Annotated in this window: 56 protein-coding genes and 1 pseudogene (1 of these 57 only partly in view); 27 read left to right on the forward strand and 30 right to left on the reverse strand. The window is 73.3% G+C overall.

Annotation, left to right across the window (positions count from 1 at the left end; translation table 11 throughout):
- Together AB0C76_RS08545 and AB0C76_RS08550 are read left to right on the forward strand one after the other, a co-directional pair.
- Positions 1–93 (forward strand): annotated as a pseudogene (locus tag AB0C76_RS08545) (ABC transporter ATP-binding protein); the annotation flags it as partial.
- 61 nt (positions 94–154) lie between these two features.
- Positions 155–2,713, forward strand: a complete 2,559-nt coding sequence (locus AB0C76_RS08550; RefSeq protein WP_359961673.1) for an FtsX-like permease family protein — start codon at positions 155–157, stop codon at positions 2,711–2,713.
- Positions 2,714–3,052: 339 nt separating this feature from the next.
- Here AB0C76_RS08550 and efeU read toward each other — a convergent pair whose 3' ends face one another.
- The 4 genes from efeU to AB0C76_RS08570 form a co-directional block, all read right to left on the reverse strand.
- Complete coding sequence (gene efeU / locus AB0C76_RS08555; RefSeq protein WP_359961676.1) at positions 3,053–3,880, reverse strand: iron uptake transporter permease EfeU; 828 nt, start codon at positions 3,878–3,880, stop codon at positions 3,053–3,055.
- A gap of 46 nt (positions 3,881–3,926) precedes the next feature.
- Positions 3,927–5,207 carry an iron uptake transporter deferrochelatase/peroxidase subunit gene (efeB, locus tag AB0C76_RS08560; protein ID WP_359962116.1) on the reverse strand — a complete coding sequence of 427 codons (1,281 nt, stop codon included), beginning with the start codon at positions 5,205–5,207 and terminating at the stop codon, positions 3,927–3,929.
- Between the two features lie 202 nt (positions 5,208–5,409).
- On the reverse strand, positions 5,410–6,558 hold the full coding sequence (gene efeO / locus AB0C76_RS08565; protein WP_359961679.1) for an iron uptake system protein EfeO: 1,149 nt from the start codon (positions 6,556–6,558) through the stop codon (positions 5,410–5,412).
- 152 nt (positions 6,559–6,710) lie between these two features.
- The gene (locus AB0C76_RS08570) at positions 6,711–7,520 is read right to left on the reverse strand and encodes an ATP-binding cassette domain-containing protein (protein ID WP_359961682.1); all 810 of its coding nucleotides are present in this window, start codon (positions 7,518–7,520) and stop codon (positions 6,711–6,713) included.
- Positions 7,521–7,791: 271 nt separating this feature from the next.
- Here AB0C76_RS08570 and AB0C76_RS08575 point away from each other — a divergent pair, with 271 nt between their 5' ends.
- Positions 7,792–9,393 carry a M4 family metallopeptidase gene (locus tag AB0C76_RS08575; protein WP_359961685.1) on the forward strand — a complete coding sequence of 534 codons (1,602 nt, stop codon included), beginning with the start codon at positions 7,792–7,794 and terminating at the stop codon, positions 9,391–9,393.
- Positions 9,394–9,403: 10 nt separating this feature from the next.
- Here AB0C76_RS08575 and AB0C76_RS08580 read toward each other — a convergent pair whose 3' ends face one another.
- From AB0C76_RS08580 to AB0C76_RS08595, 4 genes are all read right to left on the reverse strand, one after another.
- Positions 9,404–10,441: a hypothetical protein gene (locus AB0C76_RS08580; protein WP_359961688.1), complete on the reverse strand. Its 1,038-nt coding sequence runs from the start codon at positions 10,439–10,441 to the stop codon at positions 9,404–9,406.
- 42 nt (positions 10,442–10,483) lie between these two features.
- On the reverse strand, positions 10,484–11,443 hold the full coding sequence (locus AB0C76_RS08585; protein ID WP_359962119.1) for a D-2-hydroxyacid dehydrogenase family protein: 960 nt from the start codon (positions 11,441–11,443) through the stop codon (positions 10,484–10,486).
- Positions 11,444–11,834: 391 nt separating this feature from the next.
- Positions 11,835–13,316 carry a glycerophosphodiester phosphodiesterase family protein gene (locus AB0C76_RS08590; protein WP_359961691.1) on the reverse strand — a complete coding sequence of 494 codons (1,482 nt, stop codon included), beginning with the start codon at positions 13,314–13,316 and terminating at the stop codon, positions 11,835–11,837.
- A gap of 164 nt (positions 13,317–13,480) precedes the next feature.
- Positions 13,481–14,473, reverse strand: coding sequence for a DUF5937 family protein (locus tag AB0C76_RS08595; RefSeq protein WP_359961694.1), 993 nt, complete (start codon positions 14,471–14,473; stop codon positions 13,481–13,483).
- Between the two features lie 86 nt (positions 14,474–14,559).
- Between AB0C76_RS08595 and AB0C76_RS08600 the strand changes: the two genes are divergently transcribed.
- The 6 genes from AB0C76_RS08600 (at position 14,560) to AB0C76_RS08625 (ending at position 19,359) form a co-directional block, all read left to right on the forward strand.
- Positions 14,560–15,504: an oxidoreductase gene (locus tag AB0C76_RS08600; RefSeq protein ID WP_359961697.1), complete on the forward strand. Its 945-nt coding sequence runs from the start codon at positions 14,560–14,562 to the stop codon at positions 15,502–15,504.
- 193 nt (positions 15,505–15,697) lie between these two features.
- Positions 15,698–16,315: a histidine phosphatase family protein gene (locus AB0C76_RS08605; protein WP_359961700.1), complete on the forward strand. Its 618-nt coding sequence runs from the start codon at positions 15,698–15,700 to the stop codon at positions 16,313–16,315.
- 60 nt (positions 16,316–16,375) lie between these two features.
- The gene (locus tag AB0C76_RS08610; protein WP_359961703.1) at positions 16,376–16,954 is read left to right on the forward strand and encodes a TetR family transcriptional regulator; all 579 of its coding nucleotides are present in this window, start codon (positions 16,376–16,378) and stop codon (positions 16,952–16,954) included.
- 76 nt (positions 16,955–17,030) lie between these two features.
- On the forward strand, positions 17,031–18,128 hold the full coding sequence (locus tag AB0C76_RS08615; protein ID WP_359961705.1) for an SDR family oxidoreductase: 1,098 nt from the start codon (positions 17,031–17,033) through the stop codon (positions 18,126–18,128).
- Positions 18,125–18,790, forward strand: coding sequence for an HD domain-containing protein (locus AB0C76_RS08620; protein WP_359961708.1), 666 nt, complete (start codon positions 18,125–18,127; stop codon positions 18,788–18,790). The genes AB0C76_RS08615 and AB0C76_RS08620 overlap by 4 nt, the downstream gene beginning before the upstream one ends.
- A gap of 41 nt (positions 18,791–18,831) precedes the next feature.
- Entirely contained in the window at positions 18,832–19,359 is a 528-nt protein-coding gene (locus AB0C76_RS08625; protein WP_359961710.1) for a hypothetical protein, read from the forward strand.
- A 93-nt stretch (positions 19,360–19,452) separates the two neighbouring features.
- Here AB0C76_RS08625 and AB0C76_RS08630 read toward each other — a convergent pair whose 3' ends face one another.
- Genes AB0C76_RS08630 through AB0C76_RS08640 form a run of 3 tightly spaced genes read right to left on the reverse strand, consistent with a single transcriptional unit; the run spans position 19,453 to position 20,826 of the window.
- The gene (locus AB0C76_RS08630; protein ID WP_359961711.1) at positions 19,453–20,052 is read right to left on the reverse strand and encodes a class I SAM-dependent methyltransferase; all 600 of its coding nucleotides are present in this window, start codon (positions 20,050–20,052) and stop codon (positions 19,453–19,455) included.
- Entirely contained in the window at positions 20,049–20,543 is a 495-nt protein-coding gene (locus AB0C76_RS08635) for a hypothetical protein (RefSeq protein ID WP_359961715.1), read from the reverse strand. Before AB0C76_RS08635 ends, AB0C76_RS08630 begins: the two co-directional genes overlap by 4 nt.
- Before the next feature lie 52 nt (positions 20,544–20,595).
- Positions 20,596–20,826, reverse strand: a complete 231-nt coding sequence (locus AB0C76_RS08640; RefSeq protein ID WP_359961718.1) for a hypothetical protein — start codon at positions 20,824–20,826, stop codon at positions 20,596–20,598.
- A 152-nt stretch (positions 20,827–20,978) separates the two neighbouring features.
- Between AB0C76_RS08640 and AB0C76_RS08645 the strand changes: the two genes are divergently transcribed.
- A complete protein-coding gene (locus AB0C76_RS08645) occupies positions 20,979–21,632 on the forward strand; it encodes a hypothetical protein (RefSeq protein WP_359961721.1) in 654 nt (217 codons plus the stop codon).
- Positions 21,633–21,745: 113 nt separating this feature from the next.
- Here AB0C76_RS08645 and AB0C76_RS08650 read toward each other — a convergent pair whose 3' ends face one another.
- The 4 genes from AB0C76_RS08650 to AB0C76_RS08665 all read right to left on the reverse strand — a co-directional run bounded on the left by AB0C76_RS08650 (position 21,746) and on the right by AB0C76_RS08665 (position 27,154).
- Complete coding sequence (locus AB0C76_RS08650) at positions 21,746–22,195, reverse strand: nuclear transport factor 2 family protein (RefSeq protein WP_359961723.1); 450 nt, start codon at positions 22,193–22,195, stop codon at positions 21,746–21,748.
- Between the two features lie 190 nt (positions 22,196–22,385).
- Positions 22,386–24,494: an acyltransferase family protein gene (locus tag AB0C76_RS08655; RefSeq protein ID WP_359961726.1), complete on the reverse strand. Its 2,109-nt coding sequence runs from the start codon at positions 24,492–24,494 to the stop codon at positions 22,386–22,388.
- Positions 24,495–24,616: 122 nt separating this feature from the next.
- Positions 24,617–26,266 carry a cellulose synthase catalytic subunit gene (locus AB0C76_RS08660; RefSeq protein ID WP_359961729.1) on the reverse strand — a complete coding sequence of 550 codons (1,650 nt, stop codon included), beginning with the start codon at positions 26,264–26,266 and terminating at the stop codon, positions 24,617–24,619.
- Between the two features lie 351 nt (positions 26,267–26,617).
- The gene (locus tag AB0C76_RS08665; RefSeq protein WP_359961732.1) at positions 26,618–27,154 is read right to left on the reverse strand and encodes a GNAT family N-acetyltransferase; all 537 of its coding nucleotides are present in this window, start codon (positions 27,152–27,154) and stop codon (positions 26,618–26,620) included.
- A 317-nt stretch (positions 27,155–27,471) separates the two neighbouring features.
- Between AB0C76_RS08665 and AB0C76_RS08670 the strand changes: the two genes are divergently transcribed.
- Positions 27,472–28,356, forward strand: coding sequence for a lysozyme (locus AB0C76_RS08670; RefSeq protein ID WP_359961734.1), 885 nt, complete (start codon positions 27,472–27,474; stop codon positions 28,354–28,356).
- A 72-nt stretch (positions 28,357–28,428) separates the two neighbouring features.
- Here the strand turns inward: AB0C76_RS08670 and AB0C76_RS08675 are convergent, their stop codons facing one another.
- Positions 28,429–28,794 carry a hypothetical protein gene (locus AB0C76_RS08675; protein WP_359961737.1) on the reverse strand — a complete coding sequence of 122 codons (366 nt, stop codon included), beginning with the start codon at positions 28,792–28,794 and terminating at the stop codon, positions 28,429–28,431.
- Between the two features lie 96 nt (positions 28,795–28,890).
- Positions 28,891–29,520, reverse strand: coding sequence for a maleylpyruvate isomerase N-terminal domain-containing protein (locus tag AB0C76_RS08680; RefSeq protein WP_359961740.1), 630 nt, complete (start codon positions 29,518–29,520; stop codon positions 28,891–28,893).
- Positions 29,521–29,727: 207 nt separating this feature from the next.
- On the opposite strand from AB0C76_RS08680, the gene AB0C76_RS08685 reads away from it, so the two are divergent.
- The 4 genes from AB0C76_RS08685 to AB0C76_RS08700 all read left to right on the forward strand — a co-directional run bounded on the left by AB0C76_RS08685 (position 29,728) and on the right by AB0C76_RS08700 (position 32,737).
- Positions 29,728–30,372, forward strand: a complete 645-nt coding sequence (locus tag AB0C76_RS08685; RefSeq protein WP_359961742.1) for a LysE family transporter — start codon at positions 29,728–29,730, stop codon at positions 30,370–30,372.
- A gap of 101 nt (positions 30,373–30,473) precedes the next feature.
- Positions 30,474–31,265, forward strand: coding sequence for a TetR/AcrR family transcriptional regulator C-terminal domain-containing protein (locus AB0C76_RS08690; protein WP_359961745.1), 792 nt, complete (start codon positions 30,474–30,476; stop codon positions 31,263–31,265).
- A gap of 50 nt (positions 31,266–31,315) precedes the next feature.
- A complete protein-coding gene (locus AB0C76_RS08695; protein ID WP_359961748.1) occupies positions 31,316–31,645 on the forward strand; it encodes a hypothetical protein in 330 nt (109 codons plus the stop codon).
- Between the two features lie 18 nt (positions 31,646–31,663).
- Complete coding sequence (locus AB0C76_RS08700) at positions 31,664–32,737, forward strand: M14 family metallopeptidase (RefSeq protein ID WP_359961751.1); 1,074 nt, start codon at positions 31,664–31,666, stop codon at positions 32,735–32,737.
- A 130-nt stretch (positions 32,738–32,867) separates the two neighbouring features.
- Here the strand turns inward: AB0C76_RS08700 and AB0C76_RS08705 are convergent, their stop codons facing one another.
- From AB0C76_RS08705 to AB0C76_RS08720, 4 genes are all read right to left on the reverse strand, one after another.
- Entirely contained in the window at positions 32,868–34,292 is a 1,425-nt protein-coding gene (locus tag AB0C76_RS08705; RefSeq protein ID WP_359961754.1) for a hypothetical protein, read from the reverse strand.
- Between the two features lie 6 nt (positions 34,293–34,298).
- The gene (locus AB0C76_RS08710; RefSeq protein WP_359961756.1) at positions 34,299–35,078 is read right to left on the reverse strand and encodes a hypothetical protein; all 780 of its coding nucleotides are present in this window, start codon (positions 35,076–35,078) and stop codon (positions 34,299–34,301) included.
- A 24-nt stretch (positions 35,079–35,102) separates the two neighbouring features.
- Positions 35,103–35,384 carry an ABC transporter permease gene (locus AB0C76_RS08715; protein WP_359961758.1) on the reverse strand — a complete coding sequence of 94 codons (282 nt, stop codon included), beginning with the start codon at positions 35,382–35,384 and terminating at the stop codon, positions 35,103–35,105.
- Between the two features lie 320 nt (positions 35,385–35,704).
- Positions 35,705–36,334 carry a TetR/AcrR family transcriptional regulator gene (locus tag AB0C76_RS08720; RefSeq protein ID WP_359961761.1) on the reverse strand — a complete coding sequence of 210 codons (630 nt, stop codon included), beginning with the start codon at positions 36,332–36,334 and terminating at the stop codon, positions 35,705–35,707.
- 235 nt (positions 36,335–36,569) lie between these two features.
- Here AB0C76_RS08720 and AB0C76_RS08725 point away from each other — a divergent pair, with 235 nt between their 5' ends.
- From AB0C76_RS08725 to AB0C76_RS08735, 3 genes are read left to right on the forward strand one after another with little or no spacing between them, the layout of a single operon-like run.
- On the forward strand, positions 36,570–37,328 hold the full coding sequence (locus tag AB0C76_RS08725; RefSeq protein ID WP_359961764.1) for an SDR family oxidoreductase: 759 nt from the start codon (positions 36,570–36,572) through the stop codon (positions 37,326–37,328).
- Positions 37,325–38,122: an SDR family oxidoreductase gene (locus AB0C76_RS08730; protein ID WP_359961767.1), complete on the forward strand. Its 798-nt coding sequence runs from the start codon at positions 37,325–37,327 to the stop codon at positions 38,120–38,122. Before AB0C76_RS08725 ends, AB0C76_RS08730 begins: the two co-directional genes overlap by 4 nt.
- Positions 38,119–39,090 (forward strand): NADPH:quinone oxidoreductase family protein, encoded by a 972-nt coding sequence (locus AB0C76_RS08735; protein ID WP_359961770.1) that lies wholly within the window; start codon positions 38,119–38,121, stop codon positions 39,088–39,090. Before AB0C76_RS08730 ends, AB0C76_RS08735 begins: the two co-directional genes overlap by 4 nt.
- Here AB0C76_RS08735 and AB0C76_RS08740 read toward each other — a convergent pair.
- Entirely contained in the window at positions 39,079–39,903 is an 825-nt protein-coding gene (locus tag AB0C76_RS08740) for an NAD(P)H-binding protein (RefSeq protein WP_359961772.1), read from the reverse strand. The genes AB0C76_RS08735 and AB0C76_RS08740 overlap by 12 nt on opposite strands.
- 81 nt (positions 39,904–39,984) lie before the next feature.
- Between AB0C76_RS08740 and AB0C76_RS08745 the strand changes: the two genes are divergently transcribed.
- The gene (locus AB0C76_RS08745; RefSeq protein ID WP_359961774.1) at positions 39,985–40,398 is read left to right on the forward strand and encodes a helix-turn-helix domain-containing protein; all 414 of its coding nucleotides are present in this window, start codon (positions 39,985–39,987) and stop codon (positions 40,396–40,398) included.
- Between the two features lie 111 nt (positions 40,399–40,509).
- Here AB0C76_RS08745 and AB0C76_RS08750 read toward each other — a convergent pair whose 3' ends face one another.
- The 6 genes from AB0C76_RS08750 to AB0C76_RS08775 all read right to left on the reverse strand — a co-directional run bounded on the left by AB0C76_RS08750 (position 40,510) and on the right by AB0C76_RS08775 (position 46,370).
- On the reverse strand, positions 40,510–41,097 hold the full coding sequence (locus tag AB0C76_RS08750) for a TetR family transcriptional regulator (RefSeq protein ID WP_359961777.1): 588 nt from the start codon (positions 41,095–41,097) through the stop codon (positions 40,510–40,512).
- Between the two features lie 248 nt (positions 41,098–41,345).
- Positions 41,346–42,617 (reverse strand): esterase, encoded by a 1,272-nt coding sequence (locus AB0C76_RS08755; RefSeq protein ID WP_359961780.1) that lies wholly within the window; start codon positions 42,615–42,617, stop codon positions 41,346–41,348.
- Between the two features lie 129 nt (positions 42,618–42,746).
- Positions 42,747–43,958, reverse strand: coding sequence for an acyl-CoA dehydrogenase family protein (locus AB0C76_RS08760; RefSeq protein WP_359961783.1), 1,212 nt, complete (start codon positions 43,956–43,958; stop codon positions 42,747–42,749).
- Positions 43,958–44,992 carry a phosphotransferase family protein gene (locus AB0C76_RS08765; RefSeq protein WP_359961785.1) on the reverse strand — a complete coding sequence of 345 codons (1,035 nt, stop codon included), beginning with the start codon at positions 44,990–44,992 and terminating at the stop codon, positions 43,958–43,960. Before AB0C76_RS08765 ends, AB0C76_RS08760 begins: the two co-directional genes overlap by 1 nt.
- A gap of 340 nt (positions 44,993–45,332) precedes the next feature.
- Entirely contained in the window at positions 45,333–45,542 is a 210-nt protein-coding gene (locus tag AB0C76_RS08770) for a DUF397 domain-containing protein (protein ID WP_359961788.1), read from the reverse strand.
- A gap of 3 nt (positions 45,543–45,545) precedes the next feature.
- Entirely contained in the window at positions 45,546–46,370 is an 825-nt protein-coding gene (locus AB0C76_RS08775) for a helix-turn-helix transcriptional regulator (RefSeq protein ID WP_359961791.1), read from the reverse strand.
- A 106-nt stretch (positions 46,371–46,476) separates the two neighbouring features.
- On the opposite strand from AB0C76_RS08775, the gene AB0C76_RS08780 reads away from it, so the two are divergent.
- The 4 genes from AB0C76_RS08780 (at position 46,477) to AB0C76_RS08795 (ending at position 48,592) form a co-directional block, all read left to right on the forward strand.
- Entirely contained in the window at positions 46,477–46,842 is a 366-nt protein-coding gene (locus tag AB0C76_RS08780) for a hypothetical protein (RefSeq protein ID WP_359961793.1), read from the forward strand.
- Positions 46,839–47,015, forward strand: coding sequence for a hypothetical protein (locus AB0C76_RS08785; RefSeq protein WP_359961796.1), 177 nt, complete (start codon positions 46,839–46,841; stop codon positions 47,013–47,015). The genes AB0C76_RS08780 and AB0C76_RS08785 overlap by 4 nt, the downstream gene beginning before the upstream one ends.
- Positions 47,012–47,212, forward strand: a complete 201-nt coding sequence (locus AB0C76_RS08790; protein ID WP_359961799.1) for a hypothetical protein — start codon at positions 47,012–47,014, stop codon at positions 47,210–47,212. Before AB0C76_RS08785 ends, AB0C76_RS08790 begins: the two co-directional genes overlap by 4 nt.
- 117 nt (positions 47,213–47,329) lie before the next feature.
- On the forward strand, positions 47,330–48,592 hold the full coding sequence (locus AB0C76_RS08795) for a hypothetical protein (RefSeq protein WP_359961802.1): 1,263 nt from the start codon (positions 47,330–47,332) through the stop codon (positions 48,590–48,592).
- Between the two features lie 63 nt (positions 48,593–48,655).
- Here the strand turns inward: AB0C76_RS08795 and AB0C76_RS08800 are convergent, their stop codons facing one another.
- Positions 48,656–49,021, reverse strand: coding sequence for a hypothetical protein (locus AB0C76_RS08800; protein ID WP_359961805.1), 366 nt, complete (start codon positions 49,019–49,021; stop codon positions 48,656–48,658).
- 79 nt (positions 49,022–49,100) lie between these two features.
- Between AB0C76_RS08800 and sigJ the strand changes: the two genes are divergently transcribed.
- Positions 49,101–49,982 carry an RNA polymerase sigma factor SigJ gene (gene sigJ / locus AB0C76_RS08805; RefSeq protein WP_359961808.1) on the forward strand — a complete coding sequence of 294 codons (882 nt, stop codon included), beginning with the start codon at positions 49,101–49,103 and terminating at the stop codon, positions 49,980–49,982.
- Between the two features lie 3 nt (positions 49,983–49,985).
- Here sigJ and AB0C76_RS08810 read toward each other — a convergent pair whose 3' ends face one another.
- Positions 49,986–52,004 carry a transglycosylase domain-containing protein gene (locus AB0C76_RS08810; protein ID WP_359961811.1) on the reverse strand — a complete coding sequence of 673 codons (2,019 nt, stop codon included), beginning with the start codon at positions 52,002–52,004 and terminating at the stop codon, positions 49,986–49,988.
- A 194-nt stretch (positions 52,005–52,198) separates the two neighbouring features.
- Between AB0C76_RS08810 and AB0C76_RS08815 the strand changes: the two genes are divergently transcribed.
- The 3 genes from AB0C76_RS08815 to AB0C76_RS08825 all read left to right on the forward strand — a co-directional run.
- Positions 52,199–53,308 (forward strand): hypothetical protein, encoded by a 1,110-nt coding sequence (locus AB0C76_RS08815; RefSeq protein WP_359961814.1) that lies wholly within the window; start codon positions 52,199–52,201, stop codon positions 53,306–53,308.
- A gap of 181 nt (positions 53,309–53,489) precedes the next feature.
- Positions 53,490–54,968, forward strand: coding sequence for an insulinase family protein (locus tag AB0C76_RS08820; RefSeq protein WP_359961817.1), 1,479 nt, complete (start codon positions 53,490–53,492; stop codon positions 54,966–54,968).
- A gap of 46 nt (positions 54,969–55,014) precedes the next feature.
- Positions 55,015–55,062 carry the 5' end (the start) of a hypothetical protein gene (locus AB0C76_RS08825; protein ID WP_359961820.1) on the forward strand. It continues 528 nt past the right edge of the window, so the window shows 48 of its 576 coding nt (coding positions 1–48); it begins with the start codon at positions 55,015–55,017; its stop codon lies beyond the right edge, outside the window.

The following is a 55,062-nucleotide window of genomic DNA, read 5'->3' on the forward strand; positions in this document are numbered from 1 at the left end:
GACGGCCGCATCGTCGACGAACTCCACAACCCCACCGCCGACACCGTCCTGGACCGCATGCGCCGCTTCGACGCCAAGGGCCGCACCAGCTGACCCTCCGGCAACCCGCCGCAGCGCCGACGCTCCCTAGACCCACCAGGACTGACTCTCCCCCATGTACCGCACCGCACTGCGCAACGTGCTGGCCCACAAGGCCCGCCTGCTGATGACGGTCCTCGCCGTCATGCTGGGCACCGCCTTCGTCGCCGGCACGCTCGTCTTCACCGACACCCTCGGCAGCGCCCTCAGGTCGCAGAACGCCAAGAGCTACACCGACATCGCCGTCACCGTCTCCGACCGGGGCGCCGTCGGCCGCGGCTACGACCACGGCGGCAAGGCCGCCACGAGCGCGCCGCTGACCGAGGAGACCCGCAAGGCCGTCGCGGCGCTGCCCGGCACCGCCGACGCGCGCGGCGTCGTCAGCGGCTTCGCCGGCATCGCCGACAAGAAGGGCGCGCTGATCGGCGACGGCTTCTCGACGACCGGCGCCAACTTCGTGCCGGGCACCGACGGCACCGACCCGCGCTACCCGCTGGTCGAGGGCCGCGGCCCGAGGAACGCCACCGAGATCGCCCTCGACGCCAAGACCGCCGAGAAGGGCGGCTACCAGGTCGGCGACACCGTCCGGGTGGCCGTCAACGGCCCGGTCATGGAGCTGAAGCTCACCGGCACCCTGCACACCAACGACCCTCGCGTCGTCTCCGGCGGCTCGCTCGCCGCCTTCGACACCGCCACCGCCCAGCAGCTCTACCTGAGCCCGGGCCACTTCGCCGAGCTCGACGTGAAGGCCGAGCCGGGCACCGACGACACCGCGCTGCTCGCCGCCGTCCAGCAGACCCTGCCCCAGGGCGGCGACTTCGAGGCCAAGACCGGCCGCGCGCTCGCCGACGAGCAGGACAAGATGATCGCGGCCGGTACCAAGGTCATCAGCAAGGCGCTGCTGGTCTTCGCCGGCATCGCGCTGTTCGTCGGCGTCTTCATCATCGCCAACACCTTCACCATGCTGATCGCCCAGCGCACCAAGGAGATCGCGCTGCTCCGCGCGATCGGTGCCGGCCGCCGGCAGGTCACCCGGTCGGTCCTGGTCGAGGCGTTCCTGGTCGGCCTGACCGCCTCGGTGGCCGGCCTGGCCGCCGGTATCGGCATCGCGGCCGGACTGCGCTCGGTGCTCAACGGCGCGCTGGAGGCCAACCTGCCGGACGGCCCACTGGTGGTCGCACCGGGCACGGTGGTCACCGCGATCCTCGTCGGCGTCCTGGTGACGGTGCTGTCGGCCCTGCTGCCGGCGATCCGCGCCGCGCGGATCGCCCCGATGGCGGCGATGAGCTCGGTCGAGCAGCCGGCCACCCAGAAGAGCCTGCTGCTCCGCAACGTGATCGGCCTGGTCTTCACCGCCGTCGGCGCGGCCGCCCTGGCGTTCGGCGCCGTCGGCAGGACGGTCGGCCTCGTCGGCCTCGGCGCGGCCGTGCTGATGATCGGCGTGTTCGTCCTCACCCCGCTGCTGGCCAGGCCGCTGATCGCCCTGTTCGCCCCGCTGCTGCGCGCCGCGTACGGCACGCCGGGCCGACTGGCCCGGGAGAACGCGGTCCGCAACCCGCGCCGCACCGCCGCCACCGCCTCGGCGCTGACCATCGGCGTCATGCTGATCACCGCGCTGACGGTGGTCGGCGCCTCGGTGAACAAGGCCGTGGACGAGGCCACCGCGAGCGACTCCAAGGCCGACTACACCGTCGCCATGGCGAACTACTCGATACTCTCCCCCGACGTCGTCCCGCAGATCGCCAAGGCGCCCGGCGTCACCGCGGTGAGCGGCGTCCGGGTCGTCCCGGTGGAGACCGGCGGGGACGACGGCGAATGGCTCACGACCGTCGACGCGAACACCATCGACCAGCTGGTCACGATCAAGGTCCAGGACGGCTCGGCGGACGCCCTCAAGCAGGGCAAGCTGCTGGTGAGTTCGGGCCGCTCGTCGACCACCGGCCACAAGGTCGGCGACGTCCTGGAGGTCACCTACCCGGACGGCGCCAAGGCTTCGCTGACCGTCGGCGGCATCCTGGAGTCCAACTCCGTACTGGGCGGGGTCGTCGCCCCGGAGGCCGTGGTCGCCCCGCACGCCCAGCCCGGCACCGGGCCGGACAAGGTCCTGGTCAAGGGTGCCAACGGCGCCGACGCGAAGCTGAAGCAGGCGCTGCGCGACGCGACCGGCGGCAACCCGCTGATCGAGGTCAAGGGCCAGGCGGACGTCAAGAAGGAGAACCGTCGCACGATCATGGACCTCCTGAGCGTCCTCTACGGCCTGCTCGGCATGGCCGTCGTCATCGCGGTGCTCGGCGTGGTCAACACCATGGCGATGTCGGTCTTCGAGCGCCGCCGGGAGATCGGCATGCTGCGGGCGATCGGCCTCGACCGGCGCGGCGTCGGCCGGATGATCCGGCTGGAGTCGCTGCTGATCGCGCTGTTCGGCGGCGTGGTCGGCGTGGTCCTCGGGATCGTGGTCGCCTGGGCGGGCCTCAAGACGCTCGGCGACACGTTCAAGGGCATGTCGACCGTGGTGCCGCCGCTGCAGATCCTCGGCTTCCTGGTCGCGGCCGCCCTGATCGGCCTGCTGGCCGCCCTCTGGCCGGCCCGCCGGGCCGCCCGGACGGACATCCTGGGCGCGATCAAGAGCGAGTAGGAGCCCCGACCACGAGGGGTCCCGCGCCAACGGCGCGGGGCCCCTTTCCGTTCCACGGCCCCGCGGACACCACACCCTGGTGCGGGGGCTGCAGCGACCCGGTAGTGAACCCTGCCGACGAGACGAGGAGTTGCACGACGGGCCGGGCGTCGACGCCGTCCAGGTCGGCGATCAGCGGCCCGGTCCCGTCCGGCGGGATGGGCCGGAGGCCGGACAGTGGTGCGGTCCGCCCGTCGAGCGCGACCGTGGCGTGATTCGGCTCCCCTCCGTCGGCGGGAATGAACCGGCCCCGCACGGCGGCATGTTGCCGTGCGGGGCCGGTCGAGGCGAACGTGCAGGTCAGGCGGCGACGGGCTTGCGCGTCGCCTTCCCGCCGAACAGGCCGAAGAACACGGCCAGCGTCGGGACGAGGTAGCCGAGCCAGACCACCAGCTGGAGGACCGTCGGGTCCGGCTGGAAGTTGAACACGCCCTTCAGCAGTGTGCCGTACCAGCTGTCCTTCGGGATCGTGCTGCTGATGTCGAAGGCCAGGCTGTGCAGGCCGGGCAGCCAGCCGGCCTCCTGGAGGTCGTGCACGCCGTACGCGAGCACGCCGGCCGCGACGACGACCAGCATCGCGCCGGTCCAGGTGAAGAACTTCGCCAGGTTGATCCGCAGAGCGCCGCGGTAGAACAGCCAGCCCAGCACGACGGCGGTCAGCAGGCCGAGCGCTGCGCCTGCCAGCGGGTTCCACCCGTCGTCGGTGGCCTGCACCGCCGACCAGATGAACAGCGCCGTCTCCAGGCCCTCGCGGCCGACCGCGAGGAAGGCCGTGACGACCAGCGCCGTGGTGCCCATCGCGATCGCCGCGTCCAGCTTGCCGTGCAGCTCGGTCTTCAGGTGCCGGGCGGTGCGCCGCATCCAGAACACCATCCAGGTCACCAGGCCGACCGAGACGATCGACAGGCTGCCGCCGAGCGCCTCCTGGGCCTCGAAGGTGAGCTGCGAGGAGCCGAACTGCAGCACCGCGCCGAACGCCATGCTGAGCACGACCGCCGAGCCGACGCCGAGCCACACCGGCGGCAGCTTGTCCCGGCGGTCGGTCTTGACCAGGTAGGCGATCAGGATGCAGACGACCAGGCTGGCTTCGAGGCCTTCGCGCAGGCCGATCAGGTAGTTGCCGAACACGCGGGCTCCTGGGGGGTGGTGAGGTGGTACGGGAGGGTCGCGGCGGTCAGCCGAACAGGGCCTGGCCCCACCACTCCCCCGGCTTGCGGACGCCCGCCGGGCAGGCGAAGTGCGCGGAACCGACGTGCTGGATGTACTCGTTGAGCTTGTCGCTCGCCGCGAGCCGCTGCTGGAGCGGCACGAACGCCTTGCGGGTGTCGCGCTGGTAGGCGAGGAAGAACAGGCCGGCGTCCAGGCGGCCGAGGCCGTCGGTGCCGTCGGTGAAGGAGAAGCCCCGGCGCAGGATCATCAGGCCGCCGTTGGCGTCCGGGTGGGCCAGCGCGACGTGCGAGTCGGCCGGCATCGCCTTCAGGTCCGGGTCGTCGTGCTCCCGGGCCTTGCCGTAGGGGGCGCCCTCGCCCTTCGTGCGGCCGAAGACGTCCTCCTGCTCCTTGAGGGAGGTGCGGTCCCACGTCTCGATGTGCATCCGGATCCGCCGGGCGACCAGGTAGGAGCCGCCGGTCATCCAGTCCGGGCCGTCGCCGGGGGCGGCCCACACGTGGTCGGCCAGCCGGGCGGTGTCGGTGCCCGCGATGTTGTGGGTGCCGTCCTTGAAGCCCAGGAGGTTGCGCGGGGTCTGCTGGTCCGGCGTGGTGGAGGAGGTCTTGCCGAAGCCGAGCTGCGACCAGCGGATGCCCACCGTCCCCATCCCGATCCGGGCGAGGTTGCGGATCGCGTGCACGGCGACCTGCGGGTCGTCGGCGCAGGCCTGGACGCACAGGTCGCCGCCGCTGCGCAGCGGGTCGAGCTTGTCGCCCTTGAAGCCCGGCAGCTCGATCAGGGCCTCGGGGCGCCTGGCCTTGAGGCCGAACCGGTCGATGCCGTCCTTCTCGAACAGGCCCGGACCGAAGCCGATCGTCAGCGTGAGCCGGGAGGCGGGCAGGCCGAGGGCCTCGCCGGTGTCGTCCGGCGGCGCCTCGGGCAGGCCGTCGGCGGCGCCGGTGCCGACCTCGCGGCCGCCGGTCATGGCCGCGGCCGCCTTCGTCCACTCCTTGAGCAGCTTGACCAGCGATTCGCGGGTGGCCTTCTCGGAGACGTCGAACGCGGCGAAGTGCAGGCGGTCCTGGACGGGCGTGGCGATGCCGGCCTGGTGGTCGCCGTAGAACGGAACCTCGGCGCCCGGGGCCGCGGCGGGCGCCGGGCCGGGGTCGTCCTGCCGGGTGGCCGCGGCGACCGAGCCGACGGCGGCGGCGCCGAGCGCGACGCCCGCCCCGGCCCAGCCGATGACGGCGCGGCGGCTGACCGCGTTGCGGGGGGCGGCGGCAGCGGCCGTTTCCGTGCGGTCCATCGGGTTCTCGGCGTCCATCGGCGGGCGGGCCCTTCTCTGTGCTGCGGGGTCCACGGCTGCCGCGACGACCGGACGGGGCCGCCACGGTGGCCGTGGGGTGTGGTGAATGCGGGCTGGGGGTCGGCGACTTGACGACCACGGCGTGGTCGGCGGGTCGACGGCCACGGCGTGGTCGGTCAGGTGCCGACCACGGCGCGGTCGGCTACTTGACGACCACGGCGGCGGCCAGCTTCGACAGCGGCTCGCCCAGCGAGTTGACGGCGTCGGAGAAGGTCTTGCGCTCGGCCTCGGTGACCTTGTCGTACGACGTGAAGGTGCCGTCGGCCTGCTTGTACTTGGCGAGCAGGGCCTGGATCGAGGCGAACTCGGAGTCCAGGGTCTTCGCGAGGTCGGGGTTCTTCTCGGCGGCGACGGGCTTCAGCAGCTCGTACGCCTTCTGCGCGCCCTCGACGTTGGCGCTGAAGTCCGCCAGGTCGGTGTGGCTGTAGCGGTCCTCCTCGCCGGTGATCTTGTTGGTGGCGACCTCGTCCAGCAGCTCCTTGGCACCGTTGGCCATGCTGGTCGCGGTGATCTCCGCGGCGGGGATCTTCTTCTGCCAGTCCTTCAGGTCGCCCACGAGCTGGTCGGCGAGCTGCTTCTCGTCGTCGCCGATCCTCCCGTCGGCCCAGAGCGACTTCTCCAGGCGGTGCCAGCCGGTCCACGGCTTGCCGGCCTCGGCCTTGTCCTCGCGGGTGTCGGTCTTCGGGTCGACGTCGCCGAAGCTCTCGGCGACCGGCTCGGTGCGCTCCCAGCCGGTGCGCGAGGGGGCGTAGAGGGACTTGGCCTTCTCCACGTCGCCCGCCTTGACCGCGGCGGCGAAGGCCTCGACGGCCGGGACGGTGGCGTCGGCCTGCTCCTGCGCGTACGCGCGGTAGGCGTCGACGGCGGCGGCCAGTCGCGGGTCCGCGGAGGCGGTGGCGGCGCCCTCGCCGGTCACCGTGATCTTCTGCCGGATGCCGTCGCCGACCATGCCGGGCTTGCAGGCGATCTCGTACGAGCCGGCCTTGATCTCGGCGTTGACGGTGGCCTTGGTGCCGGGGCCGATGTTCTCGCGCTCGGTGACGATCTTGTCGCCCTCGGCGTAGACGTAGACCTCGGTGGTCTTCGAGCCCTTGTTGCTGATGTCCAGGACGACGTGGCCGGCCGGGAAGGTGGTCTTCGCGACCTCGCACGCGGAGTCGGTGGCGTTGATCTTCACCGCGTCGGCGCCGCCGGCCTTGTCGTCCTTCTTGTCCGCGCAGCCGGCCAGCGTCGCGGTCGCGACGGCGAGGGTGAGCAGCGCGGCTGCGGTCGTACGACGGCGGGCGGGCATGACGGCTCCAACGGAAAAGGGCATGGGCGTGCCGAGGCGTGGCGGGGCGCAGACCGGGTCGGCGCCTCCTGATTAGCTAAGGCATACCTTACGTAAGATTTCCTTACCGGCGATACCCACCCCCCTCGTCCACCGGAACCAGCCCCTCGCGGTCAGCTCCCCGGGGTGCGGCGGGCCGCGGCGCGGGCGGTCCAGCGGCCCTCGTGGCGGGTGATCCGGATCGGGTGGCCGAAGGTCGCGCTGATCGGTCCGGTCGTCATCACCTCGTCGACCGGCCCGGCCGCCACGCACTCGCCCTCCCGCAGCAGGAGCGCGTGGGTCGTCGTCTCCGGCAGCTCCTCCAGGTGGTGGGTGACCAGCACGCTGGCGAGGTCGGGGTGCTGGTGGCGCAGCAGGTCGAGGCTGTCGAGCAGCAGCTCGCGGGCGGTCAGGTCGAGCCCGGTGGCCGGCTCGTCGAGCAGGAGCAGGCGGGGGCTCGGCATCAGCGCGCGGGCGATCAGGGCCCGGCCGCGCTCGCCCTGGGAGAGCGTCGTCCACGGGGCCTCGGCCATGGCCGTCATGCCGAGGGTCTCGATCAGGAGTTCCGCCCGCTCGACCACCTCGGGGGCGGGCTTGCGGTGCCACTCCGGCTCGATGGTGTTGGTGGACCCGGTGAGCACCACCTCCCGCACGGTCAGCGGAGAGCGCAGCGGGTGGCGCGGGTTGACGTGCCCGAGGTGGGCGCGCAGCTCGCGGATGTCGACCCGCCCGAGCCGGCGCCCGAGCACGTCCACCTCACCCCGGGTGGGGTGGGAGACCGCCCCGAGGAGGGCGAGCAGCGTGGACTTCCCGGCGCCGTTGGGGCCGAGCAGCGCCCAGTGCTCGCCGGGCCGGATGGTCAGGGAGATCCCGCGCAGGAGGTGGCGGCCGTCGCGGACGACGTCCACGTCCTTGGTGCGCAGCAGGGGGGCGGGCGATGTCATGCGTGCACGGTACAACCGCCCCGAACCGACCGTCATGGACCGTTCACATGCTGGATCTTCACCACCCGTCAGCCCCGGGCCGGATTGATCTGCACAGGACACAACTTGGCAAAGATATGACTATTCCTCTGGCCATTCATGACCGATCACCGTCAATCTCGGTCGCAGCTGTTCGCGGGCCGCACTTCGCCCGAGCTTTACCGTGCGTTTCCCCAACCACGCGCGTCCCCTGCCACGCGCGTTTCCCTGCCCCCACCCCACTGGAGTCAGAGTGAGCCCCACCTCCTCGTCGGTGTCCCGTCGTGCCCGCATAGCCGGCGCCACCGCCGTCATCGCCGCCCTCGTCGCCGTCACCGTCCCCGCCGACACGGCCTCCGCCGCGCCCGCCGGACGGGACGCCGCGATCGCCCAGGCCCGCGCCAACGTGGCCCGCAACGCAGGGGTGTTCGGGTTCGGCGACGGCCAGGACCTCGTGCTCAAGGACGTCGTCCTGGACGCCGACGGCTCGTCACACGTCCGCTTCGACCGCACCTACCAGGGCCTGCCCGTCGTCGGCGGCGACCTCGTCGTCCACCAGGACGCCCGCGGCCGCCTCAAGGACTCCACCCGCGCCTCCGCCCACGACCCGGCCGTGGCGTCCACCTCCCCGGCCGTGGCCCCGCAGACCACCGCCGGCAAGGCGATCGCCTCCGCCCCGGGCGTCCACGACGCCGTCAGCACGCCCGAACTGGTCGTCTGGGCCGCCGACGGCACGCCCCGCCTCGCCTGGCGCACCACCGTCGCCGGCACCGGCGAGCACGGCCAGCCCGCCGGACGGGTCGTCGTCACCGATGCCACCACCGGCGACGAGATCGAGGCCTACGACAAGGAGCACCAGGCCTCCGGCACCGGCCACTCCGAGTACACCGGCGACGTCACCGTCGACACCACCCCGGCCGCCGGCGGCGGGTACACCCTCGCGGACCCCGTGCGCGGCCACGTCACCAAGGACGCCGGCAACGTCTCCGCCGACACGATCACCGCGAGCTCCGGCAAGCCGTTCACCAGCACCACCAACGTGTGGGGCGACGGGAAGAAGTTCTCCACCGACCGCTCCACCGCGGCCGTCGACGCCCACGCCAACACCGCCTGGACGTACGACTACTACAAGAAGACCTTCGGCCGGAACGGCATCAAGAACGACGGCAAGGGCGCCACCGTCTTCGTCCACGTCGGCACCGACTGGGACAACGCCCAGTGGTCCGACGACTGCTTCTGCATGATGACCGGCGACGGCAACGGCAGCACCGACCCCGAGCAGGTCGACCTCGACACCATGGGTCACGAGATGACCCACGGCGTCACCAGCGCCACCGCCAACCTCCGCTACAGCGGCGAGTCCGGCGGCCTCAACGAGTCCACCAGCGACATCTTCGGCACCATGGTCGAGTGGTTCGCCAACAACAGGACCGACACGCCCGACTACCTGTTCAGCGACCAGTCCACCCCGCCGTGGCTGCGCCGCTTCGACAAGCCCTCGCTGGACGGCAAGTCGGCCGACTGCTGGAGCGCCACCGTCGGCAAGCTCAACGTCCACTACTCCTCCGGCGTCGGCAACCACTGGTTCTACCTGGCCAGCGAGGGCAGCGGCAGCAAGACCATCAACGGCGTCACGTACGACAGTCCCACCTGCAACGGCTCCAAGGTGACCGGTGTCGGCAACCAGAAGATCGCCAAGATCTGGTACCGCGCGCTGACCGTCTACATGACGTCCACGACCAACTACAAGGGCGCGCGCACCGCCTCGCTCAACGCCGCGAGCGACCTGTACGGGCTCAACAGCCCCGAGTACAAGGCCGTCGCGGCGGCATGGAGCGCGGTCAAGGTCAACTGACGCCCTCCGCTCAGGTGGTGAACCCGACGTGGACGTGGTCGTGGTGGGTGTCGTCGGTGAAGAACCGGTTGCCGGCCCCCGGGATCGCGATCGGCCCGCCCACGTTGTACGAACCGGCGGCGGCCGCGGCCCGCATGAAGGACTCGATCAGCCGCCGCGGCGTCGCCGGGTCCACGACCGGGTGCCCGTCGATCCGCCAGACGTCGAAGGCCCGGCCCAGCGGATGGTCGCTGGGCCGGGTCGTGCCGAAGACGTCCAGCGGGTGACCGGTGCGCACGACGCTCACCGACAGCACGTAGGTGCCGGCCAGGCCCAGCATCGCGTTCGTCACGCTGTCGTGGACGCTCCCGCTGCGCAGGTCGGCGAGCGCCCCCGGCGGCAGCTCGATCCGGGGCTGCGCCAGCACCTTCGCCGGCGCCGCGGGCGGCGGCTCGGCGGGCGGGCCCGGCTCGCCGGGGTGCAGCTCGGTGACGGTCCAGCGCGGATCGGCGCGGCTCAGGCGGACGTCCACCGTGACGCCGCCCTCCGCGACCGAGCCGTCCGGCTGCCGGGTCCACTGGCGGCAGACGACGAGCACGCTCGCCGAGTCGGCCAGGATCCCGCCGTACTGGGCGTCGATCACCTCCAGGCTCGCCTCCGGCGCGGCGGGGGCGAGCGGACCGGCCGCGTCCGCGAGGGCGGGCGGCAGCCCGAGCGCCGCCACCCGGGCCCGCGCCGCCTGCGTCCCCTGCCCGCCGGGCGGCCACGCGCCGAGCGCGGCAACCAGCTCGACGGCGCGGCGCTTGACGTCGGGCTGCACCTCGGAGGGGCCGGGCTGCCAGAGCGGGGGGTTGGGGAGGGGGGTCCGGACGGGGCTTGCCGTGGAGGTCGGGCCCGGGCTCGCTGCGGGGGCCTGACTCGCGGTGGGGCTCGGGCTCGTCGAACTCGGCTCCGCCACCGGTTGCCTGCTCCCGCTCCCGCACCCGGCGGCGCCGAGCAGCAGCGCCGCCGCGCCCGCCCGCAGCACCCCGCGCCGACCCGCCGTCCACGTGTCGTCCTGGCTCGTCACGCGCCCAGTATGCGTCGGTCCCGGCCCGATCCCGTGGAGGGCTCAGCCGAGCCGGCGGATCGGGTCGCCCGCGAGGAAGGCCGCGATGTCCTCGACCGCCTCGCCGTAGTAGCGACGGTAGTTGTCCCGCGTCACGTACCCGAGGTGCGGTGTGGCCAGCAGCCGGGGCACCGTCCGCATCGGGTGGTCGGCGGGCAGCGGCTCGACGTCGAAGACGTCCACGGCGGCGCCCGCGATCCGGCCGTCGGTGAGCGCGGCGATCAGCGCCGTCTGGTCGACGATCGCCGCCCGGGACGTGTTCACCAGGTACGCGGCCGGCTTCATCAGGTCGAGTTCGGCGTCGCCGATCAGCCCGCGGGTGCCCTCGTTCAGATCGACGTGGACGGACACGAAGTCGCTCTCGCGCAGCACCTCCTCCTTGCTCGCCGCCCGCCGCACGCCCGCCTCCGCCGCACGCTCGTCCGTCAGGCTCCGGCTCCAGGCGACGACGTCCATGCCGAACGCCACCCCGACCCTCGCCACCAGGGAGCCGATCCGGCCGAGCCCGATCAGGCCGAGCACCCGACCGTGCAGGTCGGCACCGACGGTGCTCTGCCAGGGGCCGTTCCCGCGCAGCGCGTTGTTCTCCGCCACGATCCCGCGGGCGAGTCCGAGCAGCAGCGCCCAGGTCAGCTCGACCGGCGGCGTGCCGGAGCTGGCGGTGCCGCACACGGTGACGCCGTGCGCCTCGGCGGCGGCGAGGTCGATCACCGAGTTCCGCATGCCGGAGGCGATCAGCAGCCGCAGCCGGGGCAGCCGGGCGAACAGCGAGGCGGGGAACGGCACTCGCTCGCGCAGCGTCACGACGATGTCGAACTCGGCCAGGGCTTCGGCGAGTTCGTCCTCGGTGGCGAAGTGTTCGCGGAAGGGGACCGGCTCGACCCGGTCGGCGATCGTGAACCAGTCGGCGATCGCCGTGCCGACGCCCTGGAAGTCGTCGAGCAGGGCGCAGCGGAGTTTCACCGCGGGGACGCTCGTGCCGTCGACCGCCGCGGACGTCCTGCTTCCCGACGGTTCGGCGGCGCGCAGGCCGTAGTGGTCGCGCGGGCCCTCCACGATCCATGACGGCTCGCCGAGCTTGGCCCGCAGGATCCGGATCGGCACCCGGAGGTCGCGTGCGTGCGGCCGGTCGAGCCCCCAGGCACGCCGCATGATCTCCTCGGCCGGATGCGGCCCGTCACCGAGCTCGACGAGCCCCTGCAGGAGGTCCGTCTCCTTGAAGGTGAGCTGCGCCGCGCGGCCGTCGACCGTCGCGACGCGGGCGTCCAGGTCGAGCGCCAGACGGCCGTCGAACGCGGTCACGGTGCCGCGCCGCGGCAGGTCCTCGGGGGTCGGCCACCTCATGCCCCGCAGACTACCGACCGGCCGCGGCCTGGAGCCAGGCCTCGTTCCAGCCGGCCAGCTCCGCCGGGCGGTTGGTGATGATGCCGTCCACCCCGGCCTCCTCCAGCGCCTTCCAGCGGGCCGGCGCGTCGACCGTCCAGACGTTCACGGCGACGCCGGCGGCGTGCAGGTCCTTGACCACGCCGGGGCGCGGGACGAGGGCGTCGTCCGACGGGTTGTAGGCGGTGAGGCCGAGGTCGCGCGCGGTGGCGACGGGATCGGGGTCGAGCTCGGAGCGCAGCAGGCCGAGGGGCAGCTCGGGCGCGAGCTCGCGGGCGTAGCGCAGGGCGTCCGCCTGGAAGCTCTGCACGAAGACCCGGTCGGTCATGCCGTGCCCGCGGACCTCCTTGACGATCCGGGCGACCTCGTCGCGGGTGTGCGGCCCCTTGATCTCCAGGAGCAGGTTGCCGCCGCGGGTGCGGAGGTCCTCCAGCTGTGCGGCGAGCGTCGGCAGCCGCGTGCCCGCGTAGGCCAGGGCGAACCAGGAGCCGGCGTCGAGCGCGTCGAGCTGGGCGGCCGTCAGGTCGCGGACGCGGCCCGTGCCGTTCGTCGTGCGATCCACGGTGTCGTCGTGCAGCACGTACGGGACGCCGTCCCTGCTCGGCTGGACGTCGTTCTCGATCCACTGGGCGCCGGCCCGGCGGGCGACCTCGTCCGAGACGAGCGTGTTCTCCGGCGCCGCGGACGACCCGCCGCGGTGCGCGAACACCGTCACCGGCGTCCCGGCCGGGCGGATCCACGCGTTCGGGGCGAGCGCCGTCACCTTCACCGCCGCGAACGACACCCGCGCGCCGTTCACCAGCAGCGCCTGGCCGCCGTCCGCGCTGCGGGCCAGCCGGGTGGTGCGCAGGGCCTCACGGCCCTCGAAGATCCAGCGGGCGCTGGTGCCGTGCACCTCGACGGCGATCCGCACGTCCCGGCCGGTGGCGGCGGACGGTGCGGCGGCGGTGTCGGTGACGTTCCACGTGTCGCCGGTGGTGCGCCGGGCGAACTCCAGCCCGTTGCCGGCGGTGCTGCCGGAGCGGACGGTGGCGATCGACCACGGCGTCGTACCGGCGGCGGGGACGTCCAGGCCGAGGGCCGTCCAGCGGGTGGCGTCCAGGACGGTCTCGAAGCGGGCGGTGGCCTCCAAGCGGAAGTCGTCCAGGTGGCGGCCGAAGGTGATCCGGCTCTGCCGCGCGGCGTCGGCGGAGCCGCCGACCAGTCGGCCGTTCTCGACGCGCCAGTCGCCCTCGACGGGGTTCCACCCGGCGGGGAGGCCGGGGCCGGCGAAGGTCTCCTCGAGGACGACGTCGCCGGGGCTTCTGGTGGCGGGGCTCGCGGCGACCGGGCTCGACGTCGGCTCGGCCGGGGCCGTGAGGGCGACGGTCCCGAGTCCCAGGGCCGCCGCGACCAGGGCCGCGACGAGACCGGTCCGTCGGCGGCGGGGGGCGGTGAGCTGACGTGATGTCATGTACAGCACGCTACGCGCGGCCGGCGAATGCTCCCCGAAGAAACGGGGAACCCGCCGTGACGATTGGGCTTTTCGTAGGTTCTTCGCAGGCCTGCCATGCCCGGCGCCCCGGCAGCGGACGCCGCCTCGCCACCCACCCGACCGCCTCCGCCGGGCGGCCCCACTCACGTCAGTGGCGCCAGGACCGCCTCCGCCGCGGCAGTCCGGGCGTACAGCACCGAGCGGCCCGCGCGGTGGGCGCTCACCAGGTGGGCGTCGCGGAGGGCGGTCAGGTACTGGGAGACGGCCGCGGGCGACAGGCCCGTGCGCCGGGCGAGGTCGGTGGTCGACGCCGGGGCGTCCAGCTCGACGAGAAGGAGCGCGCGGGAGCGGCCGAGGACGGCGGCGAGGGCCGCGTTCGGCGCGGCGGGCCGGGCGGCCCACAGGCTGCCGATCCCGCGCGCCGGGTACGCGAGCTGCGGCGGGTCCGGCGGCGCGACCCGCATCAGCGGGCCCGGTCCGGTGAAGGCGGACGGGATCAGCAGGAGGCCCGCCCCGGACGTCCGGCGGTCCAGCGGCTTCGGACGGCGCTCCAGCCGGAGCGTGTCCCGCGACCACCGGACTTCCGCGTGCAGGTCGTTGAGCACGCGCGCCGCACCGTGCTCGGCCACCTGCCGGGCGCGGTGCAGGACGTCCGCGTCCAGCGCGGCGCGGATGCGCGCCCAGTACGGCGCGAGCGCTACCTTCCAGTACGCCTCGAACGCCTCCGCGAGCCGCGCGAGACCGGCCGGCGGGTCGGCGTACAAGGTGCGCAGCCGGGGTCCGAGGCCGTCGCCGTACTCCCGCAACCGGTCGAGGTCGCGCCGTACCCGCTCGGCCGGCGTGGCCCGGATCGCGGCCAGTTCCTCCGCGAGCGTGGGCGCCGGGCCGGCCGGGGCGGGGTTGACGAAGTCCGGCACGTACCCCGCGGGCGGCACGATCTCGGTGAGCCAGCCGCGCAACGGCCCGACGGCGCCGAGCCGGGGCCGCACCTGCTCGACCCACGGACGGTGCACCGGGTGGGCCCGGCCGGACGCGAGCAGGCGAAGGCTCGGCCCGAGCTCCCACATCGGCGAGACGGCGAAGCGCATGCTCGCCAGATCCCCCACCGTGAACGACAGTTCCGTCTCCACGGCCATGCGCATCCCCCCGTACCCCACCCCTTGGATTCGCACATTCCCGAATCATTGGCGGTCAGGCTAGCCCAGATTCGATCATGTCGAGCATGACTCCCGACAGCGCAGTGACCACCACCGCCAACGCCGTACCCGCCGTGCACGCCGCCGCCTCCGGCACCTGGACCCTCGGCGACCGCACCGTCCACCGGATCGGCTTCGGGGCCATGCGCCTCCCCCAGACCGGCCCCGCCCTCACCCCGCACGCCGTCCCGCGCGACCGCGACCAGGCCGTCGCCGTCCTGCGACGCGCCGTCGAACTCGGCGTCAACCACATCGACACCGCCGCCTTCTACTTCTCCCCGCTGCGCTCCGCCAACGAGCTCATCAACCGCGCCCTCGCGCCCTACCCCGACGACCTCGTGATCGCCACCAAGGTCGGCCCCGCCCGCGCCCCCGACGGCACGTGGGCCGAACACGCCCGCACCCCCGAGGCCCTGCGCGCCCAGGTGGAGGAGAACCTCCGCCAACTCGGCCGCGACCACCTCGACCTGGTCAACCTGCGCGTCCTCGGCACCGACTCCGTCGCCGAACGCTTCGGCGCCCTCGCCGAGTTGCGCCGGGCCGGACTCATCCGCCACCTCGGCCTCTCCAACATCCACCCGCATCACCTGGCCGAGGCCCGGTCCATCGCCCCCGTCGTGTGCGTCCAGAACCCGTACGGCATCGGCGCCGCCCCCGAACAGGACGAGGTGCTGCGCCTCTGCACCGAGCAGGGCATCGCCTTCGTGCCCTTCTACGCCATCGCCGGCACCGGCCGCGAACGCGGCACCGGCGCGAGCACCGGCGAGCCGCCGCAGGTCGAGGCCGTGGCCAAGGCCCACGGCGCGAGCACCGCCCAGGTCCGCCTGGCCTGGACCCTCCACCGCGCCCCCAACGTCCTCGCCATCCCCGGCACCGGCGACCTCACCCACCTCACCGAGAACGTCGCCGCCGGCACCCTGCGCCTGACCCCCGACGACCTCACCCTCCTGAACACCGCCCACCGGGCCTGACGCCACACGGGACGTCGGCCCGCCCGACGTCCCGTGCACACTGCCGGCCCGACACCCCACCCACACAGAAAGTCGAGCGAGTCGACTTCTCGCGTGCGGCGGGCTGGTGGGTTGCCCCAGCCTCGCGCGGAACCGGCCGGGTGGGGTGGGGCGTCGGTTCGGGGAGTCGATCACTGTGCCGAGGAGTACTCGCATGGCCGGAACCGCCGCCCGTTACCTCTACCTCGTCCGGCACGGCGAGGCGCTGCCGGACGAGAGCGGCCTTTCGGAGGTCGGGCGGCGTCAGGCTGCGCTGCTCGGGCGGCGGTTGGCGGGGCGGCCGATCTCTGCCGTGCACCACGGGCCGCTGGCCCGCGCCGCGCAGACGGCCGGGCTGATCGCCGAGCACCTGCCCGCGGCCACCGTCCGGGCCTGCGACGCGGCGGGCGACTACGTTCCGTACGTCCCCGGGCGGGCGGAGTTGCCCGCCGACAGCGCCGACCTCCTCCTCCGCTTCCTCTCCCGTTCCGAGCCCCAGGAGTCGGGGCCCGAGCTGGCGCGTCAGGCCGTGGCCGCGTTCACCGGGCCGGTGCCCGGGGACGAGGAGCGGCACGAGGTCGTCGTCACGCACAACTTCCTCATCGGCTGGCTCGTGCGCCATGCCCTCGATGCGCCGCCGTGGCGTTGGCTCGGGCTCAACCATGCCAATGCCTCGCTCACCGTCATCCGGTACGCCCCCGGGCGGCCGCCCTCGCCGCTGGTGCTCAACGACCTCGGCCACCTGCCCGAGGAGCTTCGCTGGACCGGCTTCCCGACCGGGTACGGGGTGTGAGCCGCGCGACCCGACGCCCTTCCGTTGGCAAAATATGTAGACCGGTCTATTCTCTCCTCCATGGGAGCCAAGGGTGAGGGAACCCGCGCCCGGCTGATCGCCGGCGCGCGGGCGCTGATCGAGGCGCAGGGGTACTTCGGCAGCGGCGTCAACCAGATCGTCGCCGAGAGCGGCGCGCCGCGCGGTTCGCTGTACTTCCACTTCCCGGAGGGCAAGGACCAGTTGGTCGCCGCCGCCCTCGTCCAGGCCGGACGGGAGGTCGAGGACCTGCTCAGGTCGCTCGCCGCCGAGGGCGTCGACGCCGGCGCGCTCACCCGGCGCCTGACCGAGGTCTTCGCCGACCGCCTGGAGCGCTCCGGCTACGCCAAGGGCTGCCCGATCGCCACCGTCGCACTGGAGGTCGCAGGCACCAACGAGCCGCTGCGCGCGGTCTGTTCGGCGGTGTACGAGAGCTGGCAGCGGGTCCTCGCCGAGCGACTGGAGGCCGGCCGGTTCGACCCCGCCGAGGCCTGGACCGCCGCCGGGCAGGCACTCGCCCTGATGGAGGGCGCGGTGCTGCTCGCGTCGGTCCGGCGGAGCCGGGAGCCGCTCGACCACGCCGAGCACGCCGTGCTGCACCTCATCGGCGCCAAGGGCTGATGCCGCGGGGCCCGGCCACCCGAAGCCTTCCGCGTGCCCGAAAAATATACAGACCGGTCTACAGAGAATGGACCCCATGCCACTCCCCACAACCCTCGTCCTCGGCGCCACCGGCTTCATCGGGCGCTGGCTGGTCCTCGAACTCCTCACCCGCGGCGAACTCGTCGCCGTCGCCGTCCGCGGTGGCACCGGCAGCCCGCGCGACACCGCCCTCCGCTCGTGGCTACGGGCCCACGGCGCCGCCGACACCACCCTCACCACCGTCGCCGCCGACCTCACGGCCCCCGGCCTCGGCCTCACCCCCGAGGACGACACCGGCCTCGCCGAGATCCGCGACGTCCACAACCTCGCCGCCCGCTACGAGTTCGGCCTCACCCGTGCCGAGGCCCACCCCGCCAACGTCGACGGTGCCCTGCACGCACTCCAGTGGTCCGCCACCCGCCCCCACCTGCGCCGCCACGTCCACCTCTCCGGCTACCGCGTCGGACGCGACCCCCGGCCCCGGTACCCGCTCCCACCCCGCGAGACCGCCGCCCTCTACTCCCGCCTCGGCGCCTACGAAGCCTCGAAACACCTCGGCGACGCGGCAGTGCGCGTGACGGCCGACCGGCTCGGCATCCACGTCACGACCGTCAACCCGAGCAGCGTCATCGGGCACTCGGCCACCGGCGAGGCCGGCCAGTACCTCGGGCTCGCCCATCTCGTCCGGCAACTCCACCGCGGCCGTCTCCCCCTGCTCCCCGGAACGCGGCGGACCTTCGTCCCGGTGGTCACGGTCGACCACCTGGCCCGCTTCCTCGCCGCCGTCCCCGTCCACGACCGGGCGCCCGCGGCGGCCCACACCGTCCTCGACCCGGAGACCCCGGCCCTCCCGGACCTCGTCGCCCTCCTCGCCACCCACCTCGGAGTCCGCCCACCGCGCGGCCTCGTCCCCGTCCCCGTCGTCCGCGTCCTCCCCCGGGCCCTCACCGGCGCGGACCCGGAGACCCTCACCTTCCTCTCCGAGGACCGCTACGACACCGCATCCGCCGACGAGTTGGCCGCCGCCGTCGGCCTCACCCATCCTCCCGTCCGGGCCGCCCTCCGCACCTGGGCCACCCGCCTGGTGGCAGACGGCTTCGGAGCCGCCGAACAGGCCCCCGCAGCCGAGCGACCGGGTAGGGTCTCCCCGTGAGCGCCGAATACAGCGAGCTGGCCCTGCCCTCAACGGATCTGGCGCACGCCACACTGCAGCGCGCGAAGACCCTGCTCCCGGCGGCGATCGTCAACCACAGCCTGCGCACCTACCTCTACGGACGTCTCCTCGGCGAGCGGCGCGGCCTGCGGCCGGGCCGCGACTACGACGACGAGCTCCTCTTCCTGGGCTGCGTCCTGCACGACTGCGGGCTCAGTGACGAGGGCAACGGCGACCAGCGGTTCGAGCTGGACGGCGCCGATCTGGCCGTCCGCCTCCTGGCGGAGCAGGGCGTGCCGCCGGACCGGACGGACGTCGTGTGGGACGCGGTCGCGCTGCACACGGACCGCGAGATCGCCCTGCGGAAGCGGCCGGAGATCGCGCTGGTCGCGCTCGGGGCGGGCTTCGACCTGGGCGGCGGGCCGACCGCCCTTCCGGACGGCTACGCGGACCGCCTCCACCGGGCGCTGCCCCGGCTGCGCGCGGCGGCGGTCCTCCACGACAGCATCGTCGGCCAGGCCCTGGAGAAGCCGCACAAGGCGCCGCCCTTCACGATGGCGGGTGAGCTCGTGCGCCAGGCGACGGGAGAGATCTGGCCGGTGTGGGAGCAACGTGCGCGAGCGTCGGGGTGGAACGACTACGACGAACCCGCCTCTGCGTAGGAAGTCGGACCCGCCGACTTCCTGCGCAGAGCCTCGCGCGGTTGCCCCGGCGACCGTTCTTCACGAAGTGCCACCGGGCCTGGCAGCCGATCGCCAAGCTGTACACCGTGAATGGAGCTACCAGCAGCACGGTTCTCGCCCTGATCGGCGTCCTCCTGGGGACCACCGGGACGCTCGTGGGGCAGCACCTGACGACACGCGCCGAAGCGCGACGGGACCGACAGCACCGCACGGACGCGGAGCGGGCCGAACGGAAGGAGGCGATCCTGAGCTTCCTGGCCGCGGCGCAGCAGGTCGAGTTGGTGCTGGATCGCCGGAGCCTCGGCATGCCGGCTTCGGAGGACCCCGAGGACCGGAAGCTGCATGACCTGTGGCTGGCCAAGAAGGCCGTCGAGCTGGTCTGCTCGCACACGGCGAGTCGGGCCGCACACGAGTACACCACGGCCCTCCACGAGCACCTGCGGAACACCGTCTCACCCGAACGGCCCACCAAGCGCGATTGCCGGCACGCATTCGTGGAATCGGCCCGAGCGGAGCTGGGGGGCGGCCCGTTGGGAATTCTCCGCTGACGCCCGCACCGACCGGGAACACGGCGCCCGGAGGTCCCGGATGCGCCGCGGGTTGGCGTGGTACGGGCGTCAGGGCGTCAGGGCGTCGGGGCGTCAGGGCGCCGCTTCGAAGGCCAGGATCGTCCACGCCACGCCCGGCCGACCGTGAAGATCCGTGCGGGCGATGCGGTGGACGGGGTGCAGGCCGTTGGCGGTGGCCTGGGTGACCGTCTCCTCCGGTGGGACGTCGAACATCCGGCGGCCGGGCGGTACCGGGCCGTGGCGCAGCGAGAGGATCATCCGGCCGCCGGGGGCGAGCAAGCGGGCCAGCGAGGCCATCGCGGGCGGGCGTTCGGCGGGGGCGAGGTGCATCCAGACGGCCGTCAGGAGGACGAGGTCGAAGCGCTCCGCGCCGAGCGAGGGCAACTCCGGGAGGGCGTCGGAGATCCACCTGACGCCGGATTCCCCGTGCAACTCCTGGCCGATGCACCGGAGTTCGGGCGTGGGTTCGGCGGCGACCACCGGGTGGCCGAGGGCGGCGAGGGCCGCCGCGTCGCGGCCGGTGCCGGCGCCGACGTCGAGGACGGCGGCGGGCGGCGCGGGGAAGAGGTGGAGCAGCTCACGGTGCACCTCGGCGAACGTGACGCTCTCGTACTGGACGGCCAGCGCCCGCGCCTCGGCACCGTAACCCGCCGTGCCGGCCGGCCCGTTCACAACGCGCCCCGCATGATCACCGCGTCGCCCGCCGCAGCCGCGTCCGCGAAGAAGTCCCGCAGCTCCCGCAGGTCGGCGACCACCTCGGCGGCGAGGGTCTCGGACCACGGCGTCGCGAAGCCGAGCGCGACGACGGTCCGCGCGAGCAGCGAGTCCTGCTGGCGGACCAGCTCGCCGAGGGCCGAGCCCCGCAGGAACACCGAGGCGGCGGCGACCTGTTCGGGGCGCAGCACGAGCACGTCGGGCTCCCCGGCCGGGCGCGGTACGCCGCCGTGGAGGGGCAGGCGGGCCGCCGGGTCGGGGTGCAGGCCGTTCTCGGTGAGGGCGAGCGCCATCAGCCGCGCGGTGCGCCGTACGGCCAGGGCCAGCCCGGCGGCCGTCAGCTCGGCGAAGCCCGCGTCGTACCGGGAGGGGACGAGCGCGCCGAGTTCGGTCGGCGAGCTGGTGTCCACGGCCTGCCCGGGCAGGCGCCGCCAGAAGTGGTCGCTCACCCGAACAGCCTAGCGCCGACGGATCATGTCAGGGGGAGGGCCCGGGACGGGTTCAGGCCTCGCCGGGGTGCCAGGCGGGCCACTCCCACGGGCGGTCGGCCCAGTGGACGCGCTCGGGGTCGTGGGGGTCGACGTCGGGGAACAGCTGGTGGATCCGGGGCTCGAACTCCTCGGGAGCCAGCGGCTCCCAGCCGTGGCCCTCGAAGTGGACCAGCCGGTAGCGGCTGTCGGTGCGGAACTCCGCGACATCGACCAGGTGGCCGGACGTGCTGTTGGTCTCCATGCCCCCAATATGTGGCGCGATGGCAATCCGCGCCCGTCCGGAACCCTCTTCCGGGTCATGTCCGGGCTTCGGCGCGCCCGTTGGGCCCGGTGGCTCGTTGAGCACGAAGCACGCCACGAACCGGGGGGTACCGGACGCAGGAGGACATCGACATGACAGGGCAGCCCAGCGGCGGGCAGTGGCAGTGGCCGCAGCAGGCCTGGCAGCCACCGCCGGTCCCCGCCCCGCCGCCGACCGGGCCCGCCTACACGTCCGTCCCCCCGCCGCCGGGCGACGCAACGCCGCTGCCGGCGCCCGCCCCGAAGCGGTCACGGAGGACGTGGGCGGCCGCGGCGCTGGGGACGGTGGCGCTGATGGCGTCCGTGCTGGCGATGTGCGGGCCGGGGGCGGGCGACGAGGTGTCCGTGGTGGCCGTGCCGCAGGCGGCCTCGCCGTCCGCGCCCCTCCCGGCGACGCCGCACCTGCTGCCGGTCTCGCCGTCCCCGGTGACGCCGGCGCCGTCCCCGCTGCCCGCACCGACCCCCGCGGGCGGCGAGTCGGCGAATGCGGGCGGCGCCGGGACCACCGCGGAGGAGGAGCCGGCGGCGACGGAACACGCCTCGGTCCCGCACCCGAAGTCGAGCCGAGCCCCGCACGCGACGCCCCACCCGGGCCCCGCCCCGGCGGCCTCCCCCGCCGGACGGGCCGGCCCGCCGGGGACGCCCCCGACCCAGGGCCCGGGCTCCCTCTGCGACCAGGCCGAACGCCTCGGCCGCTGGCCCGCCGACTCGGAGCAGGCCCGCCTCTGCCGGAGCATCTACGGCTAGCCGGTCGGCTCGACGGGGTCGCGGGTGTGCAGCGGGGAAGACCAAGGCCACCGGGCGATGCGGGACTTGGACTCCTCACGGCCGCTTCCCCGAGTGCGGAGCGACGACCTCGCTCAGCGCGGCCACCTGCCGTCCAGTGCTGCCACCAGGTGGGGCAGGGCACCGTCGGCCGCGATGAGGGCCACGTGGTCGTGGAAGTCCCGGCTGTGGGTGATCAGGCCGTCCCGGACCCGCAGGACCTGGATGTTGGCGGCCTCGAAGGTCCGTCCGGTCGGCCGGTGGTGCACTCGGTAGTCCCATTCGGCGACGATCAGCTCCGGGTCGTCGGTCTGCCGGATCACGACGTTGGCCGGGGTCAGCTCGACGGGACTGCTCGCGGCGACCTGCGCGAACCGCTCCGCGAGTGCGGTCCGCCCCTCGGTGCGGCGCGGTCCGACCGGTTCGAAAACGGTCTCCACCACGGCGTCCTCCGCGTAGAGCCCGGCCAGTTCGGAGTAGCGGCCTGCGGCCATGCCGTCGAGCAGCTTCGTGAAGACCTCGCGCGGTGACAGCGTTTCGGGCATGGTCGGCCTCCGTCGACTATTCGTCACTAGAATCGGACTGGAGAGTCCGTTTTCAACGATACGGACTGGGCGCTCCGGTTGTCCAGCGCGGCGGCGCCCGGGATCGATCGCCCCCGGGCCGGCCCCGTCTGCGTCCGCAGCACGCGGGGCCGGCCCGCCCCCACCGCACGTCGCGCCCAGCACCCAGCCGTCAGGCCGGGCCCAGCAGTGCCCTGTCCAGCCGTGGCGCCAGCACGCGCGCCAGCGTGTCGGTGATGTGGCCGGTGTCGCGGTACAGGACCACGCCCTCCAGGACCGCCGGGCAGTCGGGGCCGCTGCCCGGACAGAGGAGCGGGCCGACGTCCACCACCCGGACGCCGTACCGCGCCGCCACGCCGCCGTCGAGCATCGGGTCGGGCTCGAAGGCGGTGGTCCGGGGGAAGAAGCAGGCGTCGGAGCGGCCGTCGGAGGCGGCGAGGCAGGTGGGAACGTCCTTGCCGGCCATCGGGGTGTCGCCGAGGTAGGCGAGGGGGGCGCCCGTCGCGGCGAGGCGGTCGAGGGTGCGGCTCCAGCCGCGGGCGCGTTCGTCCTGGCTGCCGTAGCGATTGAGGCCGGCCATGAGGATCAGGCGTGGCCTGGGGCCGGTGGCGAGCCGGGTGAGGGTGTTCTCGCGCCAGCGGTCGCACTCGTCGAACGTCCGGCCGAGGACGTCGTTGCGCACGGTGAGGGTGGCCAGCGGGCAACCGGGTTTGACGAGGACCTCCAGGGCCCAGTGCCGCTGTCCGGCGATGGCGATGCCGGCCGAGATCCACTGACCGGCGTGCGAGTCGCCGAGCAGGACGATGCGGTCGGGGCTGTTCTCGTCGCCGAACAGGCAGCGCGGGCTGGTGTCGGCGTTGAGCGGGATCTCGCAGCCCTTGCCGGGCGGGAAGTCGGCGCGGGCGCGCGCGAGCGACGGCGTGAGCCCGGTGAGGCGCGTGCCGGGGGCGAGCAGGCCGGGCCCGTCGACGGCGCCGGCCGGGGCGACGGTCGGCGCGTCGGCGGCGCCGAGGGCGCGGACGGTGCCGCCGCCGAGGGTGAGGCCGGCGATCAGCGGGATGACGAGCGCACTGGCACCGACGGCGAGGCCTCGGCGCGGGACCGGGCTGCTGCCGTAGCGCAAGGGGTGTTCGACGAACCGCAGGGTGAGCCAGGCGGGCAGGGCGGCGGCGGCGACGAGGGCGAGCTGGACGGGCCAGGACAGCGTGCCGTACCGGGCCTGGGCGATGGTCAGCACCGGCCAGTGCCACAGGTACCACGCGTACGAGAGGCGCCCGGCGGCGCGCAGCGGGCGGGCGGCGAGGAGCCTTCCGGCGTCCGGGGCACCGCCCGGGCCGGCGAGGAGGACGGCGGCCGTGCCGAGGACGGGCAGCAGGGCGGCGGTGCCGGGGAAGGGCGTGGTGTGGTCGTACAGGAGGACCGGTGCGACGACGGCCGCGAGGCCGCCCCACCCGACGATCCGCAGTGCCCACCCGCCCCGGCCGAGCACCCCGCCGAGCAGGGCCGCGAGCGCCCCGGCCGCGAACTCCCAGAGCCGGCCGGCCGTGGAGAAGTACGCGAGCGGCGCCGACGTCTGCGTCCACCGGATGCACAGCACCAATGAGGCGGCGCCGACGCCCGCCGTCACGAGGAGGGTGGCGGCGGTGCGGCGGTGCCCGTGGAGGTAGCGGGCGAGGCCGAGCAGCAGGACGCCCCACAGGAGGTAGAACTGGTTCTCGACGCCGAGCGACCAGAAGTGCTGGAGCGGGCTCGGGTCACGCCCGGCGGCGAGGTAGTCGGTCTGCTGGCCGACGAACCGCCAGTTGGCGTACTGCCCGGCGGCGGAGATCAGGTCGCGGGCCAGGTCGGTGCCGCGCAGCGGGTCGAGCAGGACGCCGCCGGCGACGGCGGTGGCGACGAGCACGACGGCCGCGGCGGGCAGGATGCGGCGGGCGCGGCGGGCGAGGAAGTCGACGAGGCCGATCGGACGGGCGGACGAACTGCCGGCCAACAGGCCGGTGATGAGGAATCCGGAGATGACGAAGAAGACGTCGACGCCGACGTAGCCGCCGGTGAGGCCGGGCACGGCGGCGTGGTAGGCGAGGACGGACAGGACGGCGACGCCGCGCAGGCCCTCGACGTCGGGACGGAAGGCGGCACGCTTGTGCGGCGCGCCGGCGACAGGAACGGGAACGGGAACGGGAGCGGCGGGTCGCTCGACCCGGACGACGCCGGGAAGCAGGGACGCGGAGGCGGACGAGGTCGGCGGTTCGGCGCTCGCCGGTGGTACGGCCGTCGGCACGGCGGGACTCCTTGCTGGGCAGGCAGCGGTGATCGGGGGCCGCCGGGCCGATGGGGCGGCCGGGCGGCGGGTCCGCGCCGGTGGGGCGACGCGCAAGGAAGGGGAGGAGGGGATGGCGCGGGTCAGAAGACCAGCGGGTCGGCCCAGCCGGACGCCAGCAGGCCGCAGAGCAGCAGCACGGCGGTGACGGCGACGGCCTCGGCCCGGCCGAAGCCCGGGTCGGTGCGGCGCCGCGCGGGCGGGGCGACGTCGGCGACGGCGGCTCCGTTGCCGCCGCGCAGCAGGGGCCACAGGGCCCTGACGAGCGGGATGATCGTGTACGCGGTGAGCGCGAGGAGCGCGGTCAGCGCCCAGTACGGCCGCCAGCCGTGTTCCGCGACGGCGCGGACGAGTCCGGCGGCGCCCGCGAGGACGACGAGCCCGAGCCAGCCGACGCCGATCCGGGCGACGGTCCGGGCGAGCGAACCGCCGCGCGACACGGCGCCGGTGGGCACCCAGTCGGCGCTGCGGCGGCGCAGCGCGTGCGCGATGGCGACCACGTGGCAGAGCCCGCCGAGGAGTTGGACGCGGGTGACCTCGAAGCGCCAGCGGGTGCGGGACATCGCGGGCAGCAGGACGATCGCGACCCAGATCGGCGGCAGGAAGGGCAGGACCTGCCAGGGTTCGATGTCGTCCGGGGCGAAGAACAGCATGATCAGGGCGGGCAGCGGCACGGCGAAGACGTTCACCGCGCTCGTCACGTAGCCGAGGATGCCGTTCCAGAAGCAGAGCCGGGCGGAGCGGGGCAGCGGTCCCCGGCGGAAGTCCGGGTCGCGGACGAGGGCCAGGGAGCCGAGGCACCAGCGGTACTGCTGGCTGATGAAGGCGGGCAGGCCGGTGGGCGACATGCCCTTGGCGACCAGGGCGGGCACGTACCGGGTGGTCCACCCGGCGCGGGCGAGCGAGAGGCCGGTGTAGAGGTCCTCGCTGTGGTCGGTCTCGGCGAAGCCGCCGACGCGCATCAGTGCGGCGCGGCGGTAGAGGGCGTTGGTGCCGCAGCAGACGGTGCCGTCCTGCGCGTCCCGGGAGGGCTGGATCCAGCGGTAGAAGATCTCCTGGGTGGCTCCGGCGGCGCGTTCGAGCCAGGACATGTCGGCGTCCGTGTCGAAGCACTGCGGGCTCTGCACGATGCCGACCTCGGGGGTGTCGAGGTAGGGCACCAGGTGGTGCAGGAAGTCGGGGCGCGGGCAGAAGTCGGCGTCGAGGACGGCGATGATCTCGCCGTCGCCCTCGGCGAGGCCGTGGTTGAGGTTGCCGGCCTTCTTGAACCGGCCGCGGTCGGGCCGGGCGCGGTACCGGAAGCCGTAGGACTCGGCGAGTTCGCGCACCTCGGGGCGGGCGGCGTCGTCGAGGACGATCACGGTGAGTTCGCCGGGCCAGTGGACGGCGGCGGTGTGCCGGTAGGCGTTGTCGAGGACGGCCAGCGGCTCGCCGGCGGTGGGCAGCAGCAGGTCGACGCCGGGGTGGCGGGCGGGCCGCCAGGCGCGGATCAGCAGGTCGTGCGAGTCGCGCGTGTAGCGGCGGGCGCGCTGGCCGTCGGTGAGCGAGAGCAGCCAGGTGGCCGCGTTGAGGACGGTGAGGAGCAGGAAGGGCCAGAGCAGCGGCCGGCTCAGGGCGAACAGACCGAGGGTGGCGGTGGCTCCGGCGTAGGAGAGCGTGGCGCAGAGCGGTACCCAGCGGCGTTGCGGGCCGAAGTACCAGTAGAGCTCGTCGTCGCCGGGCGGAGCGGGCATTCGGTGGTTGTCGGGGCGGAAAGGGTCGTCGGGCCGGCCCGGACCGGGTGTCCGGCGCGGGCCGGTGTCGGGCGCGGGCATGGCGGTGCCATGGAGTACGGGCATGCGGAATTGGCCCCCTGGGAGTGGGACGGAACGTCGGCCGTTCGATCCCAGGGTCTCACATTGGCCTAGACCAATCATGAACGAGGTATGACATCTCCGCATCGGGGCTGGTCAGCGACTTTGACGGAGCATCACCCGCGGACCACCTTCCAGGGATGACGGATCCGACCACGAGAAGACGCCCCCGGCGCGCCTCGTGGGCGACGTCCGGGGGCGTCGGGACCGCGACCGCTCCAGGGGGCGGGCCTAGATCTCCTTCGTCAGCGTCTCGAAGCGCAGGTCCTCGCGGCGCGGGATGCCGAAGCGCTCGTCGCCGTACGGGAACGGGGTGTAGACGCCGGTCCGGCGGTAGCCGCGGCGCTCGTACCAGGCGATGAGGTCGGCGCGCTGCTCGATCACCTTCATCTCCAGCACCGTGACGCCCCACTCCTCCCCCGCGAGCCGCTCCGCCTCGGCCAGCACGGACCGGCCGAGGCCGCCGCCCTGGAGGCCGGGGCGCACCGAGAACATGCCGAAGTAGGCGTGGCCGGCGTGGCGTTCCAGCTGGCAGCAGGCGAGGAGTTCGCCGTCCCGCTCGGCGACCAGGACGACGCCCTCGGGGTGGCCGACCGCCTCGGCGACGGCGTCGGCGTCGGTGCGCCGCCCGTCCAGCAGGTCGGCCTCGGTGGTCCAGCCGGTGCGGCTGGAGTCGCCGCGGTAGGCGGACTCGACGAGGGCGACGAGCGCGGGCACGTCGGCGGCGGTCGCCGGGCGGAAGACGGGCGGGTGAACGGTCTCGGTCATGGGGGCGGTCCTTCCGCTTGCTCTGGCCTGTCGCGATCGTCCCAGGTGGGGCGGCCTTGCGGGCATCGTGTCACAGCTGCGCGGACCCCTGACCGGCAGGCCCGGGCGAACCACGGACGACGGCGGGGAGGCGCACGGGCAACGGGCGGACGGCCGGGGCGCGCGGTGTCGGACCGCCACACGTGACAGCGGTTGGGGGTGGGGCCCGGGTGTCTGGTCTTCCTGGCGGGTGCATGGCTACTCTGCTCCCCGGCCGGGCCGACTCCCGGCCGCCCCGGACCCGTTGGGCCGTCAAGCACCGGACCAGAGGAGTGTTCATGTCCAGCACTTCCCGCTCCGCCCGCCCCACCGGCACCACCAGACCCGTCCCCACCCGCCGCCGCACCGCACTGGCCGCGCTCGCCGCGACGGTCGCGCTGGTCACGGCCGCCGCCGCACCGGCGTACGCGGACGATCCCGCCCCCGTCGGCGCCTCGACCGAACTCCCGCACCCCGAAATCGACTTCGCCGGCTCCACGATCGCCGCCCACGAGGGCGGCACCGCGGACCGGTCCGCGATCCGCCCGTTCGCCGTCACCCAGACCGCCGGCATGGACGTCTCCAGCTGGCAGGGCAGCGTCGACTGGGCCACGGCCGCCGCCGACGGCGCCGACTTCGCCTACGTCAAGGCGACCGAGGGCACCACGTACCGGAACCCGTCCTTCGCGCAGCAGTACAACGGCTCCTACAACGCCGGACTCATCCGCGGCGCCTACCACTTCGCGCTGCCGAACCGCTCCTCGGGCGCCGTCCAGGCCAACTTCCTGGTGGACAACGGCGGCGGCTGGTCCGCCGACGGGGTCACGCTGCCGCCCGCGCTCGACATCGAGTACAACCCGTACGGCGCGACCTGCTACGGGCTGAGCCAGGGCGCCATGGTCGCCTGGATCCACGACTTCAGCGACACCGTCCTCGCCCGCACCGGCCGCTACCCGACGATCTACACCTCGACCAACTGGTGGTCCCGATGCACCGGAAACAACGGTGATTTCGGCGCCACCAACCCCCTCTGGATCGCCCGCTACTCCAGTTCGCCCGGCACCCTGCCGAACGGCTGGGCCTACCAGACCATCTGGCAGTACGCCTCCTCCGGCACCTTCCCCGGCGACCAGGACCTCTTCAACGGCGCCTACGACCGCCTCCAGGCCCTCGCCGCCGGCTGACGCGAGCAAGGCCGGGCAGGACGCGACGAAGGGAGCCCCCGGCGAAAGTCCGGGGGCTCCCCTCCACCGTGCTCAGCGCGGGTCGACGAGGTCCTGGGCGAAGACCGTGCCGAGCGGCTCTGGGCCCACGTACTGCTGGCAGTTGCACTGGCGCGGCTCGAACTGCACCGGCCGGCGCTCGGCGTCCCACGCGGTGGGCGCCTCGACCTCCTCGTGGCAGCGGCCCTGCTTGTCGTGCTTGGCCAGGTGGTGCGTACAGCCGCAGACCGGCTCGGGCGGGCGCTTGGCCGCCTCCAGTGCGGCCTGCTGGCGGTCGGCCGCCTCCAGCAGCTCCAGCTTGCGCTCGTGCCGCGTCTTCAGCGCCCGGCGGGCGTTGTTCGCGACGTACCCGCCGCCGTACAGCACTGCCGGCACGATCCACCACGCGATGTCGAACATCGGCCCATCCCCCGTCGTCCCCGAAATCCCCCCTTGCGGGGTTCCGGCGCACATCGTACGCCTGACCTGCGATGGAGGATCCATCGAGGACTCGGGTCAGCGGATGACGGGAAGCACCGCGACGTCCGAACGGCCCGACGCCGCCTCGATGAACGCGACCGGGTCGGCCACCTCGGCGAGCAGCGCGCGGACCGCGTGCAGGGCCGCGTCGGCGGGCGGCGGGCCACCGACGGCGGCGATCAGGTCGAGCAGGTGGACGGTCGCCTCCATGAGCGCCACCTCGGCCAGCGCGCCGATCCGCACGGTGCCGAGGAGCGGGTGGGCGGCGACGGTGTCCGGCGAGAGGTCCGCGAAGCCGGCCAGCGCGGCCGGGCCCTCGACCTCGAAGCGGGCGATCAGCCCGGCCGGGTCCGTCCCGGCGGCGGTCTGCTTCGCGGCGTCGGCGACCTGGCCGGCGGCGGTGTGCGCGAGACCGCCCGGCTGGTTGAAGAAGCGCAGGACGTCGGCGGCCGTCTCCACCTTCGCCGGGCCGTCGACGATGGCGGAGCGCAGCTGCGTGAACGATTCGGCGCTGGGGGCGACGTGCGCGAACAGGTCCAGGACCGTCCACTCCGGCAGCCGGGTCCGCCGGGCCCACGTCTCGGCGTCCAGCCCCTTGCCGCGTTCCGCCCAGGAGAGCCAGGCCTCGGCCAACAGATCGTTCGCGTGGGCGATGTGACGGGCCATTCGGTCTCCTCCGGGAAGGGGCGCGGACAACGTGCGTCCACCGTAACCGAACGGCCCGGAAAACCGTTTGCCGGCCCGGCACTTGAGGGCCCACGATCGGGGCATGACCAGGACCTCCGCCCGCCCGCTGCCGCCGACCTCCGCCGCCCGCCCGGCCCGGGTCCAGCAGCAGCGCCGCCACCTCCGGAGGCCCGACCGCGCCCGCGCGTGAGCGCCGAGCTCGTCCCGGGGCTCCTCGCCGGCTACGGCATCGCCGTCCCGGTCGGGGCCGTCGGGGCCTACCTCGTGGCGCTCACCGCCCGCGCCGGGCTGCGCACCGGGGCCTGCGCGGCCCTCGGCGTGGCCACGGCCGACGGGCTGTACGCGCTGCTCGCAGCCGTCGGCGGGGCCGGGCTGGCGCCGCTGCTCACGCCGCTCGCCGGGCCGCTGCGGATCGCCTCGGCGCTGGTGCTGCTCGCCCTCGCCGTCCGGACGGCCGTCGCCGCGCTCCGCGCCGGGCTCCGGACCGGGCAGGCCGTGGCGGCCGCACCGCCCGGGCCCGCCCGCGCCTACCTCGCGCTGCTCGGCATCACGCTGATGAACCCGCTCACCGTGCTCTACTTCGCCGCACTCGTCCTCGGCCGGCAGGGCACGGCTCCGGGCGGGGCGCCGGACGCGGCCGGGCGGGCGGTCTTCGTCGCCGCCGCGTTCGCGGCCTCCGCCAGCTGGCAGCTCCTGCTCGCCACCGGCGGGGCCCTGCTGGGCCGGGCGCTCACCGGCCCGCGCGCCCGGCTGCTCACGGCGCTCGCCTCCGCGGCGGTGATCGGCGGGCTGGCGGTGCGCCTGTTCGCCGGTATGCCCGGCTCACCCTGATTCGGGGTAGTCCATCCGATTCGGTCGCACATTTACCTTGTATCCTGGATTCGTATCCCCTGGACATCCCTCGGTATCCCGCACCGCGGAGGAGTTCGGACATGGCCGAGCAGGACGACACCGGGCCGGACGGTCCCGGGCCGGACGACACCGGTCGGGCCGGCCCCGCACACGAAGGTCCCGCACCCGGCGGCCCCGAGAAGCGAGCACGTCTGAACCGTCCGCTGGTGCTCCGCACGGCCGTCGCGCTCGTCGACCGCGAGGGGCTCGCGGCGCTCACCATGCGGCGCCTGGCCGGGGAGCTCGGCGTCGAGTCCATGGCCCTCTACCGCTACACCCCCGGCAAGGAGGCCCTGCTCGACGGACTGATCGAGGCCTACTTCGCCGAGGTCAACGAGCGCCTGCGCAGCTCCGCGCAGGCCCCGGAGGCCGCCTGGCGCGCCGAACTGCACCGCATCGCGCGGACGTTCGCCGCCGTCGCGCACGCCCACCCCGAGATCCTGCCGCTCGTCGCCACCCGCCCGCTCGCCGTGCCGATGACCCGCCGGCCCGCGTCCGTGCTCGACCTGACCGAACACATCCTCGCCGTCCTCGACCGGGCCGGCTTCGACGACTCCACCGCCCTCACCGTCTACCGCGCCTTCGTCGCCTGGAGCCTCGGCTGCATGCTCGTCGACAAGCGCCAGGTCGTCGACAACGAGGCCGAGCCGGACCCGGCGCTGCGCCTGGGCCTGCACCGGCTGCCCGCCGCCGACTACCCCCGGCTGCGCGCCCTGGTGCCCCGGCTCGCGGACTTCGACGACGAGGCGGAGCTGCTGGCCGGCCTGGACAGCCTGCTCGACCGGATGCCCCCGGCCCCGCTTGACGGGTTCTACGGCGGCGGCGCATCCTGAGGATACGAGGTACACGTCGGACATATCCCCCGCGCCCGAAAGAGGCCGCCATGATGTCCGCCGTTCCCAACGAACCACTCCCCAACGACATCCTCCGCGTCCGCGTCACCGCCAGGGACGTGGACACCCTGCGCGCGCTCCTGCACGAGGTCCGCCCGGACACGGGCGGCAGCCCGAGCATCGCCCCCGACGGCAGCGCCGGCATCGACGCGTACGTCCCCGAGGAACGGATCCCCACCCTCGAACGCGAGGGCGTCACGGTCGTCAGGATCGCGAACGCCAGCGCCAAGGGCCGGGCCGCCCAGGCCGAGGTCGGCGCCGGCAACCGGTTCGCCGAAGGCGCCGTGCCGCGCGGCCTGGCCGCCAAGCTCCCCCGCTGACCAGGGAGGAGAGCCGTCATGCCGTACCTGAACATCGTCGAGGTCGAGTCCGCGCTGGAGAACCTCGCCACCGCGTACCCGGGCCTCGCCCAACTCATCGACCTGCCCGAGACCTCCGTCGAGAACCGGACGATCCGCGCGCTGAAGATCGGCGCCGCGGCGCCCTTCCCCAAGGACGCCGTCGTCATGCTCGGCGGTGTGCACGCCCGGGAGTGGGGCAGCTGCGAGATCCTCGTGCACCTCGCCGCCGACCTGCTGGAGGCCCACCAGAACGGCACCGGCCTCGGCTACGGCGGCGCGACCTACAGCGCCGCCGAGGTGAGCGGGCTGCTCCAGCGCCTGGACCTGGTGCTCCTCCCCCTCGTCAACCCCGACGGCCGGCTCTACAGCCAGACCGTCCAGCCGATGTGGCGCAAGAACCGCAACCCGGCCCACGGCGGCGGGAACCCGGCCCCCGGCTGCGTCGGCGTCGACCTCAACCGCAACTACGACTTCCTCTTCGACTTCACCACCGCCTTCTCACCGGCCGCCCACCCCCAGGTGTCGGCCAGCCCGTGCGATCCGATGGTCTACGCGGGCCCGCACGCGTTCTCCGAGCCGGAGACCCGCAACGTCCGCTGGCTGCTCGACCAGTACCCGCGCACCGGCTGGCTGATCGACGTGCACAGCTACTCGCAGGACATGCTCTACAACTGGGGTGACGACGACAACCAGTCGGACAACCCCGCGATGAACTTCCAGAACGCGACGTTCGACCACAGGCGGGGCGTCCCGAACGACCTCGACTACGCCGAGTACATCGACAAGGGCGACGTCGACAACGAGGTGCTGCTCGCCGAGCGGTTCTGCCAGGGCGTCGCCGGCGTCCGCGGAATCGCCTACACGCCGAAGACCGGGTTCCACCTCTACCCGACCAGCGGGACCAGCGACGACTACGCGTACGCGCGGCACCTCGTCGACCCGCGGAAGGGCAGGGTGCTCGGGTTCACCGTGGAGTGGGGAACGGAGTTCCACCCGAAGTGGGCGGAGATGGAGAAGATCATCCTCGACGTGGACGCGGGCCTCGTGGCGTTCTGCCTGGCCACCGCGTGAACCCCCGAACCGTGAAAACCCCTGAACCATAGTGCCCGACAGCGGAGCGCCCGCCACGACCGGTCGTGGCGGGCGCTCCGACCCGTGGGCTCAGGCTCCGACTCGCGGACTCAAGCTCCGGCTCGTGGGCTCAGGCGGCCCGGTGGAAGAAGAACGGGTCGATCGACACCGGCACCCCGGGGGTGCCGTCGACGTCGACCAGTTGGTGGGTGGTGAAGTCGGCGTTGCGCTGGTACGTCACGCCCACCGGGAAGTTGGCGTTGTCGGGGGTGTTGTTGCCCGAGAAGACGCCGTAGAAATCGGCGCCGACCGCGAGCAGCCGGATGTAGTCGCCCAGGTAGGGAAGGCTGACGGCCTGGGGCACGTCGGCGGGGGCCTGGTGGAGCACGGTGGTCTCCGGCTCGCTCTTCCAGCTGTCGGCGGTCGTCTCCAGGATCGTCGTCCACTGGTTGTCGGCGAACTTCTGGTAGGCCAGGCCGATCAGACCCTCGGAGTTGACGGCCAGCGCCGGGTTCTTGACGTCGGTGAGGTCGTCGCGCGTCCGCCTCCAGTTCTGGCCGCGGTCGGTCGAGCGCTGGACGTGCAGGGTGTTGTCGGTGCCCTTCGGGCCGCCGACCCGGTCGCACCAGGCGATCCACACGTTGTTCGCGTCCGTCGGGTCGACCGCGATCGTCAGGTCGCCGCCCATGCGCTCCTGGCCCATGCTGCCGCCGAACACCACGAAGCGGCCGGTCGCCACCCGCTGCCCGGGGCTGCCGTCAGTGGAGTCGACGAGGTCCTGGAACGGGCTCGCCCCGGCGGCCGCCTTGTCGTCGCGGGTCACCACGACGTCGAAGGTGACGTTCGAGACCTGCCGGCTGACGGCCTTGTCGGTCGTCCAGCTCTCGAACGCCGCGTAGACCGTGCCGTCGGGGTGCAGGGCCAGCCTGACCGGCGGACCGTCCTGCTGCGCCGGAGTGCGATGCTCGATGCCGACGGGCGCGAAGCCGGCCGACCCGGGAGCCGTCCTGGCGTCGCCCGAGACGTCGACGGTGGCCGACCTCGGGCTCGGCGGGTCGTGCGCGAAGTCGTTGTTGCCGATGAAGACGCGGTCGTGATCGCCGCCGTTTCCCGCGACGGTGTCGGCGATGACCCAGGGCTGGTCCACCGGATCCCGGTTGACGAGCACCTTCATCGGCGCGGTCGAGGTGATCGACGACGTGCGGAGGATCTGCAGGATGGTCCTGTCCTGGAGGAAGGCGGCCACACCGTTCAGGATCCCCGCGTACAGGGTGCCACCCCGGTCCGCGAAGGCCACGGTGATGTCGCCGGTGCCGAACGCGTGCCCCTGGATGACCCCTCCGCCCGGGACGATCGTGTTCAGCGACCAGCTGCTGCCGCCGTCCGTGGACACGTACACCGGCGCGAACCGGCCGCCCATCGGGTCGGAGGTGAAGGCGGTCGCCACCATCTCGGTGGGCTTCTCGGGATTGACCGCGAGGAACGGCTCGGAGTCCTGCTCGGACTCACCGCTCAGGGCCTTGGGGGTGATGTTGACGACCTTGAACCTGGGCATGCCGGCTCACATCCCTTCGCGCAGCGCGGCGAGCCGGTGCGCCGGCTGGTAGTCGTCGGCGTCCCGCAGCGCGTACGGCGCCAGCTCCCGCCGGTCGCCCTCCGTGGCGTGCAGGATCCACAGCCCCGCCTGGCCGGCCCTGGGCTTCGGAACGTGGTTCCAGTGGCGGTCGCGGCTGTTGGGGTACAGCACGGAGACGCTGTCGGCGGTGATCGCACCGCTCTCCACGTGCTGGACGTCCAGGGTGGCGCGCCACCAGTCGGGGTCGTGCTCGGAGTAGTGGCCGGAACCGTCGATCCGCTCCAGCCCGGCCACCGTGCCGAGGAGCACGGCGTCGGCCTCGCGGGCGTGCACGGCGAGGTCCTGCCGGTGGATCTCGCGCAGCACGGCGGAGAAGGGCTGTTCGTCGGCGCTCGTGGCCGCGAGGGCGACGTGCGGGCGGACGGCGTGGGCGGGCAGGCGGCCGACCTCGGAGACGGCGAGGCCACTGCCGTAGAACAGGCCCTCGGTGAAGAAGGCGGCCGAGTCGCCGACCGCGAGCGGGGCGGCGTCGGCGCGCAGTTGCACGGTGACCCGGCTGCCGGCGAGCCGCCGGAACGCGTCGGGTGCGTGCAGGACGTGGTCGACCTTGACGACGGCGGTGTGCTCGTCGGCCGCCAGGCCGGGGAGCGGGGTGCCGCCGATGCGGGTGACCGTACCGAGGAAGCTCATCGGGGAGCGCCGGACGAGGTCGGTGATCTCGCCGGGCGGCACCGCGGGGGCTCCGGACGTCGTGGGATCGGTCATGGCGATCCTCCTTGGGCGGCGCGGTCAGTGCGCGGCGCGGGCGGCGGACGGGTGCGTCCGGCGCCACTCGGTCCGCGCGCCGAGGGCGCAGGCGGCGGTGACGGCCGCGGCGAGCGCGACGACGAGCCACTCGGCGGCTCCGCTGCCGGCGTCCGGGTCGACGCCGAGCAGGGTCTCGATCCACTGCGGCCACACCAGGGTGATCAGGAACAGCAGCCCGGAGAGGCTGCCGAGGGCGCTCTCCAGCCAGAAGCGGGGCCGGACCCGGCTCTCGCGACGGACTGGTTCGAGGGGTTGGAAGGGCATCACTGCACCTCCCCTTCTCCAGACCGGAACGCCCGGACCGCTCGGGGCGCGGTGCACGACCGCGCCGGGACGGCCCGGGGCGGGGTCTGCTAGGGGATCTCGCGGGGTTCTTGCTGGGAGTTCTCGCTCGGTTCCGGAGTGTCACGACCGCTTGGGAGTTCGCCGGGCGGGGCGCGGCGCGGTGTCGGGCCCGCGCGCTCCGGGCGGCGATGTACACCTGCGGCGTACACCTACGAGGCACACGTACTTCGTATACGAGTCTGCTCGCTGCGGGGAGCCCGGTCAAGGCCGGGCGGGGCCGGGACCGGCGGGATCGGCGCTCAGACCCGCGCGCCGAGCATCCGCAGCACCAACTCGCCGTAACGGCGCCCGAGTTCCTCCGGCGTCTCGGTGCTGCGGTCGGTGTACCAGCGGGACACGTCGATGCCGAGCGAGGTGACCGCGCGAGCGGCCGTGCGCACCTCGGAGACCGTGAAGGCGCCCGCTGCGACGCCCTCCTCGATCAGTGCGCTCACCTCGCGCTCGATGTCCAGTCGCAGCGCCGCGACGACGGCGTACGCGTCCTCGGGCAGCGCGTGCAGCTCGTAGTTGACCACCCGGCCGACCATCCGGCCCCGCGCGTGCCAGGCGCTGAACTCCTCGACCAGCCGCCGCATCCGCTCGGCCGGCTCCTCCTCGCCCGCCGCCGCCCGCCGGACCAGCGCCAGCGTCGCGGCGTGCCCGGCCTGGCTGATCTCGGCGAGCAGCGCGGCCTTGGACGGGTAGTGGATGTACAGCGCGGCCGGGCTCATCCCCGCGGCGGTCGCGATGTCGCGGGTGGTGGTGGCGTGGAAGCCGCGCTCGGCGAAGGACTCGACGGCGGCCTGGAGCAGCCGGTACGCCGCCTCGGGGCGGGAGTCGGTGCCGCCGGGCGGGGCGGGCCAGAGGTCGGCGATGGGCGTGCTGGTCATGGCGTCATCCTCGCATCATCCTCACCGGGAACTCGTACGCCCATTCGCGCCGACCGCCGGACGGCCCGGGCCGAGCCGCAGCCGCCCCGGACGGCCCGGGCGGGCTGTTGACAGGCTCCCCCACCGACACCATGCTGAGCAAGCGCTTAGTCAGCGCTCTTCCCATCCCTGATCCTCACCCCTGATCCTCGACGTCCGAACCTCACGTCGAACCGCGCGAAAGGCAGGACCCTCCGTGGTGCACTCCTTCAAGGGCAAGGTGGCCGTCGTCACCGGATCGAGCCGGGGCATCGGCCTCGGGATCGCTCGCGAGCTGGTCGCCCGCGGGGCCAAGGTCTGCCTGACCGCCCGCAATCCCGAGCCGCTCGCCGAGGCCGTCCGCGACCTGGGCGGGCCGGAGAACGCGATCGCCGTCGCCGGCAAATCCGACGACCCGGCCCACCAGGAGGAGGCCGTCGCCCGCACCCTGGAGGCCTTCGGGCGGCTCGACCACCTCGTCAACAACACCGGGATCAACCCGGTCTACGGACCGGTGCTGACCACCGACGAGGACGCCGCCGCCAAGATCCTCGCCGTCAACGTGCTCGCTCCGCTCGCCTGGACCCGCCGGGTGCACGCCGCGTGGATGGGCGAGCACGGCGGATCGATCGTCAACGTCGCCTCCGTCGCGGGCATCCGCGCCTCGCTCGGCATCGGCATGTACGGCGTCAGCAAGGCCGCGCTGATCCGGCTCACCGCGGAGCTCGGCGCCGAGCTCGGCCCGCAGGGGATCCGGGTCAACGCCGTCGCCCCCGCCGTCGTCAAGACGAAGTTCGCCGAGGCCCTGTACGAGGGCCGCGAGGAGAAGGTCGCCGCCAAGTACCCGCTGGGCCGCCTCGGCGTGCCGGAGGACGTCGCCGGCGCCGTCGCCTTCCTGCTCTCCCCCGACGCCGGGTGGATCACCGGCCAGACCGTCGTCCTGGACGGCGGCGTGACGCTGGGCGGTGGGATGTGAGCCCCCTCGACGGGCCGGGCTTCACCGGACAGGGCGTCGTGGTCACCGGCGCCGGACGCGGCATCGGCGCCGCTCTCGCGACGGCGTTCGCCGCCGCCGGTGCGCGCGTCGTGGTCAACGACCTGGACGCGGACGCCGCCGGCGCCGTCGCCGCCCGGATCCGGGGCACCGCGCTGCCCGGCGACGCCGCCTCCGCCGACGGGCTCGCCGAGCTGGTCGGGCGGGCCGCGGAGGCGCTCGGCGAGATCGACGTCTGGTGCGCCAACGCGGGCGTCGCCCCGATCGGCGGCGCCGACGCGCCCGCCGCGGCCTGGGCCAGCGCGTGGGAGGTCAACGTCCTCGCCCACGTGCGGGCCGCCGACCTGCTGCTCCCCCGCTGGCTGGAGCGCGGCCGGGGCCGGTTCCTCGCCACCGTCTCCGCCGCGGGCCTGCTCAGCATGCTCGGCTCGGCCCCGTACGCCGTCACGAAGCACGGCGCGCTCGCCTTCGCCGAGTGGCTCTCCGCGACCTACCGCCACCGCGGCATCCGGGTCCACGCGCTCTGCCCGCAGGGCGTGCGCACCGACATGCTCGCCGGTACCGGCGCCGTCGGCGAGGCCCTGCTCGCACCGACCGCCCTCGCCCCCGAGGACGTCGCCGAGGCGGCCCTCACCGGCCTGCGCGAGGACCGCTTCCTGATCCTCCCGCACCCCGAGGTCGCCGAGTACTACCGCGCCCGCGCCACCGACCCGGACCGCTGGCTCGGGTCGATGAACCGGCTCCAGCAGGGACTCGAGAAGGGCGGCGCGCTGTGAGGGCCTGGCAGGTGGGCGAGCTCGGCGAGCCGCTCGGAGTGATGAAGCTGGTCGAGGACGTGCCCCGACCCGTGGCCGGGCCCGGCCAGTTGCTCGTCCGGGTGCGCGCGGCCGCCGTCAACTTCCCGGACGCGCTGATGGTCCGCGGCCAGTACCAGGTGCGTCCGCCGCTGCCGTTCACGCCCGGCGTCGAACTGTGCGGCGAGGTCGTGGCCGGCGCCCGGCGCGGCGAGCGGCTGATCGGCACCCCCGTGCTGCCGCACGGCGCGTTCGCCGAGTACGCGCTGCTCGACGCGGCCGCGGCGTTCCCCGCCCCCGAGGCGCTGGACGACGCCGAGGCGAGCGCGCTGCACATCGGCTACCAGACCGCCTGGTTCGCCCTGCACCGCCGGGCCCGGCTGCGCGCGGGCGAGACGCTGCTGGTGCACGCGGCGGCGGGCGGGGTCGGCAGCGCGGCGGTCCAGCTCGGCCGCGCCGCCGGGGCCCAGGTGATCGCCGTGGTCGGCGGCCCGGCCAAGGCGGAGGCGGCCCGCGCGCTCGGCGCGGACGTCGTCGTGGACCGGACGACCGAGGACTTCGTCGCCGTCGTGAAGCAGGCGACGGACGGCCGTGGCGCCGACGTCGTCTTCGACCCGGTCGGCGGCGACGCCTTCACCGGCTCGACGAAGTGCATCGCCTTCGAGGGCCGGATCGTCGTGGTCGGCTTCGCCGCCGGGCAGATCCCGGCGCCCGCGCTCAACCACGCCCTGGTGAAGAACTACGCGATCCTGGGCCTGCACTGGGGCCTCTACAACACGCACGCCCCGCAGACCGTCCAGGCCGCGCACGAGGAGCTCACCGAGCTGACCAAGACGGGCGTGGTCCGCCCCCTGGTCAGCGCCCGCCTCCCACTCGCCTCGGCCGCGGAGGCCGTCCAGCGGGTGGCGGACGGGCTGAGCGTGGGGCGTCTGGTCGTGCTAGGCGACTGAGGTCCCGGCAATGACGTCCAGGGCCGGGCGGGGCGGGCGGCCGAGGAGGGCGGCGAGGTCGCCCGGGGCGCCCGGGCCGGCCAGGAACCCGTGGGCGATCGCCGAGTAGGTGCCCACCACCATCGGCACCTGGAAGTCCGGCGCGTCCGAGGCCGCCGCCGCCCTCGTCCCGGCGAGGGCGGCGGGGCGGTACTCGGCCCCGGTCGCCGCCGCGATGTCCGCGCCGCCGATCGCCCGCTCTCCCACCAGTTCGTACGTCCGGCCCGCGTGTCCGGCGGGTGCGAGGGCCACGGCGGCCGCCACCTCGGCGAGGTCCGCCCGGGCCACCGCCGCGAGCCCGCCGTCGCCGAGCGGCGCGGTGATCACCCCGTCCGCGTCCGGCGCGGCGATCGCGGCCAGGAACTCGGCGTAGAGCCCGTTGCGCAGCACCGTCCAGCGCAGGCTCGCGGACTCGCGCAGCCGTCGTTCCGTCCAGCGGTGCGCGAGCGCGTAGGGCAGGTGGTCGCCGTCGCCGGACAGGCTCGTGTACACGACGTGCTCGACGCCCGCTTCCTCGGCCGCCGCGATCGCCGCGCCGTGCCGGGCGATCACGACGTCGTCCTCGGCGGCGCCGGCCGAGATCAGCAGCAGGGTGCGGACGCCGGCGAAGGCCGTCTTCAGGGTCTCCGGCCAGTCGAAGTCGACGAGCCGGGCGGGGGTGCCGTCGGGCAGGTTCCCGGGCGTGCGGGAGCCCGCGATGACGCCCTCCCGCCCGCGCAGGCGCTCCAGCACGAGGGCGCCGAGGGCGCCGTTGACACCGGTGACGAGCAGCATGGGGTCCCTCCAGGGGATGATCGGCGTTGGCTTCGCGACCATCCTCGATAGCCTGGCCGCTCGGCGTAAGGAGGCACTTCCATGTCAGTAGGGCACACCGCGGTAACCGCCCCCCGTCCCGTGGTCTGGTGCGAGGACGGCGTGGACTGCGGGATCCGCGACCTGCTGGACCGCCTCGGCGACAAGTGGTCCGTCCTGACGATCGTCGAACTCGCCCAAGGCGTACGGCGGTTCCGCGAACTGCAGCGCGCACTGCCGGACATCTCCCAGCGGATGCTGACGCTGACGGTGCGCCGCCTGGAGCGCGACGGGATCGTCTCGCGGACCGTCCACCCGACCGTCCCGCCGCAGGTGGAGTACGAGCTGACGCCCCTCGGCCACAGCCTGACCCACCTGGTGCGGGCGATGGCGGACTGGTCCTACGACCACCACGACGCGATCGTCTCCTCGCGGGAGGAGTGGGACGCCGCCAATCCCGGCTCGGAGATCCGGTAGGAGCGGACGGGCCCTCGACGAGGCCCGTGCCTGCCCGGACGAACGTCACCGGTCCGCCGGCCGACCTGCGGACCGGTGACGTTCCCCGTCGGATGGGTCATGGCCCGGGGTTCACGGCAGGGGATCGACGAGGTAGCGCTGGATGGTGGGGGCGACGAGGTCGGTGACGGCGTCGGCGGGGAGGGTCGCGATTTCGCCGACCTGCCAGATGTAACGGTTCATCACCAGGCCGACGACCTGGGTGGCGATGAGGCTGGCGCGCAGGGCGCGCTCGGCATCGGGCAGGCCGTGGGAGACGACGGCCAGGACGAGTTCGGAGAACAGCTCCCGCAGGCGTTGCATCGCGGCGGGTTCCTGGGCCGCGGTCAGGATGATGGACCGCAGGACCTCGGCGGAGACCGGGTCCTCCCACATGCGGAGATTGGCGCGCACGAACGCGCGCCCCCGCTCGTCCAGGGGGTGCTGCGCCGCTTCGGCAACGGATGCCCCGAACCCCTCGGGGGGTTGCATGACGGCTTCGAGCAGCCCGGTCTTGCTGCGGAAGTAGTAGTGCACCAGCCCGGGGTCCACACCTGCCTCCTGGGCGACCGACCGCAGTGAGGTCGCGGCGTAGCCGCTGGCGGCGAAGGACCTGCGAGCAGCGGCGACGATCCTGTCCGCCTGCTCGCCGCGTTCCCCGCGGGGACCTCGCACACTCACGACACATCACCCTCCACGCCGGGCCGAAGGGGACCTCCCTTGCCGCTCGCGACAGTTTCATCATACGCTGAAACTAGTTTCATCGTGCAATGAAATCAAAGCCCGGCGGCACCAGGCCCGGCACCTCCCCCGCCTCCGAGCACTGTCGCTCCTCGACCTCCGCCAGAGCTCCGGCAGAGGTCCGCCGAGGCGGCGCGACCGGCCTCGACGCCCGATCGGACGACCCGGCGTCGAGGCCTGTCACGGCGCTACCGCTCGTAGACCATCTCGGGGAAGCGCGGCGACGGGCCGTCCAGGAGGTGGTCGTCGTGGCCGCGCAGCCAGCGGTCGAAGAACGAGGCGACGTAGGAGCGGGTGGCCAGCACCGCGCGGTCCGGGCGGACGTCGCCGACGTCGTCGGTCAGCTGCGCCTGGCTGATCGCACCCTGGCGGGCGAGCTGGGGCAGCAGGGACTGCGCGTCCGTGTAGGAGCCGTGGCGCGAGCCGGTGAGGGTGACGTCGGCGTGCCAGCCGGTGCTGTGCTGCCACAGGGCGTCCCAGCCGGGCTGCCGGTGGTAGCTGCCGGAGTCCGGGTTCTGGGTGCCCATGAGCAGGAACGGGCGGGTCAGGCCGTCCTCGGCGACGGTGGGCAGGTGGACGCCCGTGCCGTCCGGGCCGGGGAAGTGCAGCTGGCCGTCGAGGTTGACGCCGACCTTGAGGCGGGGGTCGTCGTGCATGGTCTGGAGGGCCGTGGAGCCGCCCCCGGAGTGGCCGACCATGCCGATCCGGTCGAGGTCGAGGGAGCCGGCGAGGCCGGCCGGCAGCTGTTTGTCGTGGCGCAGCCCGGCCAGCTGGTCCAGCACGAAGCGGGTGTCGTCGACCCGGGTCTGCAGCGTCTTGCGCAGGAGGGCGCCGATGTCGAGGCCGGGCTGGGCCATCAGCGCGGGGAAGACGGAGGTGGCGAGGTCGCCGTCGGGGAAGGCGACCTCGGACGCGTCGTAGGTGTGGTCCACCGTGACGACGACGTAGCCGCGCGAGGCGAGGTCCTCGACCAGGCCGGTGCCCCACGTGCGCGGGTCGCCGAAGCCCGCCGAGTACAGCACGACGGGCCGCTTTCCGCCCGGGAGGGCGGGCGCGTCGGCGCGGGCGTGGGTGCGGATACCGGCCCAGTCGGTGCGGCCGGGCTCGAAGCCGTTGTCGCTCTGGCCGACGCTCCCGGCGTTGCCGAAGTGGTCGGCGGCGGCGGGGACCATGTACGGCGCGCGGTCGGAGCCGACGGCGGGCCGCGTGGTCGGGTACCAGAAGCTGATCATCAGCTTGCGGTGCTGACCGGGCTTCCAGGGGTCGTCCCGGCGGTCGTCCGTGAGCTGCAGGGACGTCGTGCCGACCGGGTACGGCCCGGTGGGCTGCGGCAGCCAGGCCCTGGCCTGCTGCGCAGCCCCGTCGTTCGGTGCCGCCACCGCGCCCGGTGCGCCGACCGCGCCCAACGTCGCCGTCGCCGCCAGCAGCACCGCCGCCACGGCCCGTCCTCGCCTGCTCATCGCCGTTCCTCCTCGTTCGGTTCCGCCTTCGCCTTCAACACGAGCGACGGTACGGGCGAGGAGGGGCGGAAACCGTCATACCGGGGTGCCAAGTCCCCCCGTAGTACCCCGGTATGACGGCGTTCGGCGCTACAGGTACTTCTTCAGCTCCCGGCGCGCCAGCGAGCGCTTGTGCACCTCGTCCGGTCCGTCGGCCAGGCGCAGCGTGCGGTTGCCGGCCCACAGCTGGGCGAGCGGCGTGTCCTGACTGACGCCGGCGGCGCCGTGGGCCTGGACGGCCTTGTCGAGGATCCACTCGACGGTGATCGGGGTGGCGATCTTGATGGCCTGGATCTCGGTGTGCGCGCCGCGGTTGCCGACGGTGTCCATCAGCCAGGCGGTCTTGAGCACGAGCAGCCGCAACTGCTCGATGCGGACCCGGGATTCGGCGATCCAGTCCTGCACGACGCCCTGGTCGGCGAGCGGCCGGCCGAACGCGGCGCGGTCGACGGACCGGCGGCACATGAGCTCCAGTGCGCGCTCGGCGATGCCGATGGCGCGCATGCAGTGGTGGATGCGACCGGGGCCGAGGCGGGCCTGGGCGATCGCGAAGCCCGCGCCCTCCTCGCCGATCAGGTTCGCGGCGGGGACGCGGACGTCCTCGAACAGCACCTCGGCGTGGCCGCCGTGGTCGGAGTCGTCGTAGCCGAACACCTTCATGCCCCGCTTGACGGTGACGCCGGGGGTGTCACGCGGCACGAGGATCATGCTCTGCTGCCGGTGCTTGGCCGCACCGGGGTCCGTCTTGCCCATCACGATGAGGATCCGGCACTGCGGGTTCATCGCGCCGGTGATGTACCACTTGCGGCCGTTGACCACGTACTCGTCGCCGTCGCGCTCGATGCGGGTGGCGATGTTGGTGGCGTCGGAGGAGGCGACCTCGGGCTCGGTCATCGCGAAGGCGGAGCGGATCTCCCCGTCGAGGAGGGGCCGCAGCCAGCGCTCGCGCTGCTCGGGGCTGCCGAACTGGGCGAGCAGCTCCATGTTGCCGGTGTCGGGGGCCGCGCAGTTGAACGCGGGCGGGGCCAGCTGGGGGCTGCGGCCGGTGATCTCGGCGAGCGGGGCGTACTGGAGGTTGGTGAGGCCGGCGCCCTCGTCGCCGGGGAGGAAGAGGTTCCACAGGCCCTGCTTGCGGGCCTCGGCCTGGAGGTCCGCGACGACCGGCGGAACGCTCCAGGCGGGGCGGGCGGGGTCGGCGAGCTGCTCTTCGAGGACGGGCTCGGCGGGGTACACGTGCTCGTCCATGAAGGCGAGCAGCTGCTCGCGGAGCTGGTTCGTGCGGGCGTCGTAGGCGAAGTCCATCAGGCTGCTTCCTTCAGGGTGGTCAGACCGTACCGGGCGAGGATCGGGGCCATCTCGCCGGCCCGCTCGAAGCCGGCGCCGAGGGTGCCGCCCTGCTGGAAGCGGTAGTGGATGCCCTCGGCGACGACGGCGAGCTTGAAGGCGGCGAAGGCGACGTACCATTCGAGGTCCGAGGCCTGGCGGCCGGTCAATTCCGCGTAGTGGGCGACCATTTCCTTGCTGGAGGGGAAGCCCGGTGCGGTCATGGCGGCCGGGATGATGCCGCCGCCGACGCCGGCGACCTCCGTGTACATCACCAGGAGGCCGATGTCGGTGAGGGGGTCGCCGAGGGTGGACATCTCCCAGTCGAGCACGGCGGCGATCGTGTCGTCCGCGTCCACCAGCACGTTGTCCAGCCGGTAGTCCCCGTGGACGAGCGCGGGGGCGGGCGACTCGGGGCGGCGCGCGGAGAGGAGGTCGTGGAGCCTGTCGAGCTCGGGGAGGTCCCGGCTGCGGGAGGCGGCGAGCTGCTTCGACCAGCGGCGCAGCTGGCGTTCGAGGTAGCCGTCCGGGTGCCCGAAGTCGTCGAGCCCGACGGCGGCCGGGTCGATCCGGTGGAGGGCGGCGAGGGTCGAGACGAGGCGGCGACCGAGGGCGCGGACGCGGTCCTCGCCGAGGGCGACGAGAGGGGCGGCGTCACGGTGGGCGATGCCGGGGACGTACTCCATGAGGTACCAGGGGGCGCCGAGCACGTCCGGGGTGGGGTCGTGGTGGAGCGTGCGCGGGACGGGGACGTCGGTGTCCCGGAGGGCGGTCATGACGCGGTACTCGCGGCCCATGTCGTGAGCGGTGGCGAGGACGTGCCCGAGGGGCGGCCGGCGGAGGACCCACCTCGTGGTGCCGTCCGCGAGGACGTAGGTGAGGTTGGAGCGCCCGCCCTCGATGAGCTCGGCGCCGAGAGGGCCCTGGACGAGGCCGGGCAGCTCACGGTCCAGGTGGGCCCGCAGGCGCCCCAGGTCCAGCCCGGGCGGATCGGCGGGGGTCGTCTCGGGCATCGGGCGGCTCCTGGGTGGCGTCGGTTCCATCGCGTTGACTAAGCGCTTGCTTAGCATTCATCCCGCCGATCCCCCTGTCAATGACACGTGCCCCGGACCGGACCGGTCCGGGGCACGGTCACCCCGAGGAGGAAATCCGCGATATCAGGCCCCGGAGGCTGCACGCAGCCACCTCCGCCACCTGCGGAAGAGATCGAGGCGGCCTACCGGGTGGTGGACCGCCGATGGCCGACCCGGGCCGCAGCGATTCGGACTCACCGTCACGCCCGAGGGTCACCAGACATGGCTGGACACCCCGGCCAGCTCCTGGCCGATGGATTGACAGAGCCGTGGGTGGGCGTCAGATGGAGCCGAACTCACCGGCGGCAGTTGCGGCGATGAAGGATCGCCAGGCGTCGGAGGGGAAGAGCAGGACGGGCCCTTCCGGGTCCTTCGAGTCGCGGACGGGAACAGTGCCGGGGAAATCAGGCGAGACCTCTACACATGAACCGCCGTTACCGGAGTGCGACGACTTGAACCAGGAAGCGCAGGAGAGGTCTGGGCGGGTCATGGGTCAAAGTTCCTTTCGGGCCTTGCGAATCAGCTCAAGGGTCGCTGCACTGGTCAGCGCTTCCACCTGCAACCGATCGTAGGCCCTTTCCCATGCCCTGACAGTCCCGTCTTCCCGCACGACGAAGCCGTGATCCGCAGATTCCGTGTAGCCGACCACAGAGCGGTCGGCAAAAGTCAGCAGAGTGACGAAGGACCAGAACGGAGCATGCTCGGCCAAGCTGAACGGGGCCACCTGGAAGATCACGTAAGGCTTCGCAGCCATCTCGGCCAGGTGATCAAGCTGCGCACGCATCGTCGCCGCGCCACCCACCTGGCGATAGAGGCCACTCTCATCTATCACCGCGTGGATGACTGGCGGCGCGGCACGCTTGAGCAGCCTCTGCCGCGTGACGAGGAACTTCACTCGCTCGTCAGCCTGGTCCGGCGTACTGCTTCCTCGCTGCACCGCGGCCGCTTCGATCGCGGAAGCATAGGCCTTGGTCTGGAGCAGCCCAGGGATGAGATTCGGTTCATAGATCCTGATCTCCGACGCACGCGCCTCCTGCGCAGCATGCTCCGGAAAGCCCTCCAGGAAGCCCTTCCTCCTCATCCCGACCCACATCAACTCCAGCGTCTGGCCCGTCCCGAGCGCCTGGTCGGCCGCCCTGACGAAGTCACGACTGGTGGATTTGCGGCCCGTTTCCACGGCCGAGATGTAGCTGTCCGAGTACCCCATGGCCTGGGCCAGGTCTTCCTGGGTCCAGCCAATCGCCTCGCGTGAGCTGCGAAGTAGCGCACCGAAGGCTTCGCGAGGGGATGACGTCGGGTCAAGATTCCTACGGTTCACGGGTCACGCTCAATTCCACTTGATACGCAGACAAGTTGAACGGTTCCCCAGCGTAGACGACAGTGGGCGCTGTCGGTAGTCGTTCCACCACGGAGAGGAGCGGACCTTGAACAGCCGCAAGCCCCCACACACCCTTCACGCCTCCGGAGTTGAGGCCCTCGAGCGCCTCCAGGCGGTGATCTACCTGGCCAAGACCGGCCCCACCTTCCCCGAGCTCGAAATGCGCAGCTGCGAGGAGTACGCCCTCGCCTTCAACTGGGGCGTCCGCCTCACCGTCATCGACGACGACCTCAACGCGCCCCCGGACTCCCGGCCGAACCTCCAGATCGCCCTCCAGCACATCCGCGCCGCCCGATCCGGCGCGCTGCTGGTCCCCAGCAAGGCCACGATCTCTCCCATCGACGGCGAGTTCCACGAGTTCTCCCGGCAGGTGGAGAAGGCCGGCGGCTTCGTCCAGGTCTCCCGCCGGTGACCGCCCGCCGCTTCACCATCGTCCGCGCCGCCAACACCGCCTACCCGACCTGGGTCATCTACAGCCACCGCACCCGCCGCCTCGTCCGTGCCCTCCCGCCCCGGCCCGAGCCCCTCCGCTTCTACTCCTACGACCGGGCCCTGACCTGGGTGCACAGAAACGAAACCCCGTGACCGACACCTACGAGATCCGCCTCATCGACTCCCGCAGCCCCCACTTCCTCCTCCTCGAATGCTGGGGCATCTGGGACCACACCCGCCGCGAGTACCTCCGTGCGCCGGGCTCCTCGGACCGGATCCGGCGCTTCTACACCCGCGCCTCCGCCCAGGCCTATGTCCGGCACGAGCTCCTGAGCGATCGTCCGGCATAGTTCAACGTCCGTGATTTGCCCGGTGGTTCAACTCCTTCACCCACGCCGCTCCAGCCTCGACAGGCATCGATCAAAGTGTTCTGATGATCGAACTGTCGATCTATTCCCGGAGGTACGGTGCGGGTCTCTCGCGGCACGACCGGTCTGCTGGCGGTGGGGGTCCTCGCGGCTCTCGTCCTGGCTGCGGGAGGGCTCGACTCCCGGGGCAGACCCACCGCCACCGGCACGACTCCTGCCGAGAGCCCCACCCCGACCCCGGCCCCGACCACCGAGAGCCCGTCCCCCTCCCCCACCCCGACTCCCACCTGGGACGGGCAGGTCAAGATCCTCGGGGACGGCTCGACGTCCTACACCGGGCCCCAGCCGAAGCAGCCCACCCCGGAGAGGCTCAAACCCGGCGAGAAGCCCCCGCAGTTCGTCGTCTTCTCCTGGGACGGCGCCCTCGAAGGCGACGACCACCTGTTCTCCCGCTTCCGGAAGCTCGGCGAGGAGAACAACGCCCAGATGACCTACTTCCTCACCGGCATCTACACCCTCCCCAAGTCCAAGCGCACCCTCTACCAGCCGCCCCGGCACGACCCCGGCTCCGCCTCGATCGACTTCGCCACCGACGCCCACGTCAAGGACACCCTCGAACAACTGCGCCTCGCATGGCTGGACGGCAACGAGATCGGCACCCACTTCAACGGCCACTTCTGCGGCCCGAACGGCGGCGGCGACTGGACCTCCGACGAGTGGAAGAGCGAGCTCGACCAGTCCGTCTCCTTCGTCACCAACTGGAAGACCAACACCGGCTTCAAGGACCTCCCGCCCCTCCCCTTCGACTACACCAAGGAGTTGGTCGGCGGTCGCGCCCCCTGCCTGGAGGGACAGAGAAACCTGCTCGTGGCCGAGAAGGCCACCGGATTCCGCTACGACGCCAGCTCCCGGGGCGAGTTCCAGGTCTGGCCGATCAAGAAGGAGGGCATCTGGAACTTTCCGCTTCAGCTGCTGCCGTTCCCCGCGAGGTCCTCGCAGGGCCTCTCCATGGACTTCAACTTCCTCGCCGGCCAGTCCGGGGACAGCACCAAGGGCGACCCGTCCAAGTACCCGGCCTGGGAGAAGGAGGCCCGGGACAGCTACCTCGCCGGCTTCGAGCGCGTCTACAACGGAAGCCGGGCCCCGCTCTTCATCGGGAACCACTTCGAGACCTGGAACGGCGGCATCTACATGCAGGCCGTCGAGGACGTGATCAAGAGCGTGTGCCGGCGCGAGGGCGTCCGTTGCGTCTCCTTCCGCCAGGTCGCCGACTGGCTCGACGCCCAGGACCCGAAGGTCCTCGACAAGCTCCGGCAGCTCGACCCCGGACAACCGGCCGACTGGTCCCGCCTCGTGAAGTGACCGGCCCCTCGGGGCGAGCGAGAAGTCGGCCCCACCGACTTCTCGCCCGCCCGGGGCCCGACGTCACCGCCGCGCCAGCGCCAGCACGCTCAGCCCGAACATCGCCACGCCCAACGGCAGGTGGACCGACGGCACGTGCGCGACGCCGAGCACGACCTGGACGGACGCGAGGACCAGGAAGCCCGACGCCTCCCAGACCGGCCGCACCGGGCCGCCGCCCGGCTTCCAGGCCAGCACCGCCGCCAGCACGTAGAGCATCGACGCCCCGTACATCACCCGGGCGCCGACGCTGTGCAGCGTCTGTCCGTAGGACGTGGTCAGCAGCAGCCCGGCGGAGACGGCCTGCAGGAAGATCGTCAGGGTCTGGAGCGTGATCGCGGCCCGCACGAACGGGAAAGCGCGCGGCACGGGAGTCGTCTGCGTCGCCATGTCTCGGTCCTCTCTTCTGTAAGGTCTCACCAGCCCGACGACGCGGGCCCGCGAAAGGTAAGGCGAGAGGCGGTCGGGCATGGGATCGGCGAAGGACGGCATAGCCGGCGAGCGGCGCCGACTGGTCAACATCGCCTACCGCTTGCTCGGCTCCCTCGCCGAGTCCGAGGACGCCGTCCAGGAGGCCTACGCCCGCTGGTACGCGCTGCCAGGAAACCGGCGCGAGGAGATCGTGTCCCCCGGCGCGTGGCTGACGACGGTGACCGGCCGCATCTGCCTGGACGTGCTCGGCTCGGCGCGGGCCCGCCGTGAGCGGTACGTCGGCGCCTGGCTGCCGGAGCCGCTGCCCGACCGCTGCGAGCGGGACGGCGGCCAGGAGAGCCTCGCCGACCAGGTGGTCCTCGACGAGTCGGTGGCGATGGCCTTCCTCGTCGTCCTGGAGTCGATGACGCCCGCCGAACGGGTGGCGTTCGTCCTGCACGACGTCTTCCGCTACCCCTTCGCCGAGATCGCCGGCGTCCTCGGCCGCACCCCGGCGGCCTGCAAGCAGCTGGCGTCCTCCGCCCGGCGGCGGGTGAGCGCAGCGCCCGCCCCCGCAACGGCCACCGGGCAGGCCGACACCGTACGGCGCCTCAAAGAAGCCTGGGAGAACAAGGACGTCGCCGCCCTCGTCGCCGTGCTCGACCCCGCCGCCGTGATGACCGCCGACGGCGGCGGGCTGGTCGGCGCCGTCCTGCACCCGGTCGAGGGCGGCACGCGGATCGCCCGGTACATGCTCGCCGTCACCGACCAGGCGCCGGGGCTGGAGCTCCTGGAGCGGTCGGTCAACGGCGCGCCGGGCCTGGTGGCCCGGCGCGCCGGGGTCGTCATGACGGTGGCGTCGTTCGACGTCGCCGACGGCCGGGTCACCCGGATCTGGGCGGTCCGCAACCCGGAGAAGCTCCAGCCCTGGACGCGTTGAGCCCTACCCGGCCGCCTTCATGAACGAGGTCCAGATCCGCGCCGGCAGCTCCGAGTCCGGAGTGTCCGGGGCGGCCCCGCCGAGGCCCTCCAGGGAGAGCAGCTTCATGTCCTTCAGGTCCGCCCGGAACACCGTCACCGCCGTCGACACCCGTGCGTTGTAGCCGACGAACCACCCCGCCGTACGGTCCACGGTGGTACCGGGCTTCGCCGCCGCGTCCGGGCCGGCCTCCTCCGCCGCCTGCGCGCTGCCGCCGCGGACCGCGCCCTTGAGCGCCGCGTCGACCTCCTCCGCCACAGCCGCGCTCAGCGCCTGGACGGCCGCCGGCAGCCGCAGCGCGAGCGGCTCGCCGTTGCGGGTGATCCGCAGCACCGAGTAGGGGTCGGTGTGGCTGCCCTTCGCCGCGAAGGCGGCGTACGCGCCCGCGGCCCTGATCGCGCTCGGCGTGGAGTTGCCGACGCCGAAGGCCGGCACGAGCTCGCCCATGCTGCCCGGGAGGAGGCCCAGGTCCGTGGCGGTCTGCTGGACCCGGTCCAGGCCGACGTCCATGGCGAGCTGGGCCATCGGTCCGTTGACGGACTGCTCGATCGCGCTCCGCAGGCTCACCGGTCCCCAGCTGCGCCCGCCGTCGTTGGCGGTCTTGGCGCTCTTCCCGTCGCGCCCCCAGTACGGGCCCTCCGGGGTCGTCAGGTTCACCCCGTGATCGCCGTTGTAGACGGTGCTCGGCGCCACCGGCGTACGGGCGCCGCCGCGCTGGCGCTGCACGCCCTGGCCGAGCCCTGCCGCGTACACCAGCGGGGCGAAGGCCGAGCCCATCGGCACCGACGAGGTGTTGGCGTTGTCGTAACCCTGCTTCAGGTAGTCCGGGCCGCCGTACAGCGCGACCATCCGACCGTCCGGGGTCACCGACGCGGCGCCGACCTTCACCAGCTTGTCGGCCTCGCGGGCGTTCGGGTCGATCCCCTTGGTGGCCTCCTGCACGGCCGCTGCCAGGGCGGTGACCCGCGGCTTCTCGAAGGTGGTGAAGATCTGGTGGCCGCCGAGGTCGAACTGGGCGGGGGTGATGTCGCTGTGGCCCTCCACGTAGGCCCTGGCCATGTCCACCAGGTAGCCGACCTGGCCGCTCAGCCCCGCCGCCTTCGGCTGGGGTCGGGGTTCCGGGAGCACCGTGTAACCGGCGCGCTCGGCGGCGGACAGCTTGCCGGCCTTCACCATGCGGTCGAGGATCCAGGCCCACCGGTCCTCGGCGCGCTCGCGGTTCTCCTCGCCGAGCGCCGGATCGAACTGCCCGGCGCCCTTCAACAGGGCTGCCAGGAAGGCCCCCTCGCTCGGGTTCAGCTGGGAGACGTCCTTGCCGTAGTACGCGGCGGCGGCCCGTTCGATGCCGTAGCTGCCGCGCCCGAACCAGCTGGTGTTCAGGTAGCCGGCCAGGATGTCCCGCTTGGTCATCCGCTGGTCGAGCTTGATCGCGATGACGGCCTCGCGGAGCTTGCGGGACATGGCCTGACGCTGGTTCAGGTAGCTGTTCTTGACGTACTGCTGGGTGATGGTCGAGCCGCCCTGGGTGTCGCCGCCGGTGGCCATCGCGACGACCGCCCGGCCGATGCCCGAGAGCGAGATCCCGGGATCCGAGTAGAAGGTCTCGTTCTCCGCGGACAGCACCGCCCACTGCACCGGTTCCGGCACCCGGTCGAGCGGCACCTCCTGACGGTTGGTCTCGCCGATCCGGGCCATCTCGGTGCCGTCCGCCCAGTAGTAGACGTTGTTCTGCTGGGTGGCGAAGGCGTTCAGGTCCTCGGGCACCTCGGTGGTCGCGTAGAGCCAGGCCGCCACCGCCGTCAGCGCCGCCGCCCCGGTGCCGGAGAGCAGGAGCAGCTGCCGCCACGACGGCAGCCAGCGGCGGATCCCGCGCCGGCCCCGGCGCGGGTAGTCGAGCCGCCGGGACGGACGCCGTCGCCGGCGCCCGGGCCTCTCCTCGTCGCCCCCGCCATCGCCATCGCCCTCACCCCGGTGCAAACGCACAGTCCGGTCTCCGATCCGTCGGTGGGTACAGTCCCCTCGAACGGACATACGCCGCCGGGACCCGTCGCGGGCGGCATCAAACCGGTGTGATCATGTTCATACCGCACACGACCGCTCACGTTGAACCACCGCCGAACCGCCGCCGTCGGCGCCCGGCACCGCGCCTGAACTGGACGACCCGCCAGAATGACCGCATGAGGTTGATCCACACCGTGGCCGGCGTGCTCGTGCTCCTGCTCGTCATCGGCAGCATCCTGCGCACGCTCGTCGTACCCCGCGGCCTGTACTCGGCGCTGGTCTTCCGGCTCTGGGCCGCGCTCCGGCTGCTGCTGCGCATCTGGGCCGCACCCTTCGGCACCTACCGGGCGCAGGACCGGGCGCTGACCTGGCTCGCGCCGCTCGTGCTGCTGGGCATGCTCGGGGTGTGGCTCAGCGGGATGCTGCTCGCGTACACGCTGCTGCTGCACGGCACGTCGGACCTCGACTGGTCGGTCTCCTTCCGCGAAGCCGGATCCAGCCTCTTCACCCTCGGCTTCGCGAGCGGCGATCGCCTGCGCCTGTCCGTGATCGACTTCCTCGCCGCCTCCAGCGGCCCGCTGGTCATCGCGCTGCAGATCGCCTACCTACCCACCCTCTACGCCGCCTACCAGCGGCGCGAGACCGAGGTGACGCTGCTCCAGTCCCGGGCCGGCGAGCCCGCGTGGGGCCCGGAGCTGCTCGCCCGGCAGTCCCTCGTCGACACCGAGACCGCCCTGCCGCAGCTCTACCGGGACTGGGAACGGCTGGCCGCCGACATCGGCGAGAGCCACTCCAACTACCCCGTGCTGCTCTCCTTCCGCTCCCCGCAGCCCAACCGCAGCTGGGTGGTCGGCCTGATCGCGGTCATGGACGCCGCCGCCCTCCACCTCGCCCTGTGTCCGCGCTCCGCCCCGCCCGAGGCCCGTCTGGTGATCCGCGCCGGCTTCACCGCGATGCGCGACATCGCGCGCGCCCTGCGCATCGACTTCGACCCCGACCCGGACCCGGCCACCCCGATCCGCCTCACCTACGCCGAGTACATCGGCGCCGTCGCGATGATCACCACCGCCGGATTCGCCCGCGAGCGCCCGGTCGAGGACGCCTGGCGCCACTTCAACGGCTGGCGCGTCAACTACGAGGCCCTCGCCTACGAACTCGCCCGCCGCAGCGACGCCGTCCCCGCCCTCTGGACCGGCCCCCGCGACTTCCGCGCCCCCGTCATCCCCCCGACCCGACCCGCCGACCGCCGCCCCGACCAGCCCGGGCCCGCCCTTCCCCCGGCCTGACGGGGGCGGCCGGCCGCGGCGCACGCAGGCCGCCGCCCCGACCGGCCCCACCGCGCCCCGGCCAGCCCGGCCGTCGCTCCGGCCGCCCGACGGGGCTCGCCGCAGCGCACGGTCACCGTCGCCGGATCGGTAAAGCAGGGGTCATTACCGGGTAAAGAACTTCACCGCTTATGATCGCCGCGTGAATCACGAGGTCATCGACGGAATACCAGTCCTGTGGGCCCCCGCGCCCGGCCCGCTGGAGGCCGAGCTCATCTTCGGGTGCGGGGCGCGGGACGAGACGCTGCGCACGCTCGGGGTGGTCCACCTCGTGGAGCACCTGGCGATGAGCACGCTGCCGCGGCTCCACCACGACCACAACGCGTCCGTCGACCTCGAACTCACCAGGTTCACCTGCTCCGGGCAGCCCGAGCAGGTCGTCGACTACCTGGGCCGGGTGTGCGCCGCGCTGAGCGAACTGCCACTGGACCGCATCGACCGGGAGGCCGGGGTCCTGGAGGCGGAGGACGGCCGGGTCGCCGCGTCCCAGACCGCCGAGCTGCTCTCGCACCGGTACGGCGTCCAGGGCCTCGGGCTCGCCGCCTACCGCGGGCCGGGCGCCGACCGGATCACCGTCGAGGCCGTCCAGGACACGCTGTTCCGGTACTTCCACGCCGGCAACGCCGTCCTCGTCCTCACCGGCCCGCCGCCCGCCGGGCTGCGCCTGCCGCTGCCCGCCGGCGCGCGGCCCGACCGCGCCGGCACCCGGCCCGCGCTGCTCAGCGGCCGGTCCTGGCGCCAGGAGGACGTCCCCGGCCCAGGCATCGCGCTGCACGGCGGACTGGCGGACGCCGCCCTCATGGCGGCCGTCGCCGTGTTCGCCCAGCGCCTGCGCGACAGTGCCCGGCACGACAGGGGCCTCACCTACGACGTCGGCGGCAGCCTCGACAACGCCGGGGCGGCCACCGGCGAGCACACCGTGTACCTCGACGCCCGCGAGGGCCGGGAACAGACCGTCAGCGAGCTGCTCTGGCACGAGGCGCTGCGGCTCGCCCGCGACGGCGTCACCGAGGCCGAACTCGCCGAGGAGCGCGAGGGCATGCGCGAGGTCTGGACCGACCCGCGCAACACGATCGCCGAACTCGGCCACGCCGCCGCCCGGCTGCTGTTCGGCGAGACCTACCGCGACGCGCCCGCGCGCCTCGACGCCCTGACCGCCGTCACCCCCGACCGGGCCCGGCGGGCGTTCGCGGACGCGCTGCGCACCGCCCTGCTCGTCGTGCCCTGCGGCGTCGAGGTCTCCCCCGTCCTGCCCGACGGCACCCCGGTGCCCCGTCACCGCTGCACCCACCACACCGAACTCCCTGCCGACGGCGAGGTGTTCAAGCCCCCGCTGGCCGACCGGCTGCGCTACTCGGCGGCCCGCAAGACCCGGTTCGTCGTCAACCACGCCGGGGTGTGGGCGCGCGAACCCGACGGCGAGATCCACCACGTGCCGTTCGACGACATCGCGGCCGTCGAGGTCCGCGGTCCGGCCCGGATCGTGTACGGGCGCAGCACCTGCTTCGTGCCCGTCGTCCCCGATCTGATCGGCGACATCGGCGCGGCCACGCGGGCGATCGACGCCGCCGTGCCGGCGCACCTCGTCTACCACGCCTCCGCTCTGCGCAGCGCCGACTGACCGGTCCCCACCGACCGGCCCCGACCACCACCTCCGAGGATCCACCGTGCCCACGTACGCCGCCATCACCTCCGCCCCCTCCGAACAGGTGCTC

Source organism: Kitasatospora sp. NPDC048722 (assembly GCF_040650235.1).
In the GTDB taxonomy this organism is placed as follows: domain Bacteria; phylum Actinomycetota; class Actinomycetes; order Streptomycetales; family Streptomycetaceae; genus Kitasatospora.

Excerpts from the sequence above, each read along its gene's own strand:
- AB0C76_RS08550 (WP_359961673.1), top strand. The coding sequence starts at position 155 with ATGTACCGCACCGCACTGCGCAACGTGCTGGCCCACAAGGCCCGCCTG.
- efeB (WP_359962116.1), bottom strand. The coding sequence starts at position 5,207 with ATGGACCGCACGGAAACGGCCGCTGCCGCCGCCCCCCGCAACGCGGTC.
- efeO (WP_359961679.1), bottom strand. The coding sequence starts at position 6,558 with ATGCCCGCCCGCCGTCGTACGACCGCAGCCGCGCTGCTCACCCTCGCC.
- AB0C76_RS08570 (WP_359961682.1), bottom strand. The coding sequence starts at position 7,520 with ATGACATCGCCCGCCCCCCTGCTGCGCACCAAGGACGTGGACGTCGTC.
- AB0C76_RS08590 (WP_359961691.1), bottom strand. The coding sequence starts at position 13,316 with ATGACATCACGTCAGCTCACCGCCCCCCGCCGCCGACGGACCGGTCTC.
- AB0C76_RS08595 (WP_359961694.1), bottom strand. The coding sequence starts at position 14,473 with ATGGCCGTGGAGACGGAACTGTCGTTCACGGTGGGGGATCTGGCGAGC.
- AB0C76_RS08600 (WP_359961697.1), top strand. The coding sequence starts at position 14,560 with ATGACTCCCGACAGCGCAGTGACCACCACCGCCAACGCCGTACCCGCC.
- AB0C76_RS08605 (WP_359961700.1), top strand. The coding sequence starts at position 15,698 with ATGGCCGGAACCGCCGCCCGTTACCTCTACCTCGTCCGGCACGGCGAG.
- AB0C76_RS08610 (WP_359961703.1), top strand. The coding sequence starts at position 16,376 with ATGGGAGCCAAGGGTGAGGGAACCCGCGCCCGGCTGATCGCCGGCGCG.
- AB0C76_RS08615 (WP_359961705.1), top strand. The coding sequence starts at position 17,031 with ATGCCACTCCCCACAACCCTCGTCCTCGGCGCCACCGGCTTCATCGGG.
- AB0C76_RS08640 (WP_359961718.1), bottom strand. The coding sequence starts at position 20,826 with ATGGAGACCAACAGCACGTCCGGCCACCTGGTCGATGTCGCGGAGTTC.
- AB0C76_RS08645 (WP_359961721.1), top strand. The coding sequence starts at position 20,979 with ATGACAGGGCAGCCCAGCGGCGGGCAGTGGCAGTGGCCGCAGCAGGCC.
- AB0C76_RS08650 (WP_359961723.1), bottom strand. The coding sequence starts at position 22,195 with ATGCCCGAAACGCTGTCACCGCGCGAGGTCTTCACGAAGCTGCTCGAC.
- AB0C76_RS08660 (WP_359961729.1), bottom strand. The coding sequence starts at position 26,266 with ATGCCCGCTCCGCCCGGCGACGACGAGCTCTACTGGTACTTCGGCCCG.
- AB0C76_RS08665 (WP_359961732.1), bottom strand. The coding sequence starts at position 27,154 with ATGACCGAGACCGTTCACCCGCCCGTCTTCCGCCCGGCGACCGCCGCC.
- AB0C76_RS08670 (WP_359961734.1), top strand. The coding sequence starts at position 27,472 with ATGTCCAGCACTTCCCGCTCCGCCCGCCCCACCGGCACCACCAGACCC.
- AB0C76_RS08675 (WP_359961737.1), bottom strand. The coding sequence starts at position 28,794 with ATGTTCGACATCGCGTGGTGGATCGTGCCGGCAGTGCTGTACGGCGGC.
- AB0C76_RS08680 (WP_359961740.1), bottom strand. The coding sequence starts at position 29,520 with ATGGCCCGTCACATCGCCCACGCGAACGATCTGTTGGCCGAGGCCTGG.
- AB0C76_RS08690 (WP_359961745.1), top strand. The coding sequence starts at position 30,474 with ATGGCCGAGCAGGACGACACCGGGCCGGACGGTCCCGGGCCGGACGAC.
- AB0C76_RS08695 (WP_359961748.1), top strand. The coding sequence starts at position 31,316 with ATGATGTCCGCCGTTCCCAACGAACCACTCCCCAACGACATCCTCCGC.
- AB0C76_RS08700 (WP_359961751.1), top strand. The coding sequence starts at position 31,664 with ATGCCGTACCTGAACATCGTCGAGGTCGAGTCCGCGCTGGAGAACCTC.
- AB0C76_RS08705 (WP_359961754.1), bottom strand. The coding sequence starts at position 34,292 with ATGCCCAGGTTCAAGGTCGTCAACATCACCCCCAAGGCCCTGAGCGGT.
- AB0C76_RS08710 (WP_359961756.1), bottom strand. The coding sequence starts at position 35,078 with ATGACCGATCCCACGACGTCCGGAGCCCCCGCGGTGCCGCCCGGCGAG.
- AB0C76_RS08715 (WP_359961758.1), bottom strand. The coding sequence starts at position 35,384 with ATGCCCTTCCAACCCCTCGAACCAGTCCGTCGCGAGAGCCGGGTCCGG.
- AB0C76_RS08720 (WP_359961761.1), bottom strand. The coding sequence starts at position 36,334 with ATGACCAGCACGCCCATCGCCGACCTCTGGCCCGCCCCGCCCGGCGGC.
- AB0C76_RS08740 (WP_359961772.1), bottom strand. The coding sequence starts at position 39,903 with ATGCTGCTCGTCACCGGTGTCAACGGCGCCCTCGGCGCCCTCGTGCTG.
- AB0C76_RS08745 (WP_359961774.1), top strand. The coding sequence starts at position 39,985 with ATGTCAGTAGGGCACACCGCGGTAACCGCCCCCCGTCCCGTGGTCTGG.
- AB0C76_RS08755 (WP_359961780.1), bottom strand. The coding sequence starts at position 42,617 with ATGAGCAGGCGAGGACGGGCCGTGGCGGCGGTGCTGCTGGCGGCGACG.
- AB0C76_RS08760 (WP_359961783.1), bottom strand. The coding sequence starts at position 43,958 with ATGGACTTCGCCTACGACGCCCGCACGAACCAGCTCCGCGAGCAGCTG.
- AB0C76_RS08765 (WP_359961785.1), bottom strand. The coding sequence starts at position 44,992 with ATGCCCGAGACGACCCCCGCCGATCCGCCCGGGCTGGACCTGGGGCGC.
- AB0C76_RS08770 (WP_359961788.1), bottom strand. The coding sequence starts at position 45,542 with ATGACCCGCCCAGACCTCTCCTGCGCTTCCTGGTTCAAGTCGTCGCAC.
- AB0C76_RS08800 (WP_359961805.1), bottom strand. The coding sequence starts at position 49,021 with ATGGCGACGCAGACGACTCCCGTGCCGCGCGCTTTCCCGTTCGTGCGG.
- sigJ (WP_359961808.1), top strand. The coding sequence starts at position 49,101 with ATGGGATCGGCGAAGGACGGCATAGCCGGCGAGCGGCGCCGACTGGTC.
- AB0C76_RS08815 (WP_359961814.1), top strand. The coding sequence starts at position 52,199 with ATGAGGTTGATCCACACCGTGGCCGGCGTGCTCGTGCTCCTGCTCGTC.